The 54,531-nt window shown below is 62.0% G+C and carries 59 protein-coding genes and 2 pseudogenes (2 of these 61 running past the window's edge); 27 read left to right on the top strand and 34 right to left on the bottom strand.

The features are described from left to right. Together J2857_RS02480 and J2857_RS02475 are read right to left on the bottom strand one after the other, a co-directional pair. Positions 1-167: the start of a sarcosine oxidase subunit delta gene (locus tag J2857_RS02480; RefSeq protein ID WP_210008389.1), read on the bottom strand. 175 nt of this gene lie to the left of the window's left edge; 167 of the gene's 342 nt are visible here — the first part of the coding sequence; it begins with the start codon at positions 165-167; its stop codon lies beyond the left edge, outside the window. Between the two features lie 15 nt (positions 168-182). Further along, positions 183-1,436 carry a sarcosine oxidase subunit beta family protein gene (locus J2857_RS02475; protein ID WP_210008388.1) on the bottom strand — a complete coding sequence of 418 codons (1,254 nt, stop codon included), beginning with the start codon at positions 1,434-1,436 and terminating at the stop codon, positions 183-185. 464 nt (positions 1,437-1,900) lie between these two features. Here J2857_RS02475 and rpsU point away from each other — a divergent pair, with 464 nt between their 5' ends. Together rpsU and J2857_RS02465 are read left to right on the top strand one after the other, a co-directional pair. Further along, entirely contained in the window at positions 1,901-2,146 is a 246-nt protein-coding gene (gene rpsU / locus J2857_RS02470) for a 30S ribosomal protein S21 (RefSeq protein WP_037077280.1), read from the top strand. Between the two features lie 120 nt (positions 2,147-2,266). Continuing rightward, positions 2,267-3,154 (top strand): tetratricopeptide repeat protein, encoded by an 888-nt coding sequence (locus J2857_RS02465; protein ID WP_245362991.1) that lies wholly within the window; start codon positions 2,267-2,269, stop codon positions 3,152-3,154. A gap of 62 nt (positions 3,155-3,216) precedes the next feature. Here the strand turns inward: J2857_RS02465 and J2857_RS02460 are convergent, their stop codons facing one another. From J2857_RS02460 to J2857_RS02420, 9 genes are all read right to left on the bottom strand, one after another. Continuing rightward, positions 3,217-3,945 carry an esterase family protein gene (locus tag J2857_RS02460; protein WP_210008387.1) on the bottom strand — a complete coding sequence of 243 codons (729 nt, stop codon included), beginning with the start codon at positions 3,943-3,945 and terminating at the stop codon, positions 3,217-3,219. Next, a complete protein-coding gene (locus J2857_RS02455; RefSeq protein ID WP_210008386.1) occupies positions 3,942-4,907 on the bottom strand; it encodes an acetylxylan esterase in 966 nt (321 codons plus the stop codon). The genes J2857_RS02460 and J2857_RS02455 overlap by 4 nt, the downstream gene beginning before the upstream one ends. A gap of 10 nt (positions 4,908-4,917) precedes the next feature. Further along, entirely contained in the window at positions 4,918-5,088 is a 171-nt protein-coding gene (locus tag J2857_RS30850) for a hypothetical protein (RefSeq protein ID WP_245362990.1), read from the bottom strand. Between the two features lie 89 nt (positions 5,089-5,177). Beyond that, positions 5,178-6,578, bottom strand: coding sequence for an NAD(P)(+) transhydrogenase (Re/Si-specific) subunit beta (locus J2857_RS02445; protein WP_210008385.1), 1,401 nt, complete (start codon positions 6,576-6,578; stop codon positions 5,178-5,180). A gap of 13 nt (positions 6,579-6,591) precedes the next feature. Further along, entirely contained in the window at positions 6,592-6,990 is a 399-nt protein-coding gene (locus J2857_RS02440) for a proton-translocating transhydrogenase family protein (RefSeq protein ID WP_210008384.1), read from the bottom strand. Beyond that, entirely contained in the window at positions 6,990-8,288 is a 1,299-nt protein-coding gene (locus J2857_RS02435) for a Re/Si-specific NAD(P)(+) transhydrogenase subunit alpha (RefSeq protein WP_210008383.1), read from the bottom strand. The genes J2857_RS02440 and J2857_RS02435 overlap by 1 nt, the downstream gene beginning before the upstream one ends. Positions 8,289-8,374: 86 nt before the next feature. Further along, complete coding sequence (locus J2857_RS02430; protein ID WP_210008382.1) at positions 8,375-8,599, bottom strand: aa3-type cytochrome c oxidase subunit IV; 225 nt, start codon at positions 8,597-8,599, stop codon at positions 8,375-8,377. A gap of 189 nt (positions 8,600-8,788) precedes the next feature. Beyond that, positions 8,789-9,547: an N-acyl amino acid synthase FeeM domain-containing protein gene (locus J2857_RS02425; protein ID WP_210008381.1), complete on the bottom strand. Its 759-nt coding sequence runs from the start codon at positions 9,545-9,547 to the stop codon at positions 8,789-8,791. Between the two features lie 169 nt (positions 9,548-9,716). Next, positions 9,717-12,038, bottom strand: coding sequence for a putative bifunctional diguanylate cyclase/phosphodiesterase (locus tag J2857_RS02420; RefSeq protein WP_245362989.1), 2,322 nt, complete (start codon positions 12,036-12,038; stop codon positions 9,717-9,719). Between the two features lie 315 nt (positions 12,039-12,353). On the opposite strand from J2857_RS02420, the gene J2857_RS02415 reads away from it, so the two are divergent. From J2857_RS02415 to J2857_RS31360, 3 genes are all read left to right on the top strand, one after another. After that, entirely contained in the window at positions 12,354-12,893 is a 540-nt protein-coding gene (locus tag J2857_RS02415) for a TRAP transporter small permease subunit (RefSeq protein WP_210008379.1), read from the top strand. A gap of 25 nt (positions 12,894-12,918) precedes the next feature. Next, complete coding sequence (locus tag J2857_RS02410) at positions 12,919-14,421, top strand: TRAP transporter large permease (protein ID WP_210008378.1); 1,503 nt, start codon at positions 12,919-12,921, stop codon at positions 14,419-14,421. 313 nt (positions 14,422-14,734) lie between these two features. Next, positions 14,735-15,667, top strand: a complete 933-nt coding sequence (locus J2857_RS31360; protein WP_348635649.1) for an FkbM family methyltransferase — start codon at positions 14,735-14,737, stop codon at positions 15,665-15,667. 83 nt (positions 15,668-15,750) lie between these two features. On the opposite strand, the gene J2857_RS02400 is transcribed toward J2857_RS31360, so the two are convergent. Then, on the bottom strand, positions 15,751-16,857 hold the full coding sequence (locus tag J2857_RS02400) for a TRAP transporter substrate-binding protein (protein WP_210008376.1): 1,107 nt from the start codon (positions 16,855-16,857) through the stop codon (positions 15,751-15,753). 306 nt (positions 16,858-17,163) lie between these two features. Here J2857_RS02400 and J2857_RS02395 point away from each other — a divergent pair, with 306 nt between their 5' ends. Continuing rightward, complete coding sequence (locus J2857_RS02395) at positions 17,164-17,937, top strand: gamma-glutamyl-gamma-aminobutyrate hydrolase family protein (RefSeq protein WP_210008375.1); 774 nt, start codon at positions 17,164-17,166, stop codon at positions 17,935-17,937. A gap of 2 nt (positions 17,938-17,939) precedes the next feature. On the opposite strand, the gene J2857_RS02390 is transcribed toward J2857_RS02395, so the two are convergent. Continuing rightward, positions 17,940-18,962 carry a LacI family DNA-binding transcriptional regulator gene (locus tag J2857_RS02390; protein WP_007756725.1) on the bottom strand — a complete coding sequence of 341 codons (1,023 nt, stop codon included), beginning with the start codon at positions 18,960-18,962 and terminating at the stop codon, positions 17,940-17,942. A gap of 108 nt (positions 18,963-19,070) precedes the next feature. Further along, positions 19,071-19,571: a MarR family winged helix-turn-helix transcriptional regulator gene (locus J2857_RS02385; protein ID WP_210008374.1), complete on the bottom strand. Its 501-nt coding sequence runs from the start codon at positions 19,569-19,571 to the stop codon at positions 19,071-19,073. 83 nt (positions 19,572-19,654) lie between these two features. Here J2857_RS02385 and J2857_RS02380 point away from each other — a divergent pair, with 83 nt between their 5' ends. From J2857_RS02380 to J2857_RS02360, 5 genes are all read left to right on the top strand, one after another. Next, entirely contained in the window at positions 19,655-20,446 is a 792-nt protein-coding gene (locus tag J2857_RS02380; RefSeq protein WP_210008373.1) for a creatininase family protein, read from the top strand. Between the two features lie 52 nt (positions 20,447-20,498). Continuing rightward, positions 20,499-20,753, top strand: a complete 255-nt coding sequence (locus J2857_RS02375) for a type II toxin-antitoxin system VapB family antitoxin (RefSeq protein ID WP_210008372.1) — start codon at positions 20,499-20,501, stop codon at positions 20,751-20,753. Continuing rightward, complete coding sequence (locus J2857_RS02370; protein WP_210008371.1) at positions 20,753-21,157, top strand: type II toxin-antitoxin system VapC family toxin; 405 nt, start codon at positions 20,753-20,755, stop codon at positions 21,155-21,157. The genes J2857_RS02375 and J2857_RS02370 overlap by 1 nt, the downstream gene beginning before the upstream one ends. 184 nt (positions 21,158-21,341) lie before the next feature. Beyond that, positions 21,342-22,469, top strand: coding sequence for a CobW family GTP-binding protein (locus J2857_RS02365; protein WP_210008370.1), 1,128 nt, complete (start codon positions 21,342-21,344; stop codon positions 22,467-22,469). Further along, positions 22,469-23,455, top strand: coding sequence for a WD40 repeat domain-containing protein (locus J2857_RS02360; protein WP_210008369.1), 987 nt, complete (start codon positions 22,469-22,471; stop codon positions 23,453-23,455). The genes J2857_RS02365 and J2857_RS02360 overlap by 1 nt, the downstream gene beginning before the upstream one ends. A 415-nt stretch (positions 23,456-23,870) precedes the next feature. Here the strand turns inward: J2857_RS02360 and J2857_RS02355 are convergent, their stop codons facing one another. Beyond that, positions 23,871-24,035, bottom strand: a complete 165-nt coding sequence (locus J2857_RS02355) for a hypothetical protein (RefSeq protein ID WP_210010111.1) — start codon at positions 24,033-24,035, stop codon at positions 23,871-23,873. Positions 24,036-24,313: 278 nt separating this feature from the next. Here J2857_RS02355 and J2857_RS02350 point away from each other — a divergent pair, with 278 nt between their 5' ends. Then, positions 24,314-24,580, top strand: a complete 267-nt coding sequence (locus J2857_RS02350; protein ID WP_037077316.1) for a hypothetical protein — start codon at positions 24,314-24,316, stop codon at positions 24,578-24,580. Further along, positions 24,580-24,819 carry a hypothetical protein gene (locus J2857_RS02345; protein ID WP_210008368.1) on the top strand — a complete coding sequence of 80 codons (240 nt, stop codon included), beginning with the start codon at positions 24,580-24,582 and terminating at the stop codon, positions 24,817-24,819. The genes J2857_RS02350 and J2857_RS02345 overlap by 1 nt, the downstream gene beginning before the upstream one ends. Before the next feature lie 22 nt (positions 24,820-24,841). Here J2857_RS02345 and J2857_RS02340 read toward each other — a convergent pair whose 3' ends face one another. After that, complete coding sequence (locus J2857_RS02340) at positions 24,842-25,735, bottom strand: LysR family transcriptional regulator (RefSeq protein WP_210008367.1); 894 nt, start codon at positions 25,733-25,735, stop codon at positions 24,842-24,844. A gap of 99 nt (positions 25,736-25,834) precedes the next feature. Between J2857_RS02340 and J2857_RS02335 the strand changes: the two genes are divergently transcribed. From J2857_RS02335 to J2857_RS02325, 3 genes and pseudogenes are all read left to right on the top strand, one after another. Continuing rightward, the gene (locus J2857_RS02335) at positions 25,835-26,575 is read left to right on the top strand and encodes an SDR family oxidoreductase (RefSeq protein WP_210008366.1); all 741 of its coding nucleotides are present in this window, start codon (positions 25,835-25,837) and stop codon (positions 26,573-26,575) included. 33 nt (positions 26,576-26,608) lie between these two features. Then, positions 26,609-26,826 (top strand): annotated as a pseudogene (locus J2857_RS02330) (tautomerase family protein). A gap of 287 nt (positions 26,827-27,113) precedes the next feature. Continuing rightward, complete coding sequence (locus J2857_RS02325) at positions 27,114-28,193, top strand: aspartate-semialdehyde dehydrogenase (protein ID WP_210008365.1); 1,080 nt, start codon at positions 27,114-27,116, stop codon at positions 28,191-28,193. Positions 28,194-28,332: 139 nt separating this feature from the next. Here the strand turns inward: J2857_RS02325 and J2857_RS02320 are convergent, their stop codons facing one another. The 3 genes from J2857_RS02320 to odc2 all read right to left on the bottom strand — a co-directional run bounded on the left by J2857_RS02320 (position 28,333) and on the right by odc2 (position 31,081). Next, entirely contained in the window at positions 28,333-29,022 is a 690-nt protein-coding gene (locus J2857_RS02320) for an OmpW/AlkL family protein (protein ID WP_210008364.1), read from the bottom strand. Positions 29,023-29,279: 257 nt separating this feature from the next. After that, complete coding sequence (locus tag J2857_RS02315) at positions 29,280-29,849, bottom strand: GNAT family N-acetyltransferase (RefSeq protein ID WP_210008363.1); 570 nt, start codon at positions 29,847-29,849, stop codon at positions 29,280-29,282. A 98-nt stretch (positions 29,850-29,947) separates the two neighbouring features. Beyond that, a complete protein-coding gene (gene odc2, locus J2857_RS02310) occupies positions 29,948-31,081 on the bottom strand; it encodes an ornithine/lysine decarboxylase (RefSeq protein ID WP_210008362.1) in 1,134 nt (377 codons plus the stop codon). A 529-nt stretch (positions 31,082-31,610) separates the two neighbouring features. On the opposite strand from odc2, the gene J2857_RS02305 reads away from it, so the two are divergent. From J2857_RS02305 to J2857_RS02290, 4 genes are all read left to right on the top strand, one after another. Further along, the gene (locus J2857_RS02305) at positions 31,611-32,504 is read left to right on the top strand and encodes a LysR family transcriptional regulator (protein WP_037077328.1); all 894 of its coding nucleotides are present in this window, start codon (positions 31,611-31,613) and stop codon (positions 32,502-32,504) included. A gap of 158 nt (positions 32,505-32,662) precedes the next feature. Then, positions 32,663-33,838, top strand: a complete 1,176-nt coding sequence (locus tag J2857_RS02300; RefSeq protein ID WP_210008361.1) for a glycosyltransferase — start codon at positions 32,663-32,665, stop codon at positions 33,836-33,838. Positions 33,839-33,930: 92 nt separating this feature from the next. Continuing rightward, positions 33,931-34,575: a DUF1007 family protein gene (locus J2857_RS02295; protein ID WP_210008360.1), complete on the top strand. Its 645-nt coding sequence runs from the start codon at positions 33,931-33,933 to the stop codon at positions 34,573-34,575. Between the two features lie 71 nt (positions 34,576-34,646). Then, the gene (locus J2857_RS02290; RefSeq protein WP_210009999.1) at positions 34,647-35,624 is read left to right on the top strand and encodes a nickel/cobalt transporter; all 978 of its coding nucleotides are present in this window, start codon (positions 34,647-34,649) and stop codon (positions 35,622-35,624) included. A 10-nt stretch (positions 35,625-35,634) separates the two neighbouring features. Here J2857_RS02290 and J2857_RS02285 read toward each other — a convergent pair whose 3' ends face one another. From J2857_RS02285 to J2857_RS02275, 3 genes are all read right to left on the bottom strand, one after another. Beyond that, complete coding sequence (locus J2857_RS02285; RefSeq protein WP_210008359.1) at positions 35,635-36,696, bottom strand: acyltransferase family protein; 1,062 nt, start codon at positions 36,694-36,696, stop codon at positions 35,635-35,637. Between the two features lie 154 nt (positions 36,697-36,850). Then, complete coding sequence (locus tag J2857_RS02280) at positions 36,851-37,057, bottom strand: hypothetical protein (protein ID WP_210008358.1); 207 nt, start codon at positions 37,055-37,057, stop codon at positions 36,851-36,853. Beyond that, positions 37,054-37,749 (bottom strand): GNAT family N-acetyltransferase, encoded by a 696-nt coding sequence (locus J2857_RS02275; protein WP_210008357.1) that lies wholly within the window; start codon positions 37,747-37,749, stop codon positions 37,054-37,056. The genes J2857_RS02280 and J2857_RS02275 overlap by 4 nt, the downstream gene beginning before the upstream one ends. Before the next feature lie 144 nt (positions 37,750-37,893). Here J2857_RS02275 and J2857_RS02270 point away from each other — a divergent pair, with 144 nt between their 5' ends. Beyond that, the gene (locus J2857_RS02270) at positions 37,894-38,394 is read left to right on the top strand and encodes a YbjQ family protein (protein ID WP_210008356.1); all 501 of its coding nucleotides are present in this window, start codon (positions 37,894-37,896) and stop codon (positions 38,392-38,394) included. A 104-nt stretch (positions 38,395-38,498) separates the two neighbouring features. Here the strand turns inward: J2857_RS02270 and J2857_RS02265 are convergent, their stop codons facing one another. Continuing rightward, positions 38,499-39,215, bottom strand: a complete 717-nt coding sequence (locus tag J2857_RS02265; protein ID WP_210008355.1) for a tellurite resistance TerB family protein — start codon at positions 39,213-39,215, stop codon at positions 38,499-38,501. An 89-nt stretch (positions 39,216-39,304) separates the two neighbouring features. Beyond that, positions 39,305-39,943, bottom strand: a complete 639-nt coding sequence (locus J2857_RS02260; RefSeq protein WP_210008354.1) for a 2-dehydro-3-deoxy-phosphogluconate aldolase — start codon at positions 39,941-39,943, stop codon at positions 39,305-39,307. Between the two features lie 164 nt (positions 39,944-40,107). Here J2857_RS02260 and J2857_RS02255 point away from each other — a divergent pair, with 164 nt between their 5' ends. The 3 genes from J2857_RS02255 to J2857_RS02245 are packed head-to-tail and all read left to right on the top strand — an operon-like array spanning position 40,108 to position 42,534. Next, positions 40,108-40,605, top strand: a complete 498-nt coding sequence (locus tag J2857_RS02255) for a CYTH domain-containing protein (protein WP_210008353.1) — start codon at positions 40,108-40,110, stop codon at positions 40,603-40,605. Then, the gene (locus J2857_RS02250) at positions 40,580-41,572 is read left to right on the top strand and encodes a CHAD domain-containing protein (protein ID WP_210008352.1); all 993 of its coding nucleotides are present in this window, start codon (positions 40,580-40,582) and stop codon (positions 41,570-41,572) included. The genes J2857_RS02255 and J2857_RS02250 overlap by 26 nt, the downstream gene beginning before the upstream one ends. Positions 41,573-41,589: 17 nt before the next feature. Next, positions 41,590-42,534, top strand: a complete 945-nt coding sequence (locus J2857_RS02245) for a rhodanese-related sulfurtransferase (RefSeq protein WP_210008351.1) — start codon at positions 41,590-41,592, stop codon at positions 42,532-42,534. 46 nt (positions 42,535-42,580) lie between these two features. Here the strand turns inward: J2857_RS02245 and J2857_RS02240 are convergent. The 7 genes and pseudogenes from J2857_RS02240 to J2857_RS02210 all read right to left on the bottom strand — a co-directional run. Next, positions 42,581-42,685 (bottom strand): annotated as a pseudogene (locus tag J2857_RS02240) (RidA family protein); the annotation flags it as partial. A gap of 9 nt (positions 42,686-42,694) precedes the next feature. After that, positions 42,695-44,893: a putative bifunctional diguanylate cyclase/phosphodiesterase gene (locus tag J2857_RS02235; RefSeq protein ID WP_210008350.1), complete on the bottom strand. Its 2,199-nt coding sequence runs from the start codon at positions 44,891-44,893 to the stop codon at positions 42,695-42,697. A gap of 116 nt (positions 44,894-45,009) precedes the next feature. Continuing rightward, on the bottom strand, positions 45,010-45,786 hold the full coding sequence (locus J2857_RS02230) for a MetQ/NlpA family ABC transporter substrate-binding protein (RefSeq protein ID WP_210008349.1): 777 nt from the start codon (positions 45,784-45,786) through the stop codon (positions 45,010-45,012). An 81-nt stretch (positions 45,787-45,867) separates the two neighbouring features. Beyond that, on the bottom strand, positions 45,868-46,536 hold the full coding sequence (locus tag J2857_RS02225) for a methionine ABC transporter permease (RefSeq protein WP_210008348.1): 669 nt from the start codon (positions 46,534-46,536) through the stop codon (positions 45,868-45,870). Beyond that, entirely contained in the window at positions 46,526-47,566 is a 1,041-nt protein-coding gene (locus tag J2857_RS02220) for a methionine ABC transporter ATP-binding protein (RefSeq protein ID WP_210009998.1), read from the bottom strand. The genes J2857_RS02225 and J2857_RS02220 overlap by 11 nt, the downstream gene beginning before the upstream one ends. A 327-nt stretch (positions 47,567-47,893) precedes the next feature. Next, on the bottom strand, positions 47,894-48,643 hold the full coding sequence (locus J2857_RS02215) for an EAL domain-containing protein (RefSeq protein WP_210008347.1): 750 nt from the start codon (positions 48,641-48,643) through the stop codon (positions 47,894-47,896). Positions 48,644-48,709: 66 nt separating this feature from the next. Continuing rightward, a complete protein-coding gene (locus tag J2857_RS02210) occupies positions 48,710-50,098 on the bottom strand; it encodes a GH1 family beta-glucosidase (protein WP_210008346.1) in 1,389 nt (462 codons plus the stop codon). Positions 50,099-50,297: 199 nt separating this feature from the next. Here J2857_RS02210 and J2857_RS02205 point away from each other — a divergent pair, with 199 nt between their 5' ends. Continuing rightward, the gene (locus J2857_RS02205) at positions 50,298-50,606 is read left to right on the top strand and encodes a type II toxin-antitoxin system HigB family toxin (protein WP_210008345.1); all 309 of its coding nucleotides are present in this window, start codon (positions 50,298-50,300) and stop codon (positions 50,604-50,606) included. A gap of 14 nt (positions 50,607-50,620) precedes the next feature. Next, positions 50,621-50,998 carry a helix-turn-helix domain-containing protein gene (locus tag J2857_RS02200; protein ID WP_210008344.1) on the top strand — a complete coding sequence of 126 codons (378 nt, stop codon included), beginning with the start codon at positions 50,621-50,623 and terminating at the stop codon, positions 50,996-50,998. A 10-nt stretch (positions 50,999-51,008) separates the two neighbouring features. Here the strand turns inward: J2857_RS02200 and J2857_RS02195 are convergent, their stop codons facing one another. Continuing rightward, positions 51,009-52,181 carry a Gfo/Idh/MocA family protein gene (locus J2857_RS02195; RefSeq protein WP_210008343.1) on the bottom strand — a complete coding sequence of 391 codons (1,173 nt, stop codon included), beginning with the start codon at positions 52,179-52,181 and terminating at the stop codon, positions 51,009-51,011. Between the two features lie 199 nt (positions 52,182-52,380). Here J2857_RS02195 and J2857_RS02190 point away from each other — a divergent pair, with 199 nt between their 5' ends. Further along, entirely contained in the window at positions 52,381-53,013 is a 633-nt protein-coding gene (locus J2857_RS02190; protein WP_210008342.1) for a CatB-related O-acetyltransferase, read from the top strand. 213 nt (positions 53,014-53,226) lie between these two features. Here the strand turns inward: J2857_RS02190 and J2857_RS02185 are convergent, their stop codons facing one another. Together J2857_RS02185 and J2857_RS02180 are read right to left on the bottom strand one after the other, a co-directional pair. Beyond that, entirely contained in the window at positions 53,227-54,279 is a 1,053-nt protein-coding gene (locus tag J2857_RS02185) for a sugar phosphate isomerase/epimerase family protein (protein ID WP_210008341.1), read from the bottom strand. Between the two features lie 216 nt (positions 54,280-54,495). Next, positions 54,496-54,531: the 3' portion of a substrate-binding domain-containing protein gene (locus tag J2857_RS02180; protein ID WP_210008340.1), read on the bottom strand. It continues 915 nt past the right edge of the window; the window shows 36 of its 951 coding nt (coding positions 916-951); its start codon lies off the right edge, out of view — the gene reads right to left on this strand; it ends in the stop codon at positions 54,496-54,498.

Genomic DNA, 54,531 nt, shown 5'->3' with positions numbered 1-54,531 from the left:
TCATAGGTGAGGCCTTTTTCATTGTTGCGCAGGAAGAAATATTCCGCGAATTCCTCATCCGAAATCGCCGCGATATTCTCCGGCCGCGCAATATGCGCCTCGCCGGCCCAGCGGAATTCCAGTTCCGAGCGGTCTTCCTCGCAATAGGGGCAATGGATCAGCAGCATCTTGATGTCCCTGTATTAATGCGCGACGGCGGCAGCCGCCGCCTCGTCGATCAGCCGTCCCGTCCGGAATCGGTCGAGCGTCAGCCCTGCCGCCAGCCGGTGCGGCTCGCCCTTGGCGATGAGATGCGCGAAGAGATTGGCCGAACCCGGGGTCGCCTTGAAGCCGCCGGTGCCCCAGCCGCAATTGACGAACAGGCCCGGCACCGGCGTGACGCCCTGGATCGGCGAGCGGTCCGGCGTGTTGTCGGTAATGCCGCCCCACTGGCGCATCATCTTCACCCGCCGGAAGATCGGGAAGAGTTCGCAGATGGCGTCGAGCGTGTGGGTGATGATCTGCAACCCGCCGGTCTGGGAATAGGAATTGTACTGGTCGGTGCCGGCGCCGATGACGAGTTCTCCCTTGTCCGACTGCGAGATATAGGCATGCACCGTGTTCGACATGACGACGCAAGGGAAGATCGGCTTCAGCGGCTCCGAGACCAGCGCTTGCAGCGGAGTCGAATGGAGCGGCACCCTGACGCCCGCCATCTCCATCACGACGGAGGAATGCCCGGCGGCCGAGACGCCGATCTTCTGCGCCCCGATAAAGCCCTTGCTCGTCTCGACGCCCAGGACCTCGCCGTTCGGGCCGCGACGGATGCCGGTCACTTCGCAATTCTGGATGATGTGAACGCCGCGATCCGAAGCCGCGCGCGCATAACCCCAGGCGACCGCATCGTGGCGGGCCGTGCCCCCGCGCCGCTGCAGCGCGGCGCCGTTGATCGGGTAACGCGCCGTCTTGGCAATATCGAGCGGCGGCACATAGGCCTTGGCCTGTTCCGGCGTCAGCCATTCGTTGTCGATGCCGTAGAGCCGGTTGGCGTTGATATGCCGCTTGAAACTCTGCATGTCGTGGGTGTTGTGCGACAGCATCATCACGCCGCGCGGCGAATACATGACATTGTAGTTGAGATCCTGGCTCAGCCCCTCCCAGAGCTTCAGCGAGTGCTCGTAGATGTCCATGCTCTCTTCGTAGAGATAGTTGGAACGGATGATCGTCGTGTTGCGGCCGGTATTGCCGCCGCCGAGCCAGCCTTTTTCGATCACCGCGACATTGGTGATGCCGTGTTCCTTGGCCAGATAATAGGCAGCGCCCAGACCATGCCCACCGGCTCCGACGATGATCACGTCATAGCTGGAACGCGGCTCCGGAGAGGTCCACTGCGCTTCCCAGCCCTTGTGGGCACGCATCGCTTCGCGGGCCACGGCGAAAACCGAATATCTGCGCATCTCGCCTTAAAACTCCTCGGATCGTCGGCCCTAATCGCGGGGCCGGCATTTGGGTAGTGCCATACCCATCGCAAATCAATATGCGTCGCAATGGCTCTATTGCGACGCATTCGCCTTCCCCATCGACACGGGCAAGATCGTCCGCCAGTTGGACGAGCCGGACCGGGGTGCCGGAAGCTGCTGCGCCCGGCCAGGTTCTTGCGAAACCGGCCCCGATCACCATCGGATCGCTTGCTTTCGGATCGGCCGGCATTCCGATCATCGACCGCGACAGGCTTTCACACTTGCATCTCCCGCAAAAGACCGCCGAATTGGCGCAATCAACCTTAATGCGTCTGGACTTCGCCCATCTCTTCTGCTATCTGCCGTCATCAATCGCACGGCTCCAGGCCGAGCGGACGTTATTCTTTCGCCTCGAATCGTACCGATCCAGGCGAGCAACAAACCAAAGGAACGGGATTCACGTGCAGGTACTAGTCCGCGACAACAACGTCGACCAGGCGCTCCGCGCTCTCAAGAAGAAGATGCAGCGCGAAGGCATTTTCCGTGAAATGAAGATGCGCGATTATTACGAGAAGCCGTCGCAGAAGCGTGCCCGTGAAAAGGCAGAGGCTGTTCGTCGCGTTCGCAAGCTGGCCCGCAAGCGCATGCAGCGCGAAGGCCTGATTGCAGCTCCGGCTCGTACGGTTCCAGCACGCCCGGCTCGTTGATCGGCCGTTTTTTGGACGTTTTCATGTGCTTTCAGGGCGGTGGCGACATGGGCGCCGCCGCTCTTTTGATTTGGTCCGAGACTTCCAATGCCTTTGCCCCGACATGAGGAAATGCGCCTGATGGCCGCCAAAAATCCCGTTCTCGATCGTGGAACCGAAATTTCCGGCCTCTTGAACCATGTTTCTCCCGTCCGTCGCAAAACAGCATTGCCAGCCGCGCTGATTGCCCTCCTGGCGCTCGCCGGCTGCGCGACCACGACCTCGACCGACATGATCACCGTCGATCGCGCCCAGGGGTCGCAAGAAAACATCGCCTCGCTCTCCTCCGTGATCAGTTCCAGCCCGCAGGATCCGGAAGGCTATAACGTCCGTGGCACGGCCTATGGACGCGCCGGCGAGTTTTCGCGGGCCCTGGAAGACTTCAACCGCGCCATCCAGCTCAATCCGCAATTCTACCAGGCCTATGCCAACCGGGCGCTGGTCTACCGCAACATGGGCAAGCCTGTCGAAGCGGCGAACGACTACAACCGCTCGCTCCAGATCAACCCGAACTACGACGTCGCCTATATCGGCCGCGGCAATATCTATCGCCAGGCCGGCCGCACCAACGAAGCCTTCAACGACTTCAACAAGGCGATCCAGCTCGAGACCACCGATGGCCGTGCCTGGCACAATCGCGGCCTGATCTACCAGCTGCGCGGCCAGCACGCCCAGGCGATCGAAGATTTCTCGAAAGCCATCTCGCTGTCTGCGAGCTCGCCGGAACCCTATAACGGCCGCGGCATTTCCTACGTCGCGTTGAACGACGACGACAACGCGTTCGCCGACTTCAACCGTGCGATCGAGCTTAACGACAAGCTCGCCGAATCCTGGGCAAACCAGGCGCTGGTCTATGAGCGCCGCGGCGACAAGGCGCGTGCCTACAAGTCCTATTCGCACGCCATGCGTCTCGACCCGAACTACAAGCCCGCCCAGGACGGCGCTGCCCGCACCCGCGCCAGCAGCTAAGCTGTTGGTGGCTTGGCGGCAAAGCCGGCTTTCCTCCGCTCGACTTTGAGCCCGCCCCACACTCAGATGTAAAGCGCCGCCATCTTGCGCCAGGCGCCGGCCCGATGGGCGCGCCCGTCCCAGACATGCATCCGATGTCCCACCCCTTTCTCGGCCAGCACCCGGCTGAGATGCTGGTTGTTGTCGAGGAACGGGTCGGCATCGCCGATCGTCAGCACGATCTCCACCTGGCGCAGCCTTTCGAGCTGCCACCCGCTGCTGATGCCGGGCAGGAAATGCGACGGGGTGTAGAAATAGACCGTATCGTCGTAATAGCCGTCCAGCAGGTCGCCGAACGCCTCGACCTTCAAGGTCAGGTCATAACGCCCCGAAAACGCGACGAGCTTGCGGAATAGGTGCGGATGGCGAAAGGCGATGCTGGCCGCCTGGAAGGCACCGAGGCTGCAGCCCTGCACGATCGTGCAGTCATGTCCGTTCCGGGTCGCCATCAGCGGCAGGACCTCGTTGAGGATATAGTCCTCGAAGGCCGCGTGCCGGCGGATGCGCAGCGAGGGATGCTGCCGGCTGTCGTAGAAGGTCTCGGCCGCCAGGCCATCGACGCAGTAGAGCTGCAACTGGCCGGCCAGAACCTTGTCGGCGAGGCTTCCGACGATGCCAAGCTCTTCATATTCCCAGAAACGTCCGTCCCGGGTCGGAAACATCAGGACCTTGGCTCCGGCATGGCCAAACACCAGGAGTTCCATGTCTCGATGGAGACGCTGGCTGTACCAGCGCAGATATTCGCGGTTCATGACACCTTGAAGAACTGTCCGACCCTGTCGCGAAGGGCCGCCTCTTGCGACGCACTGCCAGGATAATCGAAATGCCCGGCATCCAGGATGAAGTTTTCGTTAAATTTTGATTTCGGAACGGCATTGGCGACCGCGAACTGGCATGGAGGCGCCACCGCCGGATCGAACAGCGCCACGCTCATCAGCATCGGCACCGTAATGCGGCTCGCCGCCACGGCCGAATCATGCAGGCGCAGCGTCTTCAGCGCATTACCGTATTTCGCCTGATAGGCCTGGACGGAAGCCGCGCTGCCGATGCTTTTCAGCTTCAGCCGCAGCTCCTGGTGCCCGAAGGTCGGCAGCGACAGATGCCCTCGGTCGATCCGGCTGTCGAAGGGGATGGCAAGCCCGCCGATGCCGCCGCCGAAGCTGATGCCGCTATAACCGACATGGCCCGACAGCCAGGGATAAAGCGCGATCAGCATGCTTACCCCGACCCACAGGTCCTCGACGCAACCGCCAATGATGTAGCGGTCCGGCTTGTCGATGTCATGCAGCACATGCCAGTGGGAATCCGGCGAGATCGGCGGACGGGTGCTGCGCGACATGCCGCGAAAGCAGGGAAACAGCACAGCGGTTTCCTCGACCGGAATATCGAGATCCGGCGCGTCACGTCCGCCATAACCATGGCCGACGACCAGACCGCGCCGTATTTCACCTTTTCTCGGCAACAGCAGCCACCCGCCGATCGGAAACCGCCCGCTCGACATGTAGGCGATGTCGAAGACATGCCATTTCGGATGGTCGAGCCCGTTCTTGCGCAGGCCCGGCTCTGGATCGACCGTCATCGCACGCCGGTAGCGGTCCTTCCAGAACCCATCGAACCCTTCCGGTGCCTGCGGGGGCAGGACCGCCTGAAGCTGCTTCAGCCCCATGCCATAGGTGGGATCGAAATCGTAAGGGTGGCTGGCGGGGATGGTCATGCTCGAAAAATTACCGGCAATTCGCATCATCCCGGTCGAAGACAAAATCTTCAGGAAGCCGGCCACGGAATTTTCCCAATCGTCTCAAGGCCTCTTCACGGGTGGCTTGCGAGGCAGGCTCTTGCGATTCCCGCGGGGAAAGCTCTTCAGCAGCGCGTGTCTGATCGGCAATCTTTGCCATTCTGGCCTCCTGCTCCCCTTCAATGTCGCACGATCCGTCTTCACAAAAAAGCCCGGCACTGCCGGGCTCTCTTAGCTATGCATCCGCACTCAGTGCTTCATCGCCTTGACGATGTCCTCGGTCATTTTCTTGGCGTCGCCGAGCAGCATCATCGTGCCGTCCTTGTAGAACAGCGTGTTGTCGATGCCGGCGTAACCCGAGCCGAGCGAGCGCTTGACGAACAGGCAGGTCTTGGCCTTGTCGACGTCGAGGATCGGCATGCCGTAGATCGGCGAGGTCTTGTCGTCGCGGGCCGCCGGGTTGGTGACGTCGTTGGCGCCGATGACATAGGCGACGTCGGCCTGCGCGAACTCCGCGTTGATGTCTTCCAGTTCGAAGACCTCGTCATAGGGGACGTTGGCTTCGGCGAGCAGCACGTTCATATGGCCCGGCATGCGGCCGGCAACCGGATGGATCGCGTATTTCACCTCGACGCCGTGGCTTTTCAGCGTATCGGCAAGCTCGCGCAGTGCATGTTGGGCCTGAGCGACGGCCATGCCGTAACCGGGCACGATGATCACCTTCTCGGCGTTCGACATCAGGAAGGCCGCGTCGTCTGCGGAGCCCTGCTTCACCGTCCGTTGGATACCGTCATCGGCACCGGCAGACGCCGTCTCGCCGCCGAAGCCGCCCAATATAACCGAGATGAAAGAGCGGTTCATCCCCTTGCACATTATGTAGGAGAGGATCGCACCGGAGGAGCCGACCAGCGCACCGGTGATGATCAGCGCCAGATTGCCGAGCGTAAACCCGATGCCGGCGGCCGCCCAGCCGGAATAGGAGTTCAGCATCGACACCACGACCGGCATGTCGGCGCCCCCGATCGGCACGATCAGGAGCACGCCGAGCGCCAGCGCCAGTACCACGACGAGCCAGAAGTCGAAATGGCTTTCGGTCTGCACCAGGCCGAAGATGAAGACGACGACCAGGACCAGCAGGCCGATATTGATCGCGTGCCGGTAGGGCAGCATGATCGGCTTGCCGGACATCCGCCCGTCAAGCTTCAGGAAGGCGATGACCGAACCGGTAAAGGTGATCGCGCCGATCGCAGCACCAAGCGCCAGTTCGATCAGCGCCTGGCCATGGATATGGCCGATCGCGCCGATGCCGAAGGAATCGGGCGCATAAAGCGCTGCCGCCGCCACCATCACGGCGGCAAAGCCGACCAGCGAATGGAAGCCGGCGACGAGCTGCGGCATCGCCGTCATCGGAATGGTGCGGGCGATATAGGCCCCCGCCCCGCCGCCGAGGCTGAGCGCCAGCACGATCAGGATGAAGCCACCGAATGTGGGGGTGGCGAGCAGCAGGGTGGTGACGATGGCGATACCCATGCCGACCATGCCGTAGACATTGCCCTTGCGGCTGGTCGTCGGGTGGGAGAGACCCCGGAGCGCCATGATGAACAGCACGCCGGAGACGAGATAGAGGAAAGCTGCGAGGCTCTGCGACATGTGATCCGAACCCTCAGCGATCTTTTTTCTTGTACATGGCGAGCATCCGGCTGGTCACCAGGAAGCCGCCAAAGATGTTCACCGAGACGAGCACCAGCGCGACAAAACCGAAGCCGGTCGCAAAGCCGCTCGCCGATACGCCGACCGCAAGCAGCGCGCCAACGACGATGACCGAGGAGATCGCGTTGGTGACGGCCATCAGCGGCGTGTGCAGCGCCGGCGTCACCGACCAGACGACGTAATAGCCAACGAAGATCGACAGCACGAAGATCGCCAGACGGAAGACGAAAGGATCGATTGCGCCACCGGTTGCGGCGCTCGCCGCTTCCGGCGCCTGGGCGGCGGCGGTCATCACGGCGGTCACGGCCTGGTCGAGCTGCTCCAGCGCCTTGTTCATGGATTCACTGGCCATCAAAGCTTCTCCTCGGCTGCGGCGTCCACGCCCTCTTCGGCGACAACTGCGGCAGGTTTTTTGCCGGCACGCGCCGGTTTGGGGGCACCCGGCTCCTCTGCCGGTGTCACGACCGGGCCAGCCGTTGCGACTGGCGCAACAACCGGCATCTCGCCGGCAGGCATTGCCGCGGCGGCCGCAAAACTCGGATGCACAACGGATCCGCCATGGGTCAGCATGGTCGCCTTGACGAGCTCGTCCTCGGGATTGACCGCGAACTCCTTCGTGCCCTTGTCGACCATGGTCTCGATGAAGGCGAACAGGTTGCGGGCATAGAGCGCCGAAGCCGACGCCGCGATACGGCCGGCGACATTGGCGTAGCCGATCACCGTGACGCCCTCGACATCGGCAATCTTGCCCTTTTCCGAACCTTCGATATTGCCGCCACGCTCGACGGCAAGGTCGACCGCCACCGAACCCGGTTTCATCGAGGCCAGCATGGCGCGCGACACCAGTTTCGGGGCCGGACGGCCGGGAATGAGGGCCGTGGTGATGACGATGTCCTGCTTAGCGATATGCTCGGCAACCAATGCCGCCTGCTTGGCCTGATAGGCTTCCGACATCGGCTTGGCATAACCGGCAGCGGTTTCCGCTGCCTTGAATTCCTCGTCCTCGACCGCGATGAACTTGGCGCCGAGCGAGGCGACCTGTTCCTTGGCGGCGGGGCGAACGTCGGTCGCAGACACGACGGCGCCGAGACGGCGGGCAGTGGCGATCGCCTGCAGGCCGGCAACGCCCGCCCCCATGACGAACACCTTTGCCGCGGGCACGGTGCCGGCGGCGGTCATCATCATCGGCATGGCGCGGCCATATTCATGGGACGCGTCGATGACGGCGCGATAGCCGGCAAGGTTCGCCTGGGAAGACAGCACGTCCATCGACTGGGCGCGGGTGATGCGCGGCATCAGCTCCATGGCAAAGGTGGTGAGCCCGGCTCTTGCCATGTCCGCAAGCGCCGCCTCGTTGCCATATGGGTCCATGACGGCGAACACCACGGCGCCCGGCTTGTAGGACGCCGTCTCGGCCGCCGTCGGCCGGTTGACCTTCAGAATGATATCCGCCGAACCGACCTCGCCGGGACCGGCAATGCGGGCGCCCGTGGCTTCGAAATCCGCGTCGGGAACACCGGAGGAAAGGCCTGCACCGCTCTCAACCAGAACGGACAAGCCAAGTCCAGAAAGCCGCTTGACGCTCTCGGGCGAAGCGGCAACGCGCGGTTCGTCGGAACCTTCACGGCATACAAATACGATCTTCGGCAAAGACTGTCTCCTCCCAGTCGATATCGCAAGGCGGGCGAAATATTTCGCCCTGCCTCAAAGCCGGTGGCCGGATCGGCCGAACCGGATCAACGCAGCAGGAAAACGCCGGCGATATTGAGAATGATGAAGACGAGAAGGCTGCCGATGAAACCCGCTCCGCCGAAGAAACCGGCAGCCATGGCGATCATCAGGATGACGATGACCATCGTACCCCATTTCGCACCTGCGATGAAGGCGTTGTAGGTCCTGTCGTGCTCCACATAATCCATCGAAGCACCCGTTTCCACCGGCCCGCTCTGGTGATTGTCCATCAGTCCCGTCTCCTTCATCGGCCGCACGCTGCCCGCTCGATCAAAGCGTCGGCGCCTGCGGGAAAACCCTTGGCGACATCCGGAATCATGCCTCGTTCGGCACGATGGAGGTCACTTCAGGCCTTACACAAAGCCATGGGAAAGCGCAATGCCGCCACAATGGCTTCCGGTACGCCCGATAAAGGTGGTTCAGGTCAGGTAGGACATTTCGGGGGAATTCGGCCGGCCGGCGATGCGGGCCGTCGGCAGGATGGTGAGCGGCGCGGTGTCGAAATTCGAGGAGCGCGCAAACAGCATGCGGCGCTCATAGGCCTCCGACTGGAACGCTGGAAATCGCTTCATCATCTTGGAGCGCAATTCGCGGGTCTGCGAGGCGAGCAGCATCAGATCGAAATCGTATGTCGGGATGCGCCGCGGCGGCACCAGCGGCTGGGCGTAGAAGAACCGGCGATAAAATGCCGCATGCGCCGGACGGATCGGCTGCAGCACGCGGTCCGCGTCGAAATAGATCGCCGCGACAGGCGTCAGCCGTACCGTCAGGTAAGGCATGGCCGAAAGTTCGCTGGCATATTCTGGGGCGATCGCGAAACGCGCCGAGTCGATCAGCGTCATCCCGGCGTCCAGAAGGCCATTCACGGCCTCGGGGAAAATGCTGATCGACTGGCAGACCCGGTGTTCCGGCGTGACGTGGTGGAGCCGGATCGTGCTGACCAGTTCCTCGTCGTAATAGACACCGAAGACATGCGCATTCTTGTCGAAATCGATCTCGTCGATGAGCTTGGTCGCCGCCACCGGCAGCACGTTATGGGCCTTGTAGGCCTTGTATCGCAGCCGGGCGATATCCTCGAAATCCTCGTTGCTCTCGATCCGCCGGTATTCGACATGGTCGAGGGTGGAGAGGAGCTTGGCTGAAAAGTTTCCGTCTGAAAACGTTTGACCTAAGGGCATTGGCATTTGTTCCATGAGCTTTAACCATGGATTAACCCTAAAATGCCCATAGCCCGCAATGAATGGAACGAAAATTGAATAAAAATCTAAATGTTATGGTTAACAAACGATTAATGACCGTTTGTTAACGTACCAAATCCGTTAACATCGTTTCAATTTCAGGCAGAACTCAGCGTGCCGCGGCCCGAAGAGGCGAGGCCTGTGCACTTTTGGCACCACGCCGAATGGCCGAAAGCTTGGCCGCCGGAGCGGCCTCGGCCGCCAGCTCGATGATCTTTTCGGAAGCGACCGGCATGGAAAACACGTAGCCCTGGACCAGGTCGGAGAACCGGTGGCGGTTGACCAGCGCGAGCTGCTCCTTGGTCTCCACGCCTTCGACGACGATCTTGAGGCCGAGTTCGCGCGACAGATGCACGATGCCGCGCAGGAGCTTCAGCTTGCGCTGGTCCTCGGCGATATTGCGGATGAACGCCCGGTCGATCTTGACCACGTCCAGCGGCAGGGAGTCCAGATAGCTGAGGCTCGAGAAGCCGGTGCCGAAATCGTCGATCGCAATCGTCACCCCGGTCACGCGGAACTGGTTGAGAATGGCGCTGACCGCCACCGGCTCGTCCATGAAGCAGCTTTCGGTGACTTCGAGATGCAGCCGCGACGGATCGAGCGAATAGCGCTTCAGCACATCCGCCGCATAAGCGACGATATCGTCGTTGCGCAGGTCCTGGATCGAAAGGTTGACGGAAACGGCCATTGGCTCCGGCCAGGTCGCACAGTCGCGGCAGGCCTGGTCGAGCACCAGACGGGTGATGTGCGAGACGAGGCCCATATCCTCGGCCATGGGGATGAACACGTTCGGCCCCACCATGCCGCGCTCCGGATGACGCCAGCGCACCAGCGCCTCGCTGCATTCGATGCCCGAGCCATCGGGGCGATACATCGGCTGATAGACGACATGCAGACCCTGGTTCTCGATCGCCTGGCGAAGATCGACGCGGAGCTTCTGCTCGTCGATATACTGGGCGTCCATTTCGGACAGGAACACGGTCAACGTGCCGTTGCCCGTGGATTTCGCATGGTTGAGGGCAAGGTCCGCTTTGATCTGCCAGTTTTCCATGTCGAAGTCCTGCGATGGCAGGATGACGCAACCGCTGTTCATCGAAACGGGAAGGCGAAGCCCGTCGACGTAATAGTCGCCCTGGATCTCCGCGTGAATGCGCCGGACCTGACGCTCCAGCTCGCAACTGTCGTCGCCGCCGGTCAGCAATACGACGAATTCATCGCCGACCAGACGGCCCGCCAGCAGACCGTCGCTCTTCAGCGCCGAAAGCCGTGCCGAGATCGCAGCCAGCAGCCGGTCGCCGACCACATGACCGCGCAGGTCGTTGACGTGCTTGAACCCGTCGACGTCGAACATGGCGAGCGCCGCGAGCGCCTCGCCGCGACGCTTCAGCTTCCTGGTGGCAAGTTCGGCGAAGTGGCCGCGGTTCGGCAGGCCGGTCAAGGCGTCGAACCGCACCATGTGCAGCACCTTTTCCTCGGCGGCGAGACGGGCGGTGACGTCTTCGAAGATCAGCACGACACCGCCGTCGGTGCGCGGGCTGACCGAGAATTCGAGATGGCGGTCGTCCTTGAATTTGAAGAGCGCGCGTTCGAGCGAGCCGTCGGCCAGTTTGGAAAGTTGGCGCAGGATGGCCTCGGGCGCATTCTCCGCGTCCTCGCAGAGCACGGCGGCGAAATCGCGGTCCTTGAGATCGCTCTTCTTGTCGAGGCCGAGCAGATCGCGGGCTCGGCGGTTGATCACCTGGATCTTGCCTTCGCCGTCGAGCATCACCAGGCCATGCGAAATCGTCTTCAAGGCGATATCGAAGCGGTCGGCGATGATCGCCATCTTCCGCGAGGCGATGACGTTTTCATAAAGGAATTCGCGCACGCCGTTGGCCATCGACCTTGTGGTAAGGCCGAACGGGATGAGCAGCAGCGACATCAGCGCCAGGTGCAGATCCTCGGTGAACAGGCAGGCGATCAGGATCGGACCGCAGCAGCCGAGCGTCTGGAGATCGACGGCGATGCGCGAGCCGTAGTTGCGGCCGACGATCGACATCATCGAGCCGAGCGTCATGGCGATGCAGGTAAAGCCGACGAACGGGTTTTCCAGCACGAGCAGGGCGTAGCCGCTGGCAACGCCGAGCAGAAAGGCGGCGAGGAACGCACCGATCACGTATTGCTGCTCCCAGGCGGCGATGCCGTCATAGGTCAGCGACGCCTTGTCGACCTTGTCGAACCGCTGGAACCAGTACATGCGATAGGCAAAGACCGCCGCAAAGCCGCAGGCGAACAGGAGATAGAACTGCGCACCGCTGTAATGGAAAACGAGCAGGCACCACAGGACGTGAACAACCACGCCGGTCCATAAAGTGCCGCGATTTCCAAATAGCGACGTGACGAACGACAGATACACATCCGTCGACAGCGTCTTCGCTTCTGTCTCTTTCATCGGGTTCATCCCTTGTCTTCCGGTCGACACTGCGGGAAACCCTTTAAAAATTGTTTGTCCGCGAGCCGCGTTCCCCCCTTTCATTGGGGGGTTCTTGGGAGTTTGCTGAATAAATTGACAACAGGATAGCTAAAATTTCGATCACGCAACCTCCGGCAGCGGCGCGAGCCCTTGCCAGCTTGCGCAACTCCCTGCGATCCCTGCTTTTTGTAGACGAAAACCCAGGCTTTTAGGACTTTCCTTTTATTAGACCTTGGTTTACATCGCCATGCCAGGGCGGGCGGGATAAGAGAGACCCGTTGAATTGGGGAAACCATGGCTGCACTGTTGAAGATCAGCGGTCTCATCGACCGCCTCAGCGAGATTATCGGCAAATTTTCCGGCTATCTCGTTCTCGCCTGTACCCTCATCAGCGCCGGCAATGCGCTCATCCGCTACCTCTTCAACTACAGCTCGAACGGCTGGCTTGAAATCCAGTGGTATCTCTTCGGCTTCATCGTGCTTCTGGGCGCATCCCACACTCTGAGGCTGAATGAGCATGTGCGCGTCGATCTCATTTACGGCGCAGTTTCCGATCGCGCTCGTCTGTGGATCGATACGATCGGCCTGATCGTCTTCCTCATTCCGGCCTGCATCTATCTCGCATGGCTTGCCTGGCCGTTCTTTGTGCTGTCCTACGCGCAGGGCGAAGTGTCCTCGAACGCCGGCGGCCTTATCCGCTGGCCGGTGAAACTCATCATCGTCGCCGGTTTCGGCCTCCTGGCGCTGCAGGGTTTTTCCGAACTGGTGAAGCGCATCGCCGGTCTTTTGGGCGTCCTCCAGGTCGACACGACCTACGAAAAGCCGCTGCAATAACACCATTTTCGGGGGATAACCGCTCATGTTCCAATACGGTATAATGCCGCCGGCAATGTTCCTCGGCATGATCATCTTCATGCTCTACGGCTTCCCGGTCGCCTTCTCGCTCTCGGCCGTCGGCCTCTTCTTCGGTCTTCTCGGCATCGCCACCGGCCATTTCGAATTCGCCTTCATGCAGGCGCTGCCGTTCCGCATCTTCGGCATCGTCTCGAACGACCTGTTGCTTGCCATTCCCTTCTTCACCTTCATGGGAGCGATCCTCGAGCGCTGCGGCCTGGCCGAGGATCTGCTCGAAGGAACCGGCAAGCTGTTCGGCGCCGTTCCCGGCGGCCTCGCCTATGCGGTTATCGTCGTCGGCGCCATCCTCGGCGCGATCACCGGCACGGTCGCAGCATCAGTCATCACCATGGGCGTAATCTCGCTGCCGATCATGCTGAAATACGGATACAACCCGCGGCTCGCCACGGGCGTCATCGCAGCTTCGGGCACCATCACCCAGGTCATCCCGCCTTCGCTCGTGCTGATCGTGCTGGCCGACCAGCTCGGCCGCTCCGTCGGCGACATGTATCTCGGCGCGATCGGACCTTCGATCCTGCAGGTCACGATCTTCATGCTGTTCATCCTCGGCCTGTCGATCTTCCGGCCGAAGGACGTTCCCCCGCTGCCGCTGGAAGCGCGCGGCGAGATGAACATGGCCCTGGTCATGAAGGTTCTCTGGGGCATGATCCCGTCGATCGTGCTGATCTTCCTCGTGCTCGGCACCATTTTCATGGGCCTTGCAACCCCGACGGAAGCAGGCGCGCTCGGTGTTGTCGGCGCCATGGTGATCGCCGCGATGCATCGCCGCCTTACCTGGGATTTGCTGCGCCAGGGCATGCATTCGACGATGACGATCACCTCCATGGTCGTCTTCATCCTGGTCGGCGCGACCTGCTTCAGCCTCGTCTTCCAGGGCATGGATGGCGGTCTGTGGATCGAGCATCTTCTGTCCCACGTTCCCGGCGGCGCCATCGGCTTCCTGATCTTCGTCAACGTCTTCGTCTTCTTCCTGGCCTTTTTCCTCGATTTCTTCGAGATCGCCTTCATCGTCATCCCGATGCTGGCGCCGGTCGCAAACGCGCTCGGCATCGACCTGATTTGGTTCGGCGTGCTGCTCTGCATCAACATGCAGACCAGCTTCATGCACCCGCCCTTCGGCTTTGCGCTCTTTTACCTGCGCTCGATCGCGCCGAAATCGGTGAAGACGAAGGACATCTATCTCGGCGCCATTCCGTGGCTCTGCATGCAGCTGGTCCTCGTCGCCATCGTGATCTTCTGGCCCGAGTCCGTCACCTATTGGCTGGACAAGGCACCGGACATCGACCTCAACACGATCAAGATCGAAGTGCCCGGCTTCGGCAATGGCGGCGGCAACCAGATGCCGAATTTCGGCCTGCCTCCGATGGATGGCGCCCCAGCCCAGCCGGGCCAGCAGGGCCTGCCTGGCATGCCGAACTTCGGCGAGCCACCTAAGATCAATCCGTAAGGGCGGCGGCGGCCGTCCACCTGGATCTCCGGATCCGAGGACAGAGTTGGCGCTCTGTCCTCCTTCGCTGCTCCTGCCGGGCAATCGGAGCCCGGCGAAGTCCGGCCCGCGCCCCTGCGTCAAACTCGTCTTTTGGCCGTTCCTCTACCGAAATAGCCGTATGCCGATCGAAGTCCCGGCACCAAATCCCGCCCCAGCTAACCCTTAGGTAGCAATACTAACTGGCCTGTCGAGCGTATAAACCTTGGCGCAGACGGCATGACGCTGAAGTCGTCGTCCCCAAACCAGTTGGCTGAAGCGCCCAGGCCCCGACATGCAGATAAGCCACGTATTGCCGAATGCGATGTACGTTGTGCGAAAGTCCATCGGCCGCACCATAGTCGAGCCGTTGCGGCGCAGGCAGTTTGCGAGAGAGAGCGACGTCTTCATCCACCGCACCAACCGGGGATACATCTTCAAACTGGATCCCGCACAAAGCATCGACGAAGCCATCTTTGTCGATGGCTGGTTTGAAGGACGGTTTCTGGAATTCCTGCAAGGCCGCTTCGAGCCTGGCGCCGTCGCGCTCGATGTCGGGGCGAATATCGGCAACCACGCCATTCACCTCAGTCGGGACTTCGCCGAGATCCATTGCTTCGAGCCTAACCCCGAAGTCTTCAGGCGGCTGACCGATAACGTTCGCTCGAACCGGCTCGATAACATCCGGCTGCATCAGGCGGCTCTCGGCGATTGCGACGACACGCTCATGTTCCGCGAAAATCTCGAAGGTAACCTGGGCGCCAGCGGCTTTGTGGAGGATGACCGCCCATCGGGGCATAGCCGTATCCTCCGCCTGCCGGTTTTCGACGCCGACAAGCTCGTCCAGCGGCTCGGAATAACCAGAGTCGATTTCATCAAGATCGATGTCGAAGGGTTCGAGCTGCGGGTCCTGAAAGGATTGCGCGCCACCATCGCCTTCAACCGGCCTATCGTGTCCTTCGAGTTTCACGGCCATCTCGCAGGACCCGACGACTTCGGCAAGCTCACCGCCTGCCTGCCGGATTATCGGTTCTACGATCTGGAATATGCGCCTGAATCGGCTTCAACGCTCGAAAAGCTGAAATGGAATTTCCTCCACGGCAGCGCACCGGTTCTCAAACGGTTCGATCGCCCCGAACCGCGGACCTACGAAAACATACTGGCATTTCCCTCCCGGGAAACCTTCAGGCGCTTCATGAACCGTCCTTCGGCCTCCGTCTCGGCTTGAGACCGTCCCTGCGGCATCAGCCCAGACAAAACCCCGGACCTCTCGATCCGGGGCTCCTCAAATGACACTTGCCTGATCTGGAATCAGAGCTTGCCGCTGCGCTGCTGGATCATCATGAACGTATCGAACGTGTATTCCGACAGCTGCATCCAGAGGTACCCTTCCTTCTTGAAGGCGACCTGGTCTTCGTAGATCTTCTTGAACGTCTCGTTCGAAGCCGAAATTTCCTTGTAGACCTCGAGGGACGCCTTGTAGCAGGCTTCCAGGATGTCCTGGCTGAACGGGCGAAGCGTCGTACCCTGCGACACGATCTGCTTGATCGCCGTCGGGTTCTTCGTGTCGTATTTCGCCATCATGCTGGTATTGGCAAACGCGCAGGCATCGGAGAGCGCCGCCTGGTAGCTCTTCGGCAGGGCATTCCACTTGTCCAAGTTCATGAAGGCGTGGATGACCGGGCCACCTTCCCAGAAGGCCGGATAGTAGTAGTATTTGGTGACCTTGTAGAAACCGAGCTTGTGGTCGTCATAGGGGCCGACCCATTCGGCCGCATCGATCGTGCCTTTTTCGAGCGCCGGATAGATGTCACCGCCAGGTATCTGCTGCGGCACGACACCGAGCTTCTCGACCACCCGACCGGCAAGCCCGGCGATGCGCATCTTGACGCCCTTGAAATCGTCTACTGTATTGATTTCCTTACGGAACCAACCACCCATCTGGGCGCCCGTATTACCCGCGGGAAGCCCGTAGACATTGTGCTTGGCATAAAACTCGTTAAGGAACTTGTTGCCGTTTCCTTCGTAAAACCACGCATTGCTCAGTCGTGCGTTGAGACCGAAAGGAATTGCAGTGCCAATGGCAAACGTCGGATCCTTGCCCACGAAATAGTAGGAGCAAGTATGGCACATTTCGACCGTCGCATTGCTGACGGCATCCAAAGCCTGACCGGCCGGCACGATTTCACCGGCAGCAAACGGCTGGATGGTGAAATTGCCATCGGTTGCCGCGGCGACATGCTTGGCGATGTCTTCCGCGCCGCCATAGATGGTGTCCAGCGACTTCGGGAATGAAGACGTCAGACGCCAGGTGATTTTCGGGCTCGACTGCGCGATGGCCGGTGCGGCGAGCACCGTAGCGGCAGCTGCGCCGGCGCCGGTGACGGCAGCCTTTTTAAAGAATGAACGACGATCCATGAAATACCTCCCAGTAAGACAAACCGTAGGGATTATCTGTTCCCACTCCCTCGATCCTGGGCGAGGTAAACATTTTGGCCTATGGGTTGCAAGCGCCGGAGCTAATATTCCTTAATGCGGGAACGTCTTTTGTCCTTAGACTTTCGTAGCGCCCTGCTCAAACGGGATTCATAAGATATTTCAAAGGGGCAATGCTTAATCTTTGGGCAACATCAGGAGCAGAAGACAAGGTCTCGAACTTGACTTGGGGCGGTTTCCGGCGGCACAACGAACGGAGACGCACAGCATGTTTCGTTGGAGAGCCTGATGCCGAAACCGATCGTCGCCCTGCCCGCCGATATCCGCGAACTGGACGGAGCGATCTGGCATGCCTCGCCGAACCAGTACGTTCAGGCGGCGCTGAAGGTGGCGGATGTGATGACCTTCATCGTCCCAGCTTTCGAAGAGGGCAACGAAACCGATGCCATCCTCGATCGAGTCGACGGTGTGCTGGTTTCAGGATCGGCGACCAACGTCCACCCCTCCCTCTACGGCAGGGAGGCGACAGCCGGCGACGGTCCCTTCGATCCGGCCCGCGACGCGACCTCGCTGCCGCTGATCCGCCGGGCGATCGACCGCGGTATTCCCCTGCTCGCCATCTGCCGCGGCATCCAGGAACTGAACGTGGCACTGGGCGGCACGCTCGCCAGCGAAATCCAGGACCAGCCGGGCATCTGGGACCACCGTAAACCGGATGTGAAGGAGCGCGACGGCATGTATGCGATCCGCCAGCCGGTCTTCATCGAGGAAGGCTCCTGCATCGCCAACTATCTCGGCCTGACAGGCGAGGTCCAGGTCAACTCGCTGCATCGCCAGGCGATCGCCGAAACAGCCCCGCGGCTGAAGGTCGAAGCGACAGCCGAAGACGGCACGATCGAGGCGGTTTCGGTCATCGACGCCAAAAACTTCGCCGTCGGCGTGCAATGGCACCCGGAATACTGGGCGGAAACCGATGCCCCGTCACGCGCGCTCTTTCAGGCCTTCGGCGATGCGGTCCGCGCCTATGCCGACCGCAAGACGCTGACCAACGTGGCGGCCTGACCTCAGGCCCGCGGCCGGTGCACGCCGGTCGACTGGCGGATGCGCATTTCCGGCTTGATCAGGTGGATGCCGTCCGGCTCGTGGCTGCCGGCAAGCCGGTCGAGCAGGGCGCGCGCCGCAAGCCGGCCGACTTCGGTCTGGCCGTTCCACACCGTCGTCAGTGCAGGCGTCGCGATCGAGGCCTCTTCCAGATCGTCGTAACCGGTGACGGAGATGTCATGGCCGGGCATCAGCCCGGCACGGGCAATGCCGTTCATCAGGCCGATCGCCACCAGATCGTTCCAGCAGACCGCAGCGGTCGGCTTCTGCGGCAGGGAGAGGAAATGCACCGCCGCCTCGAACCCGCCCTGCTTCGAGCGCGGCCCGGGAATGCGAAGGTTCGGATCCACCTCGATGCCCGCCTTGCGCAGCGCGTTGACATAACCCTGGTAACGGTCGCGGCCGGTCGAGGTCTGGTCCGTGCCGCCGATCATCGCGATCACCCGATGACCGAGGCCGATCAGATGGTTGGTGGCCAGCGAAATGCCATAGCTGTCGTCGCCGCGATAGGTCGGCAGCTCGACGCCTTCCATCGAACGGGCAACGAGGATGGCCGGCATGCCGTTCTCTTCGGCAAGCCTCATATCCTCGATCGGCGTGCCGATCGCCGGCGACATGATCACCCCGTCCCCGCCCAGCTGCAGCAGCGTTTCGATGAAGGTGCGCTGTTTTTCGACCGAATCGTAATGATTGGACAGGATGAAGGTGTGACGGCTGCGATCGAGTTCGCTTTCGATCGCTTTGAGGATTTCCCCGTAGAACGGGTTCATGATGTCGTGCACCACGACGCCGATAATGCCGGAGCGCGAGGTTCTGAGGCTGGCGGCGCGGCGATTGTAGATATAGCCGAGGGCTCTTGCCTGTTCCTTGATTTTTTCCCGGGTATCGGCAGCCACGAGCGGGCTGTCGCGCAGAGCAAGCGATATCGTAGCAGTGGAAAGACCAAGGCTTTCGCCAATCGTCGACAACTTGATCTTTTGCGCCATTTCCCCCCACCTGCAATGGCCGGCATCGCTATCCGATGCTCGAATTAAACTTTAAATAAACAATTTAATTCCGCGCGACAATCCTGTGACGGTGAAATTTGGAGGGAATCAGCCTCTGTCGTCCGAATGCTCGGACTGAAGATTTTGTTCGATGGTTTTAAGAAGCTTGAGGAGGGTGCGGATCTCCTTGTCCGAAAGGCCTTTCGCGGCGATCGAGCCGCACTCGGAGACCGAACGGCCGATCTGTTCGACGGTCTGCAATCCGGCTTCTGTCAGATGCACCTTGGTGAGACGCCCGTCGGTGCCGTCGGCGCGGCGTTCCAGAAACCCCTGCGCCTCCATGCGGCCGATCGTACGGGTCATGGTCGGGGCTTTGACGCCGAGCCGTATGGCGAGCTGGCCGGGGGTCATGCCGTCCTCTTCGGCAAGGATCAGGATGACGCCGTCCTGGCCTGCATAAAGCCCGCTTTCGCCGAGGCTGCGGCTGAGTGCGGTGCGCATGGAGCGGGCGGCCTGGGTGATCGCCGGAGCAAGGTCGGTGGCCGAAAGGCCTTCCAGCTCCTTCTTCTTGCCGGACTTGGCTTTCTTGTCGCCCTTCTTCTTGCTCATTCGCTCCGCCCGTTTTGCCCTAAAGAAGTAGCCGTTATATCTGTGGCGCGCTATCCATATCGAAACCGGGAAACCACCGCCAGATGTCGCACCCTTCGCCACGCTATCATGACAATGATACGACACTTGCGTCCACAGAAAGGCGAAACTGGATCGCTGTCCTGCCGCTCGGCGCCCACGAACAGCACGGACCGCACCTGCCCTTCGAGACCGACACGCTGATCGTCGAAGGCCTCGTCGCGCGCCTCATCCCTGCCCTGCCCGCCGGCCTGCCGGTGACATTCCTGCCCACGGAGCCCGTTGGTTATTCGATAGAGCATATGGATGTCGCCGGTACGAAGACACTTGCCTTCGACGAGGCCGTTTACCGCTGGCTTGGGCTTGCCGGCGATCTTCACGCCAAGGGCATCGGCAAGCTGGTGCTGCTCAACGCCCATGGCGGCAATTCGCCGCTCCTGACCATCGTCGCGACCGAGGCTCGGGTGCGCTTCGGCATGCTGGTCGTCGCGACAAGCTGGACCCGTTTCGGCCAGCCTGCCGGCTGGATCGCCCCGGAGGACAAGGCGATCGACATCCACGGCGGAGACATCGAGACTTCGGTCATGCTGGCGCTCCATCCGGACAGGGTCGATATGGCCAGGGCCGAGAACTTCCCGTCCCGCCAATCGGATTTTTCCCGCGACTTCAAGCATCTGCGTGCCTACGGCCCGCATGCCTTCGGCTGGAAAATGTCCGACCTCAACCCAACGGGCGTCGCCGGCAACGCGGCCGCGGCAACGGCGGAACGGGGGGAGACGCTGGTCGCGCATGCCGTCAGGGGGATTATCGAGCTGCTGGAGGATGCGGCGAAGTTTGATGTCCGAACATTGAAGTAGGAAGAAGCTACACAATGTGCGATATTAGGCTACACGCTTGAGGTCGCCGCGGATGACGCTGAATATCCGAAACGAAGAAGCTGATGCGCTGGCCCGTGAACTGGCCCGGATCGACGGAACCACCATCACCGACGCGGTGATTTCCGCATTGAAGGAAACCATCGACAAACGTATCCGCCAGGAAACACCTCGCGAAACCGCCAAGAGAATTCTTGACCAACGCGGCCTTGCCTTCAAGGCGAACAGGAAGCCTGTAGCGCCCGACGCCTATCACGATCTCGATCACCAGGTCGGGGATGACGGCTGATGTACGTCGATGCCTGCGCGATCGTCGCGATGATGGCCGGCGAAGAGAACGCGGAAGCCTACGAAACGGCGCTGCTACAGGCAAATTCGCCTTTCACTTCACCACTGGCCGCGTGGGAGGCGATTATGGTCCTGTCCCGCCCGGATCAGCTGGATTGCCGTTATCAGCAGGCAGAAGGCGCGGTCGTTGAATGGCTGGATGCGCGGGGCATCGAGATTCGCGAGGCCGGATCGCCTTGGCAGCTTTTGAATTATGCGGTCGCGGTCGCCGAAAAGTACGGGATCGGGCGTCGATATCTCAGCAATTTCGACTGCTTTCATTATGCCTATGCCAAGGTGACGGAACAGCCGCTTCTGACCCTCGACCAGCTTCTGGGCCAGACGGACGCCGAAACGAGGCCGTAGGGATCAAGCCGCCTCGGCGCCCCCACAACCGCCGCCGGCAAGGTCGCGGCCATGCCCGGCGCCAGCCGCAATTCCGATGTGATCTTATAACATACAAACCCTTTGAACTCCTCCCGGCTTGCCCTTATATGAGACGAACAAAGCTTCCGCGCCGATCGTGCGCTCTCAAGTCCTCGAGGTTCTCATGACCGAAACAGCCACCGTCAAGCCCGTTCCCGTCACCGTGCTCACCGGTTATCTCGGCGCCGGCAAGACGACGCTCCTCAACCGCATCCTCTCCGAAAGCCACGGCAAGAAATACGCGGTCATCGTCAACGAGTTCGGCGAGATCGGCATCGACAACGACCTGATCGTCGAGTCGGACGAAGAGATCTACGAAATGAACAACGGTTGCGTTTGCTGCACCGTGCGCGGCGACCTGATCCGCGTCGTCGAGGGACTGATGCGCCGCCCGGGCCGCTTCGACGGTATCATCGTCGAGACCACCGGCCTTGCCGATCCGGTCCCGGTCGCCCAGACTTTCTTCATGGATGACGATGTGCGCGCCAAGACCGAGCTCGATGCAGTCGTCGCGCTGGTCGACGCCAAGCACCTGCCGCTGCGCCTGAAGGACAGCCGCGAAGCCGAAGACCAGATCGCCTTTGCCGATGTCGTCGTCATCAACAAGACCGATCTCGTCACCCCGGAAGAGCTGGCGATCATCGAAGACGTGGTTCGCGCCATCAACCCGACCGCCCGCGTCTACAAGACCAGTCGCTCCGGCGTCGATCTCGCCCGCGTGCTCGACCAAGGCGCCTTCAACCTGGAACGCGCGCTCGAGAACGATCCGCACTTCCTCGACCACGGCCATGACGACCATGTCTGCGGCCCGGATTGCGACCACGACCATGGACATGACCACCATCATCATGACCACGATCATGACCATCATGCGCATGACCACGACCACGATCATCACGGCCACGATCACCACCATCATCACCACGGCGAAATGTCGCCGATCCATGACGTGACGGTGAAGTCGATCTCGCTGCGCGGCGGCGAGATGAACCCGGAACGGTTCTTCCCGTGGATCCAGAAGGTCACCCAGACGGACGGCCCGAGCATCCTGCGCCTCAAGGGCATCATCGCCTTCAAGGGCGACGAGGAACGTTATGTCGTGCAGGGCGTCCACATGATCGTCGAGGGCGACCACCAGCGTCCGTGGAAGGATGGCGAGAAGCGCGAATCGCGCCTTGTCTTCATCGGCCGCGATCTCGACGTCGACAAGATCGAAAAGAGCTTCCGGGCGTGTGAGGCACAAGCTGCGTAATGCCGACTGTTGCACCGCTTGATCTGGAAGGCCATGTCGTCGCCGCACATTTCCTCGGCGACGTTCCATTCTTCGCCACCGCCGCCGGCACGATCCACCGCCTTGACGGCGGCGAGAAGGTCACGGAGGCTCATCAGGGTCTGCTGACCTGCATCCGCGACCCCTTCAGCGCCACGCTGCTGACCGGCGGCGAGGACGGCAAGGTGATGCGCATCGGCAGCAATGGCGAGGCGACCCTGATTGCCGAAGCACCGCGCAAGTGGATCAGCGTCGTTGCCGGCGGCCCGCAGAATGCGGTCGCCTATGCGTATGGCAAGTCGAGCTTCGTGAAACAGAGCGACGGCACGCTGAAGGAATTTCCCGAGGAGCGCAGCGTCGAAGGCCTCGCCTTCGCGGGCAAGGGTCTCAGGATCGCCGCCGCCCGTTACAACGGTGTCTCGCTGCACTGGGTCGGCACCAATGCGCCGCCGGTCGATCTCGAATGGAAGGGTGCGCACAACGCCGTCACCTTCTCGCCCGACGGACGTTTCCTGGTGACGACCATGCAGGAAAACGCCCTGCACGGCTGGAAGCTCGACGGCAAGCCGGGCGAGAACCGCCACATGCGGATGACCGGTTATCCGGCCAAGGTGAAATCGCTCTCCTGGTCGCCGAAGGGCAAGTGGCTCGCCTCGTCGGGCGCGCCGGCGGCGATCGTCTGGCCGTTTTCGGCAAAGGACGGACCGATGGGCAAGGCGCCGCAGGAACTCGGCACCCGCGCCAATATCATGGTCACGTCGGTCGCCTTCCATCCGGCCGAGGAAGTGCTCGCCATCGGCTTCATCGACGGCATGATCCTTGGCGTAAGGCTCGCCGACGGAAAGGAAGCGCTCCTGCGCCGGCCCGGCAAGGGCGGTATTACCGGATTGAGCTGGAGTGCCAGCGGCAAGCTCGTTGCCTTCGCCTCCGATGCCGGCGATTGCGGCGTCATCGATATTGCAGCCTGAAATCTCGCAGCACGAATAACCGCGGCGGAAAAATCTCCGCCGCGGCCTGGTCCATGCGGGATGGGCAGGCAGCGTGTTTGAAATGGTGTGGTGTCAGGCCGTACTGCCTGCCCGATCGTTTCCCGCATTGTCCCGAAAGGCTGGTGACGGAGTCTCCAAATTCCGAACCTGATACCTTCCGGCGCTCGGCGCCCTGACGGCGCCGCCCTCGCCTTTGTGACCGTCACCGGGCGCCGGATGCTCCCCGTGGGATGCGACACCGGTTCGCGACCCGGCTCCCTGCCCGTGACACGCCCAGTGTAGCCACGGCCGCGACAGCGGGGATGAAACGGCGACGTTCGGGAGCGACCACCGTTCAAACAAAAGAGAAATTTCGGCCGGCCACGACAAAATCGTCCCCGCAGCCGAAGCGGCTTCAGGCGGCGCGGATGGCTGCGGTGATTTCGGCGAGCAGGTTGTGCAGACCGTCGCGATAGCCGCTGCGGGCCGAAGGACCGTTCTCGTCTGACGTCATCACCCCTGCATCGATGCGGCGTGTGATCATGCAGCGAAGCTGGGACGGCAGGTAGGTCGGGTCCATGGCGGAAAGGCCGTATTCACGCGGAGATGATGGAAGCGTGAGGATGGACGGGGGTGCGGCAATCTTGTCCCTCCCCCTTGTGGGGATCCACGCAGCCGTTTCATTCCAGGCAACCTCCACAACATTCCTACGATCTCAAACAATCACCACCAGTGGAGCGACAGGAGAAAGCAGTGTATGGGACCATTCCCGACGGTCGCACCGCCGCGTGCCCGATTCCCTCCTCCCTGGACCGGAGCCGCAGCGCGACGACAGCCGTTTCTACGATCGGACAGGACATGGCCAAGGCACCCAAGACTGAACATTCCGAACTCGCCGGCGAATTCACCGATGACGGCATTACCGTGCTGGTCGATATCTACCGCCCTGCCGGCACCCAGGGCGACTGGACGCTCGAAGTCATCACCGAAGAAGATGACGTCACCACCTGGGAAGAGCCGTTTCCGACCGACCGCGAAGCCTTCGACGAATTCCTGGCGACCGTCGAGCGCGACGGCATCCGCTCCTTCTTCGGCGAACCCGAGCCCAACCCCGCGGTGCATTGATGAAGAATGTCGAAGACCTCACCACATCTGCCAGGACCATGCACGACCGCTATGCATCGGGCCGCATGGACCGCGAAATCGTCCGCCAGTGGGTAATGGGGCTGAGCGTGTATCCGGAACCCTATGGGCGGCATATCCAGGAGGCGACCGCCTGGTTCAAGCCTTCGCGCGACGACATGGATCCGGTGGAACTGAAGATCGCCGATCTTGCCAGGCTCCAGGCGATCTATCGGCCGTAGGAAGCTCGAACCCGTCTGGATCTCAAAGCCCGGCTTCGGCAAACACCTTGACGATCCAGTCGAGGAAAACGCGCACCCGCGGCGAGAGCTGGCGGTTCTGCGGATAGAGCGCCGAAAGCGGTGTCGGCGGCGGTGGGAAGTCGCCAAGCACTTCGACGAGGACACCGTCGTCGATATCCCGCTGCAGGCGATAACGCGGCGCCTGCATCAGCCCGAAGCCACGCCGGGCGAGATCGACCATCGTGTCCGAATTGTTGACCGTCAGCCGGCTTGGAAGGGTGACGTAGCGCACCGCCTCCCCGACCGTGAATTCGAGCGGCATGATCTGGCCGGTGCGCGACGAGAGGAAGCCGATGGCGAAATGCCCTTCCAGCGCATCGGGTGATTTCGGCATGCCGTGTTTCTCGACATAGGCCCGGCTGGCACAGGTGATCTCGGTGATCGTCCCAAGCCTGCGCATGATCAGCCCGCTGTCGTCGATCTCGCCTGCCCGGATGACGCAATCCACGCCTTCGCGAACGAGGTCCACCAGCCGGTCGCCCTGGCCGATCTGCAGGTCGAGCAGCGGATAGCGGTCGAGGAATTCATGAAGGCGGGGCAGGAGGAACGTACGAGTCAGGAACCCGTGCGCATCGACCCTCAGCAGTCCGCGCGGTTGCGCATCGCGAAAAATGTTCTCCGCCTCGTCCACCTCCGCCAGGATGGCAAGGCAACGCTCGTAGAAGGCCCGGCCATCGAGTGTCGGGGTGACGTGACGCGTCGTTCGCTCCAGAAGTCGCGTGCCGATCCCCTCCTCGAGCTGCTTGATGGCTTCGGTGACCGTCGAGCGGGCAAGGCCGAGATCGGCGGCGGCAGCGGAAAAGCTGCGCCGTTCGACAATCCGGATGAAGAGCTGCATGCGGTCGAGACGATCCATGACCTTGTTCACCACAGGCGAATTGTCATGTCAATTCACCGGCAATTGTTCTTGCTCGGTGTCAGCATTATCTCCTGCTCACCAACCAAGGAGAGATCCATGACCAACAACGCACAGCGCGTCGCGATCGTTACCGGCGCTTCCAAGGGTATCGGCAGGGCCATCGCGCTCCGCCTCGCTGAGGACGGCGTCGCAGTCGTCGTGAACTATGCGACGAGCCGGCACGCCGCCGACGAGGTCGTTGCACAGATTGAAGCAGGCGGCGGCAAGGCGGTCGCGGTCCAGGCGGATATCGGCAGCCCGACCGCCGCCGCAACCCTGTTCGACGCCGCCGAACAGAACTTCGGCGGTGCGGACATCCTCGTCAACAATGCCGGCGTGATGCGGCTTGCACCGCTCGCCGAGATGGACGACGAGGCCTTCGAAACCCAACTCGCCATCAATCTGACCGGCACGTTCCGGGGCATCCGCGAAGCAGGCAAGCGCCTGCGCGACGGCGGCCGCATCATCAACTTCTCGTCGAGCGTGGTCGGCGCCTATGGTCCGGCCTATGGCGGTTATGCCGCCACCAAGGCCGCCGTCGAAGCGCTGACACATGTCGCCTCCAAGGAACTCGGCCGGCGGAAGATCACCGTCAACGCGGTCGCGCCGGGCCCCGTCGAAACCGAGCTGTTCATGACCGGCAAGTCTGAGGAACTGGTCCAGAATATCGTCAGGACCATCCCGCTCAGCCGGCTCGGCCAGCCGCAGGACATCGCCTCCGTCGTCTCCTTCCTCGCCGGCCCAGACGGCGGCTGGGTCAACGGCCAGGTGCTGCGCGCCAACGGCGGCATGATCTGAAACACCGAAACACCAACCTTTGAGGACAACCCAATGCCATTCGTGAACATCAAGACGCCCGAAGCCGCCTCAGCAAGGCCCAGAAGGAAGAGATCGTCCACCGCATGACCGAGATGCTGGTCGAATACATGAGCGAGGCCGCGAGGCCCCACACCATGGTGCTGATCGAGGAGGTCAAGGACGGCGGTTATGGCCGCGCCGACGAGATCTTCATCATTCCGGATGCCTATCGCGCTAAGGACGGCGACTGAGGAACCCCGCGCCCACCCTCTCGTCCGGTTGCTCGGCCGGGCGAGACGCGACCGCGGAAATATCCGAGGGAACCCCGCTTGGCGGCGCCTCAGGCTCATGTTATTCAAGCCGCCATGTTCGCAAACCTGACCACCAAAACCACCATGAAAACGACCGCTGACGCGGGGCGTTTTTGGGTGCGTGCGCGGTAGTCGCGACATCATCCTCAAAACCCCGCCAGAGACGGACGGGGTTCAAAGGTGACAAACAGCCCTGTCTCTCTCTTAAAATCCAAGGAGAGACGAAAATGCTGATCGATCTTGAAAACCTCGCTCCCGGCCAGTCCATCGGCCTTTCGACCGCAACCCCGGTCGTCGCGATCGTCGGCGCCACCGGTGCGGTTGGCGTCGAGCTTCTGAATTGCCTTTCAGCCCGCAACTTCCCGCTCGGCGGCTTGAAGCTGCTCGCCTCGGCCCGCTCGGCCGGCAAAACGGTTGAATTCAACGGCACCGAACTCGTTATCGAGGAACTGACCGAGGAGAGTTTCAAGGGCGTCGATATCGCCCTCTTCTCGGCCGGCAGCGGCATTTCCAAGCGTTTTGCGCCGATCGCGGTGAAGGCCGGCGCCGTGGTCATCGACAATTCCTCCGCTTTCCGCATGGAAGCGGCGGTGCCGCTGATCGTGCCGGAGGTGAACGGCAAAGCGCTCGGGCAGCACCGCGGCATCATCGCCAACCCGAACTGCGTCGCGGCGATCGCCACCGTGGCCTTGGCGCCGCTCCACCGCGCCCATCCGATCCGCCGGCTCAACATCTCGACCTACCAGGCCGCCTCCGGCGCAGGCGCTGCGGCGATGGAAGAGCTGCGGCTGTCGACCGCAGCCTATCTCGCCGGCGAAGCCTTCGAGCCGAAGGTTCTGCCGCATCCTTACGCCTTCAACCTGTTCAGCCACAATGCCGAGATGGACCCGGAGAGCGGCTATAACGGCGAGGAACTGAAGGTGGTGGCCGAGACCCGTCGCATCCTCGACGTGCCCGAGCTGCCGATCGGCATCACCTGCATCCGCGTGCCGGTACTGCGCGCCCACGCCATGGCGATCTCGATCGAGTTCGACCAGCCGGTATCGCCCGAAGAGGCCCGCAGCCTGCTGTCCGCCGCCCCCGGCCTGCGTCTCGTCGATGACCGCGCCCGCAACCATTTCCCGATGCCGTCGGAAGCGTCTGGCGAGGACGACGTTCTCGTCGGCCGCATCCGCACCGATCTCGGCGATCCGTCGGGCAGGACGCTGGCGATCTTCGTCGCCGGTGATCAGTTGCTGAAGGGTGCGGCGCTCAACGCCGTGCAGATCGCCGAGCGGCTGCTTGCCGATGCCGGGCGAACGTCATGAGGCTCGACCTCATGCGCGATGGAGAAGGGTTCGTCGTCGATGGCGACGCCGCCCGTTTCCATCTGTTGAAGGGCTGAAAAACAAAGGCCGGCGCCACCTGGCTGGCGCCGGCCCTGCCCCTGCCGCCCTTGTTGTTTTTCTAGAAGCGGTAGGTGACGCCTGCCCCGATCAGCCAGGGATTGATCTTCGCCTTGCCGCTCAACGGCCCGAGCACGTCGTGATCGGCCTTCCATTTGGTTTCGAGGAAGATTTTCTTCACGTCGAAGTTCACGCCCCAGTGCTGGTCGATCATGTAGTCGAAGCCGACCTGCAGGGCCGCGCCGACATTGTTCTCGACGTCGAGATTATGAAAACCCGGCTTTTCCGACTGGTTGTAGAAGAGCGAATAATTGACGCCGGCACCGACATAGGGCTTGAACGCGCCGAAATCGGTAAAGTGGTATTGCAGCGTCAGCGTCGGCGGCAGAAGCCAGGCGCGACCGACCGGCACGCCGACGGCACCGTCTTCCTTAATATTCGCGAAGGTCGTGCCGAGAATAAGTTCGGCGGCGATATTGTCGGTGAAGAAGTAGCTGATATCGAGCTCGGGGATGACCGAGTCGGAATAGGACAGATCCGAACCCGGCACGCCGGCGACCGAGCCGCGATTCTCAGTGATGACGCCCAAGCCGCGCACGCGGATCTGCCAGGGGCTCGATGCCGCCGCCGGCTCCTCCGCCGGAGGGGCAACGGAAACGGGCGTCAGATCCGCCGCCGCTGCCCCGAATGCGAAAAAAGCCGCACCCGCGCCCGCGATCCATCTCAGATGCCATACCCCGTTCGTGTTCATGTTAAGCTCTCCTGCTTGCGTTTGATCTTGCAGGGAGAGGCTTAGGAGCGATCATCGAGAGTCGGATTGATCAGGATCAACCGCGACCGCCGGATGCGCGGCTGCAGCCCGAATGGGAGAATTTGTCGCACGAAAAACCCCGCCCCCCTTCAGGACGTTCCAACGGGAACGTCCCACCGGGGAGACGGGGTTCAGGCAGATCGTCGGGGCGCGAGGCCTTGAGTGCTGAATGCCTTCAGTCGAAAACCCGACCTTTGTCAGGCCAGCTTGCGCCCGTTGGCGACGATCATGCCAGCGGCACCTTCCAGCCAGCCAGCCTTGAGTTCGAGCGCCAGGAAACGCGAACGCTCGAAGGGGCCGGGCATGACGAGATGCCGGGTCTTGTCGGCAAAGAAGCCGAACCGTTCATAATAGGCCGCGTCACCGACAAGCAGGATCGCGCCATGGCCACGCTTGTGGGCCTCGGCGATCGCCGCGCGCATCAGGGCGGCGCCGATGCCCCGGCCTTCCTGGGCGGAATCGACCGCAAGCGGGCCAAGCAGCAGCGCGTCGAGCGGCTGACCTTCGGGCGCGATGCCGGCTTCGACGTTCCACAGGCGCACGGTGCCGATCACATGGCCGGCGCCGTCGCGCGCAACGATCGCAAGGCCTTCGGCCGGCACGCGGTTGCGGCGGATCTTTTCCGAAGACTTCTTGCGGCGATCCGGGCCCATGGCGCGGTCGAGCAGGGTTTCGCGGGCGACCACGTCGGCCGGCGTTTCGGCGTCGATGGTGAAAGTGGAGTTAGGCGCAAAGAATGCGCGTACAGAATCAAGAACAGCGGCCATCGTGGCCTCCCGTACCCAATACCGTTATGAGCGGCGATGAAGAGGAATTGTGAATTTGCCGCCCCGGCTGGTTACGGGGCCGGCGGAAGTGACACGCCTTAGATGACGTAGGCCTTCAGGGGGTCGAAACCGTTGAAGGCGACGGCCGAGTAGGTCGTCGTATAGGCGCCCGTGCCTTCGATCAGAACCTCGTCGCCGATCGTGAGCGTCACCGGCAGCGGATACATGTTCTTTTCGTACATCACGTCGGCGCTGTCGCAGGTCGGGCCGGCGAGAACGCAGGGTTCCATCTCGTCGCCATCGCGCTCGGTGCGGATCGGGTAGCGGATGGCCTCGTCCATGGTTTCGGCGAGACCGCCGAACTTGCCGATGTCGAGGAAGACCCATCGGTGATTGTCGTTGTCCGACTTCTTCGACACGAGGACGACTTCCGCCTTGATGACGCCCGCATTGCCGACCATGCCGCGACCCGGCTCGATGATCGTCTTCGGCAGGTTGTTGCCGAAATGCTTGCGCAGCGAAGCGAAGATCGCCTTGCCGTATTCTTCGGCCTTCGGCACGTCGCGCAGGTACTTGGTCGGAAAACCACCGCCCATGTTGACCATCTGCAGCACGATGCCCTGCTTGGCGAGCTGGCCGAAGACGCGCTTGGCATCGGCAAGAGCCGCATCCCAGGCATCGACCTTGGTCATCTGCGAACCGACATGGAAGGACACGCCATAGGACTCGAGGCCCATCTGGTGTGCGTAGACGAGCACGTCGACGGCCATCTGCGGGACGCAGCCGAACTTGCGCGACAGCGGCCATTCGGCGCCTTCGCCATCGGTCAGCACACGGCAGAATACCTTCGCGCCGGGAGCGGCACGGGAAATCTTCTCGACTTCCTCATGGCTGTCGACGGCATAAAGGCCGACGCCGAGCGCGAAGGCGCGAGCGATGTCGCGTTCCTTCTTGATCGTGTTGCCGAAGGAGATGCGGTCGGCGGAAGCGCCGGCGTCGAGTGCCATCTGGATTTCGGCAACCGAGGCGCAGTCGAAGTTGGAACCCATCGAAGCGAGCAGCTTCAGGATTGCCGGTTCCGGGTTGGCCTTGACCGCGTAATAGATCGCGCTGTCCGGCAGGGCATGACGGAAGGCGTTGAAATTGTCGCGCACGACATCGAGATCGACAACAAGAAACGGTCCTTCGGGACGCTGGGTCTTGATGAAGTCAAGGATACGAGCAGTGGTCATCGGTCAGTCCCTTCAAAATCTCAAAGCTCCGGCTGCGAACCGGAGGACAAAGGACGGATGAGAATGCGACCGGACCCAGTCGGTGGAGACACTGGTTCCTTGACACGCTCAAACGGCGATATGTGGATCAACGCCCTGCCATGAGCATCGATCCGGCTTTGTCTGCCTTGGATTGGAGGGTGGTCCCTACCGCACTTCCGGCAATGATGGTGTGCCTCTTCAGTATTGCAGGCTGATGGAAAGCCTGCAGAGACCAGAAAGGCCCGCACCGTCGTTGCTTCAAGATGTCCTCGCATTTCCCGGTTGGCCGGAATAGCGACTGGAGGGGTTAGTTCCAGGTACCTTACCGATGACCTCACCTAATCGAGGGTCGGCGGACACCCACAGGCACGTGCGACTTTGGGCAGCCCGGGAGATAAGAATATTCGCAGTCATAATCAAGAGTTTTTTTGCCCCTCGCCGAAAATTCGCATTGCACAATTCCGTGCAAAATCCCAACTAGGATCGACCAGACCAAAAGGGGCGACATTTGGATACTCTAACGCGCATGCGGGCCTTCATCGATGTGGTTGAAGCAGAAGGCTTTTCGGCCGCAGCCCGACGGACCGGACGGTCAAAGGCCTTGCTCTCGAAATATGTGCGCGAGCTGGAGGACGATCTGGGCGCTCTGCTGCTCAACCGCACCACCCGCCAGTTCTCGATGACCGAGGCCGGCCACACCTATTACCGGACCGCGGCCGACATCCTGAAAGAGATCGACAATCTCGCCGACCTGGTGCGCGAGAACAATGCCGACCTGAAGGGACGCCTGCGCGTTTCCGTGCCCCGCACCTTCGTCGATGCGGAAGTCGGTCAGTCGCTGATCGATTTCGCCAAGAGCCACACGGAAGTGTCGCTGGAAATCGTCGCCGAGGACCGCTTCGTCGACTTGATCGAGGAGAATTTCGACCTGGCGATTCGCATCACCAAGCTCGAGGATTCCGGGCTGATCGCGCGAAAACTCTCCGACTTCCGGGTCTATACGGTGGCGACCGCCGATTTCGTCGCGAAATACGGTCCGCTCGAACATCCGCAGGACTTGAACCGCGTCCCCTTCATCATCGACACCAATTCCCGCTGGCACAACAATGTGCGCTTCACCGACAAGGACGGCTCGACCATTTCGGTCGCCGTCAGCGGCCCGGTCGAGATCAACAGCCCGCAGGCGACGCTGCGTGCCGCCCGCGCGGGGCTCGGCGTCGCGATCATCCCGGATTTCATCGCCAATGCCTCGATCCAGTCGGGCGAACTGGTGACGCTGTTCGACGACTATATCGCCAAGGACCGCGGCATTTATGCGGTCTATCCGCATCGCCGCTACCTGCCGGCCAAGGTCAGGAGCTTCGTCGACTTCCTCTCCACCTGGTTCCGCCGCCAGCATTGAACCCCGAAAGCCCCCGGCGCCGCGCCGCCCCCCTAAGGCGAATGAGGTAACGCCTCCGCGGCAAGTCGACCTATTGGCCGGCTTGCTTGAACTTGGCTTCGATCAGCATAGTGCGGCTCGGCGCGCGAAAGTCTCGGCATCGCGGAGGATGGATATCCATGCAGAAAAGCCTGGCTATATTCGTGTCGGCACCGGTGATCGAGGCCGCGAACGGCAAGCTGATGCTCGACAAGAAATTCGTCTCCGGCATGGCCCTGCATGTGCAGCACTGGTCGGGGCCGGTCACCTGCTTCATTCGCCGCGGCGCAACCGACATACCCTTCGGAGACCGCTACGACATCGGCGAACTCGATTTCCGAGTATGTATCCTGGAGCCGGAGGAACGGGTGTCGGTGGGCCATCTCGCCGATTTCGACCTCGCGCTGCTGTCGGGGGATTCCTACCTCGACCTTTTGCCGCCGCAGGTGATCCGGCAGGCGAAGAGCGCTGTCGTCTACTCGATCGAATACACCCACCAGACCCGGCTGCAGATCATCTCGCTCGACGACACCCGCAGCCTGCCGCGAAAGATCTACAGCATGGCCTGGACGGTGATGCAGGAATACAAGCGCAAGCGCGCGTTTCGCGCCGCCCACGGCATCCAGGCGAACGGTTACCCTGCCCATACGGCCTACCGCAACATGGGTGGCAGCCAGCTCCTCTATCTCGACAACCGCATGAAACCGTCGATGTTTGCAACCCCGCAGGAGATGAGCGCCCGCAGGCGATACTTGCTTGGCGGCGAACCGCTGCGGCTCATCCACTCCGGGCGGATCGAGCCGATGAAGGGCGTCCAGGACCTCGTCCCGATCGCCAGGCTGCTTGACGAACGGGGCGTGGATTTCACCCTGACGATCTACGGCGAGGGAAGCCTTTCCGGTGCGATCGCCGCGGAGATCCGCAGGCACTGGCTTCACGACTGCGTCTTCCTCAAGGGTCCGGTCGATTTCGAGCAGGAACTCGTGCCGCTGACGCGCAACCATGCGGATATCTTCCTCAGCTGCCACAGACAGTCGGATCCCTCCTGCACCTATATCGAGACGATGGGCTGTGGCGTTCCGATCGCCGGTTACGACAACAGGATGTGGTCGGCGCTGATGGCCGAATCGAAAGCCGGCTGGGTCACCCCGCTCGGCGACATCAGGGCGATGGCCGATCGGTTGGCCGCCCTCGACAAGGACCGCTCGCCCATCCTGGAGTGCGGCGAGAACGCGCTTCGGTTCGCCCAGGGCTGGGATTTCGAGAGCCAGTTCCGCAAACGCATGGAGCATCTCGAAAATCTCACCCGGCACTAGACCAGGGCTGGACATGGGTCCGGTTCGAGTCGAAATTCCGTCTCATTTGCGCTGCACTGCAAGGGGCGGACGAACCGGGAGCCAAAGGGCGAATGCGATATCGAGTCTTGACCATTGCCGCGCTGGCGGCGGCCTGTCTTCCGTTGCCCGCTGTCGCCCATCCGCACATCTTCGCCGAGGCCCGACTCGAGGTGGTGGCCGGCACCGACGGCAATGTCGCGGAACTGCACAATGTCTGGCGGTTCGACGAGGTCTTCTCATCGAGCGTGCTGCTGGATTTCGACAAGAACACCGATCTTAAGCTCGACGCGAAGGAACTCGCGGCGCTTGGCGAGGTGATGCGCAAGTCGCTCGGCGACTACCACTATTTCACGACGATCACGATGAACGGCGCGAATGTCGGGGTGCAGAAGCCGGACGTGATCCACGTCTCGCTCGACGGCAACCAGCTCCTGGTCTTGTTTGCGGTCAAGCCCGAAAAGCCGGTGCCGCTCAAGGGCCGGCTGACCTTCGGCGTCTACGACCCCTCCATGTACACCTCGATCGACTTCCCCACCGATGGCGACCTCATCGTCAAGGGCGACGGTTTTTCGCATTGCCAGCACAAGGTGGTGCGCCCCGACCCCGACGACGTGATCTCGCAGAACACCTCGACGCTGACGGACGCCTTCTTTAACGATCCGACCGGCACCGACATGTCGAAACTCTTCGCCACCCGACTGGAACTGACATGCTGAAGATGCGCCGTGCCTTCTCCCCTTCGGTCGTGATCCCTGCCCTTCTCATCGTCGCGGCGGCATGCATCGTGATGGCGGGGTCGGCGCAGGCGCAATCGCCGCTCGGCGTCGGTTCGGCCGAGCCTTCCTTCTCGGTCAGCGGGCCGCTCGGTCCGTTTTTCGCCTGGATCAATTTTTATCAGCAGTCCTTCTACCGGGCGCTGACCGGTTCGCTGAAGGCGATGCGCGAGGATCCCTGGGCCTTGTCCGGCCTGATCGGGCTGTCGTTCGCCTATGGCGTCTTTCATGCTGCCGGTCCCGGCCACGGCAAGGCGGTGATCTCCTCCTACATGATCGCCAACGAGATCGAACTCCGGCGCGGCGTCGTCATTTCGTTCATCTCCGCGCTGCTGCAGGGCGTGGTGGCGGTGCTGCTCGTGGGGGCGGCCTATCTCGTGCTGCGCGGCTCAGGCATCACCATGACGGCGGCGACCCAGGCAATGGAAATCGCCAGCTTCGCCATGGTCGCCCTCTTCGGAGCCTGGCTGCTTGTGAAGAAGATCCGGGCGCTCCGGATGCGCGTCGTCAGCATGCCCATGGCTGCCCCCGCCGGTAACGGGCGCGGCACGACCGGGCTCAATTTCCAGGCGGTGGAGATCGACGACCACGACTACCAGGGCACCGGCGGTTATTGCGAAACTTGCGGCGTCAGCCATATGCCTGATCCCGCCCTGCTGAAGTCCAGGGATTTCAGCCTGCATGAGGCCTGGTCGGCGATCGTTGCCGTCGGCCTGCGCCCCTGCTCCGGGGCTATCCTGGTGATGAGTTTCGCGCTTTTGAACAGCCTCTATCTCGGCGGCGTGTTGTCGGTCCTCGCCATGTCGATCGGCACGGCGATCACCGTCACCATTCTCGCGACGCTCGCCGTTACCGCCAAGGACCTCGCGGTCCGCATTGCCGGACCCGGCTCGCGCGCGGGACGACGGATCACCCATGCGATCGAGATCGGCGGGGCGCTGTTCGTGCTGCTGGTGGGGCTGTCGCTGCTCGGCGCGGCACTGCAGGCCTGACGCCGGCTCGTCAAACGGCGGGCCTCCTGGCGAAGGCCGCGCTGCCCTTGCGTATCAACTGCCGGCAAGGCCGCTCGATGGCGACGTGCAGCAGCCAGGATACGGCGATGACCACCATGCTGGTCACCACGGTTGCGACCAGGTTGCGGATGACGAAATCGGCATTGCCGAGCCTGCCCTCGACCATGCCCCAGACGCCGAGTGCCCGGTAATGGGTGAGGTAGACGGCAAAGGAAATGTCCCCAAGAAAATGGAGCGGCCGGGAGGCGAAAAACCCGGAAAACATACCACGGTCGGTGCTGAGGCAAAGGATCAGCAGGATGATCAGCAGATAGATCGGGAAATCCCAATCCGTCTGGGTAAGCGCCACCAGCACCAGAAGGCCGACACAGATCTGGATCGAGGTTCGCGAGGCGAAGGATGCGGCGACCGGGTCGTTGTGCAGCCGCCAGACCAGCTGGCCGAGGGTGAAGCCCGCAAGGCAGCGGATCAGCGTGAAGGGCGCGGCGATCAGGTCGAGCAGGCCCTTGGAAATCGTCGACCCGATATAATGAAGCGAAGCGGCAAGCGTCAGGATCAGGATCGCGAGGAGCGCTCCGATGCCGAGGAGAAGCGCCGCCGTCCGGCTCGATTTCAGGCATAGAAGACCGATCATCGGGAACAGCAGGTAGACCAGCATTTCGGCGCTGACCGACCAGGCGGGCGGATCGATGCTCGGCCAGTTGCCGAGCGCCTGCAGCATCAGCATATTCGAGAGAAAGACGTCCGGCCCGATATCCACCCGGGAGGATTTGACGAAAGCGAGCACAATGAACGCCAGCGTCACGGCGAGATAGAGCGGATAAATCCGGGCGATGCGATGCCACAGGAAATCGCCGAATCGGAAAGCGCCCGATAGGAACGACGGCCCGTAGACATGCGCCATGACGAAGCCGCTCAAGATGAAGAACAGGTCGACGGACAGATAGCCGTGATTGAGGAAAGTCGAGAACGCCCCGTTCGACGGAACCCGGTCGAGTTCGAAATGGTAGATCATCACGAACACGGCCGCCGCTCCGCGAATGCCCGTCATCGACCTGATTTCGCCCGCCGCCATCGCAGTACCCCAAGGACCTATAAACTAGGCTCCGGAGGCAGCTTACAGGGGCGGGAACAACGCGCAACCCGGCCTTCCGGCTAGGCGGCTACGCCTTAGGACTGCGGCCGGATTGGCGCGAGAGTAGCGGTCAGCGGCCGCGATTGCGCTGATAGCGCGCCCGCAGCCAGAAAATGGCAAAGAAACCGAGCAGCAGCAGCGACCCGATGACGACGGCGAGCATCGGGGAAAACTGGGCGATCCACATCACGATCGTCGGCAGGAAATAGATCACCAGTCCGATGCCGAGGAGAATAACCGCGGCGGCGATCGCCTGCGACTTTGCTTCGGGCGTCATGCCACTGCTCCCTTGGCGAGCTCGGCGCGGATATCTTCGAGCCGTCGCGTCTGCGTGCCGTCCGCCTCGAAATTGTCGGGCGAAAGCCATGCTTCGAACGCGGCCTTCAGGAGCGGCCATTCCACGTCGATCATCGAGAACCAGGCGGTGTCGCGATTGGCGCCCTTGGAGATGACGTGCTGGCGGAAGACGCCTTCGAAGGTGAAGCCGTAGCGGCGGGCGGACGCCTTGCTCGGCTCGTTCTCGTTATGGCATTTCCATTCGTAGCGGCGATAGTCGAGCCCCTCGAACACGTGCCTGGCCATCAGGTAATGCACTTCGGTCGACAGCGGCGAGCGCTTCATGTCGGCGCCATGCGCGACGGAGCCGACCTCGATGACGCCGTTCTTCGGGTCCGGGCGCATGTAGCTCGCCATGCCGACGACCTTGCCGGTCGCATTGTCACGAGAGACAAGCGTCACGAAATTCGAATGGATACGGGCGTTTTCCAGCCAGTCGCCGAACGCGTTCATATCGGCAAAATCGTCGTTCGGGAAATATTTGAGAAGCGGATTGATGCCCTCGGCGCCACCGAGCCCGTCCCACAGCGCCTGCAGATGCGTTTGCCTGTCATAAGGTTCGAGCGTCACGAACCGGCCCTTGAGGGTGACCGGTGCGGGGGCGGAAACTTTGTAATTCTTCAGATCGCGCATATCAGCCTCTTGCATCGTGTCTGAGGCTTAGGCCAGCGGCAGGGGAAAGGCAACGGGGGCGGCAAGAGGCCTGCCGCTTCACTTTGAGATGGACACGGTCCCGGCTCTCTGCTTCCCTTGGCGGTAAATCATGGGAGTTGTCCAATGGCGGTCTGCACCTCATGCAATCGAGAATTCGGCTTCGCAGATGTCAGAGGCGGCATATGCAGGGACTGCCGCGCGAAGGCGGAAGCCGCAAGCCTGGAGTCGGCCTACCGGAAGATCGAAAACGGTATCGTTTCCCCGGAAGACCTGAATGATCCGGCCCTTGCCAGGATTATCATCACGACGGGCAGCGAAATTCCCGGACGACGGATCGACAACATCGTCGATGTCGTCGGCGCCGAAACGGCGCTGGGCCTCAGCTTATTCAAGGATATCGCCAACAATTTCCGCGATTTCTTCGGTGGGCGCAGCAAGACGGTGCAATCCGCCGTTCGCGACGCCCGGACCGTCTGCATGATCGAGCTTCGCCGCGAAGCGGTCCGCCTGAACGCCGACGCGATCATCGCAATCAAGATCGACTTCAGCGAATTGTCGATGGCAGCGGGCGGGGGCATCCTGTTCGTTGCGGCAACGGGTACAGCGGTCAAGCTTGCCGACTGACGGCAGTCTGCCGAACGGCCGCGCCATTCCCGTTCCCTAACCCGCCAAGGCGGGCCGAGACCGGAAAGATGCGCAGCCGTTTGACAACACACGACTGGCGCGCCTTACGCCTTGACCTTCGCTGCCGAAACCGTCGCGTCGATATGCTCGATCAGCGCATCGTTCAATCCGAGGCGGCCGGCCAGCAGGTCGAGATAACCGCGTTCGGCACGGGTGTCCGGGTCGATGGTCAGGCGCGAGGCCGCATAGATCTCGACCTTCTGCTCCTCGGTGCGGGCAGCGGTGACGAGGTCGTCGATATCGACGGGATTTGCGAGCTCGTTCTCGATGAAGGCTTCCGCCTCGGCGCCGAGATCGACCGCATGCACCTTGTCCATGATGTTGGCGCGCTCGCCGGCATCGATATGCCCGTCGGCCTTGGCGGCGGCAATCATCGCGCGGACGAGCGTCAGGGCGAAATCGTTGGTGAGGGCGGAAGATTGCGGATGGAAGGGCGAATCGGCCGGCGGCGAGAGCAGCGGCTTGTCAGCCTGAGGTGCGGGCTGCGGCGCCGTCTGCGGCGACTGGCCGGACTGATAGTTCTTGTAGGCGAGATAGCCAAGGCCGGCGATTGCCGCGATGCCGCCGACGGCTGCGACATTGCCGGCAATATTGCGGCCGGTCTTGGTGCCAAGGACGGCCGCAAGGATCGCGCCGGTGGCGAGCGGATTGTTCTTGGCGAGCTGGGTCGCCTGCCCTGCCCGGTCTCTCACGCTTCCCCCCGACAGGCCCGGAATCTGTGATCCCAGAAATTGGTCGAGAAGCTTCTTCGCGTCGAACATCGCACATCTCCCTGTTGTGTTTCCGGGGAGACATAGGCATTCGACTATGGAATTACAAAGGCCGGTTGCGGTGGCCGGATGTCGCGGGCTTAGGCCTTCAGCGCCGCCGCTTCCGAAGCGAGCTTGGTGATGCCGGCCCAATCGCCAGCCGAGACCAGTTCCTTCGGCGCGACCCACGAGCCGCCGACGCAGATGACGTTCGGCAGCGACAGGTAGTCGTTGGCGTTCTTCAGCGAAATGCCGCCCGTCGGGCAGAACAGCGTACCGGCGAGCGGCGAGGACAGGGCCTTCAGGTAAGCGGCGCCGCCGGCCTGTTCGGCGGGGAAAAACTTCAGCACCTCGTATCCGGCTTCGCGCAGCGTCATCACTTCGCTGGCGGTCGCTGCACCCGGCAGAAGCGGCACCGAGGAATCCTTGGCAGCCGAAAGCACGCCGGGCGTCACGCCGGGGGAGACGATGAAGGTCGAACCCGCCTTGACGGCCGCCTCGTAGTCGCGGGCGTTGAGGATCGTGCCGGCGCCGACATTGGCCCCTTCGACTTCAGCGGCGACCGCTTTCACCGCCTCGAGGGCGGCGGGCGTGCGCATGGTGATCTCGATCGCCTTCAGGCCGCCGGCGACCAGCGCCCGCGCCAGACCCACCGCCGACTTGGCGTCGTCGACGATCAGCACCGGCACCACCGGCTGCAGTTTCAGGATGGAAAGCAGCTTTTCGGTCTTGCCGGTCATGGTGCGGTCTCCGCTAAAACGATTGAAACTTCGAGGTCGAGATACCCCTCAAGCCCGTCATTGTCGAGAAAAAACAGGGCGCCATCGTCGAACGGGTTTGCGGAATGCGGAGTTTGCACTAGGGTTGCAACAATGGTGGAAGTTCCCAAGGCGGCGGGCGAAGCATGGCCAAGGAAATCGAACGGAAATTTCTGGTGAAGAGCGACGGCTGGCGCTCGGAGGTCTCGTCATCCTCCGATTTCCTGCAGGCCTATGTCGCATCCGGCGACGACCGTTCGGTGCGGGTGCGGATCATCGACGGCAAGCGCGCCAAACTGACCATCAAGATCGGCGAACACCTCGTCGCCCGCGACGAATTCGAATACGAAATCCCCTTGGCCGATGCCGAAGAGATGGCGCAGAATGCCATCGGCGTCGTGCTCGAAAAGACCCGGCACGAGGTCGAGCACGGAGGTTACACCTGGGAGGTCGACGTCTATGACGGAGCCTATAAGGGACTGATCGTGGCCGAGGTCGAAGTGGAGGAAGAGGGCGCCCTGCCTGACATTCCCGACTGGATCGGCCAGGAGATCACCGGCGACTGGCGGTATTCCAACATGGTGATGGCGACTGAAGATCTGAGCGGAGAATTGTGTCATGGCGTACCGTCTGCGGCCCGCTAAATCCTTCACAGACGAGTTCCGCTCGGTCGCGGAAAGCCAGCTTTCCAAGGCCATCCATCTGCTGGAGGAACAGCCGGACGGGCCGCACGAAGCAGTGCACGACGCGCGAAAACGCTTCAAGCGGGTGCGCGCCCTCTACCGGCTGATCCAGCCGGACGCCAAGGAATTCCGTGCCCGCGAGAACAACCGCATCCGCGACATGGCGCAGACGCTGTCGGCCGTGCGCGACGCCACTGCACTCGTCGAGACGGTCGGTTATCTCGCCGGCCATGCCGGCTCGCCCGAAGAGCTTTCCGCCCTCACCACGGCCTCCAAGGCGCTGGCCGAACGGCGAGACCGGATCGCTTCGGACGAACACGACCTGCCGGCCAAGATGGCGGCCGCCGCCGACACCTGCCGCGCGGCGATCGCGGCCCTCGACGAGCTCGATCTCGACGACGATCCGCACAAGACGGGCAAACGGCTTGCCAGGGCCTGGAAGGGCCAGCGCGAGAAGGCGCTCGGCGCACTGGCCGGCTGCGAGGAACACGGCGATGCCGAGACCTATCACGAGCTGCGCAAATGCGGCCAGACCTACTGGATGCACCTGTCGCTGCTCGGCGGGGTCTGGCCTTCCGCCATGCTCGCCAAGCAGCAGCAAGCCAGGGCGCTGGTCGATCTGCTCGGCCACGAACACGATCTTTCGGTGCTGACCGGGCTGGTCAACGAAAACCCCGAACTGTTCGGCGACAGCGACACGCTGGCCCGGGTGCTCGGCGCCATCATCGTCCGCCAGCAGGCATTGCGGCACGAAGCGCTGGAAGCGGCCCACGCGGTGTTCGCCGACAGCGCCGAGACGGAAAGCGGGCTGATCGCGCTGTTGTGGGAAAAGGCGGCCACCGCGCCGCGCAAGGAGCGCCGCGCGGCAAAGCTGCACAGGGCACATGAAGCGCACGAGAAAGAAACCGCGTTGCGCAGCGTGTCCTGACGCTGTATTTCAGCGCCATGACCGAAAACACCATTCAAACCCACCCGGAAGCGACGGGTGCCTGGCTCGTTGCCGCGCTCTATCATTTCGCGCGTTTCGACCGCTTTGAGAGCTTTCGCGAGCCGTTGCAGGCCTTCTGCGACGAGAACGGCATCAAGGGCACGCTGCTGATCGCCCGGGAGGGCATCAACGGCACGGTTGCCGGCTCCGACGCGGCAATCGCCGGCCTTCTCGCCTATCTGCGCGCCCAGCCGGAATTCGCAGGCCTGGAGCACAAGGAAAGCCGTGCGTCCAAGATGCCCTTCCTGCGCATGAAGGTGCGGCCGAAGAAGGAAATCGTCACCATGGGCGTCGAGAATATCGACCCCAGGCGCATCGTCGGCACCTATGTCGAGCCGAAGGACTGGAACGCGCTGATCTCCGATCCGGAAACGATCGTCATCGACACCCGCAACGACTACGAAACGGCGATCGGCATCTTCAAGGGCGCGGTCGATCCGCAGACCAAGACATTCCGCGAGTTTCCCGACTGGGTGAAGAACAATCCCGGCCTGCACAACAAGCCGAAAATCGCCATGTACTGCACCGGCGGCATCCGCTGCGAGAAAGCGACGGCCTTCATGAAGGAACAGGGTTTTGACGAGGTCTTCCACCTGAAGGGCGGCATCCTCAAATACCTCGAAGAGGTGCCGCGGGAGGAAAGCCTCTGGGAGGGCGCCTGTTTTGTCTTCGACGAGCGTGTCTCAGTGGAGCATGGCCTGAAGGAAGGCAACCACAAGCTCTGCCACGCCTGCCGCAGCCCGATCACCGCCGAAGAAGTGACCTCTCCCTATTACGAGGAAGGCGTCTCCTGCTCCACCTGCTACCCGAGCCGCACCGAGGAAGACCGTGACCGCTACCGGGAACGGCAGCACCAGATCGCGCTTGCGAAAAAGCGCGGCGTAAAGCATATCGGCGGGTGAGATTCGCCCGCGCCAGATGGCCTGGCGCGAGCGGGTCGTCGCGGCTTCAAGCCGCCTGCGGTATCCGGGCGATCACCTTGATTTCGAAATCGAAGCCGGCGAGCCAGTTGACGCCGACCGCCGTCCAGTTCGGATAGGGCGGCTCGCCAAAAGAGGCCGCTTACGCCGCCCCGCTCATCCCGCCCGGCAGGCGGTTGCCGCGATAGATGATGTCGATCTCCTGCGATGACATCGGCCTGCCGAACAGATAGCCCTGCAGTTCGTCGCAGCCAGTAAGCCTCAGTTGCAAAGCCTGTGCCTCGGTTTCGACGCCCTCGGCGGTGACCGGGATTTCCAGCGAGCGGGCGAGCGCCACGGTCGCCTGCAGAAGGTCGACGGCGCGGCCGCCCTCCTCCAGCGCATGCACCAGCGACTTGTCGATCTTCATCCGGTCGAAACCAAACTGGCGCAGGTATCCGACGCTCGAAAAGCCGGCGCCGAAATCGTCGAGTGCGATATTGACGCCGAGCTGTTTCAGCTTGGCGAGAGCGGCCCGGGCGCGTTCCGGGCTCTGGATGAAATAACCCTCGGTCATCTCAAGTGTGATCCGGGAAGGATCGGCGCCGGTCTTGCGGAACACCGAAGCGACATGTACGGCAAATGCCGGATCGCGGAACTGGCCGGGGGAGATGTTGACCGCAAGCTTGAGCTCAGGCCACAGCGTCAGCGTCTCGCAGGCGCGGTGCAGCACGAAAAGGCCGAGCTGGTCGATGAGACCAGTCGATTCGGCGATCGGGATGAAGACGTCGGGAGACACGGGGCCGTAACCGGCGCGGTGCCAGCGCGCCAGCGCCTCGACGCCGATGATGCGCCATGTCCTGGCATCGACGACCGGCTGGTAGACGACATTGACCTCGCGGCGCTCGATCGCGATCCTCAGGTCGACCTCCAGCATGTTGCGCTCTTCGCGCTCGGCATCCATTTCCGGCCGATAATATTCGGTCCGCCCACGCCCGGTTTCCTTGGCGTGATACATGGCCATGTCGGAACGCCGCACCAGTTCCTCGCCGGTTACCTTGCCGCGCGGCGAGATGGCGACGCCGATGCAGGTGCCGATGGTCGCGACCCTTTCGCCGATCACGAAAGGCTCGTCGAAGAAACCGAGGATACGGTCACTCAGCGTATCCACCACCCTTCCGATATCCGTGCTCGCGAGCGCAATGGCGAACTCGTCGCCGCCGACGCGGGCCAGGATCGCCGTATCGCCGACCAGCGTCTTGAGACCGGCCGCAACGCCGCGGATCAGCTTGTCGCCGGTGCCGTGGCCATAGGCGTCGTTGACCTCCTTGAAGCCGTCGAGATCGAGATAGAGCAGCGCTACGTCCTCGTTGTTGCGGTGGCTTTGGAGGACCAGCGCGTCGAGGGCCGCAAAAAAGCCGGCGCGGTTGAGCAGCCCGCTCAGCCGGTCGCTCATGGCGAGATACCGCGCCGCCGCCTCGTCCGCGGTCAGCCGGTTGAGCGTATTGCTGCCGCTGACGAAGAGGAGGAGGAAGAACAGGCCGACCATGGCGAGCGCGCAATAGACGAGCGGCCGGACCTGGGCATAACCCATGTCGCCTGGCTTACGTGAATGCCAGACGAGCCGCTGCAGTACCTTGCCGTGGATGTTCCGGATCTCCACCATGTTGGCAACGGTATCGGAGGCATTCGCGAAACGAAGTCCGTCGATGACGTAGGTCTCGGAGAGCTTGTGGACCTTGGCCTCGTCCAGATGCCGGGCAAAAATCAGGAAGCGGCGGTTCGAGACCGGCTGATCGAGCTGCCCCGATTTCTGCCGGATCAGCGCCACGCCGACGGCCGCCACACCTTTTTGCGTCTGCACGAAAGCGGCCGCTTCCGGTACGCTTTCCGCGCCGGCGGAACTCGCCTTGTCGAACAGCGTCCAGAGCGAGGAGTCGAAATAATCCCGCGGAGCCCAGCTGACCGGCGCGCCGTCCTGATAGGCCATCAGCACGTCCCGGTTCATATCCATGACGATCGCGACGTCGAAGAGATCACTGTTGGCGGTCATGTCGCCATAGTTGCTGACGATCCAGGCCTGATCATCCGCATAGACGAACTGGGCGGCATCGTCCCAGGCGGCGTAATCGTTGAGCGTTGCATGCAGCTGCTCTTCGAATGTCTGGACCGCGCCCGAGGTCGTCTCCCGCGAGCGCCCGTCGTCAAGGCGATTGGCGTAGTCGGTGATGCGGTCGAGCGCGGTCAGGATGAAGATCGTCACCAGCACCACGACCACCGCGAAGGCAAGCAGCATCGACGTCACGGCGGAGCGACGGCCAAGTGTTGCGGGGCGGCGAAAGCGAGACGGGAGAAGCCGCATCGAAGACCTCATGAAGCCCTACATCTTTCGCGGGTATTCCTTCAGATAGCGTTAAAAGAAATGAGCCGATCCTCACAGCTGAGAGCCGGCCCACCAAGAATTTTCGAAATCTTATACTACCAGGCGGCGATAACGGCGCCCTTGAACTGGGTGTTGACGAAATCCTTTACCGGAGCGCTGTGATAGGCCTCGACGAGGGTCTTTACCCAGGCGGCATCCTTGTCTTTCGCCTTGACGGCGATAACGTTGATGTAAGGGGCCTTTTCGCCTTCCCTGGCAATCGGATCGGTCTTCGGGTTGAGGCCGGCTTCCAACGCGTAGTTGGTGGTGATGACCGAGGCATCGACATCGTCGAGCGAGCGCGGCAGCTGGGCGGCGTCGAGTTCGGCGAACTCGATCTTCTTGGCGTTTTCGGTCACGTCGGCCGGGCCGATCTTCAGGCCCTTGGCGGCATTGACCTTGATCAGGCCTTGGTCGGCGAGGATGAGCAGCGCGCGGCCGCCATTGGTCGGGTCGTTCGGGATGGCGACGGTGGCGCCCTGCTTCAGGTCGGCGAGGCTCTTCACCTTCTTGGAATAGACGCCCATCGGGAAGTTGACGGTCTGCGCGACGCTGACGATGTCGAACTTGCGATCCTTGACCTGGTTGTCGAGATAAGGCTGGTGCTGGAAGGAATTGGCGTTGAGTTCGCCGTCGGCCAGCGCCTGGTTCGGCACGACGTAGTCGGAGAATTCGAGGATCTGGATGTTGAGGCCCTTTGTGGCCGCGATTTCCTTGACCTTTTCCATGATCTGGGCATGCGGGCCGGGGGTGACGCCGATCTTGATATCTTCGGCAAGTGCCGGAGCGGCAGCGAAGGCGGCGAGTGCCGCCGCGATGATGAGCTTCTTCATAAGTGTCTCCTTGGGTTTCGTTTATATGCGCCAGTCTTCTTGGGTATGTCTTGGGAGGCTGGTTTTCCGGGATTTGAAGTGTCAGGTCTTGCGGTTGCGCTTGTCGAAGCGGCGGGCGAGCGCATCGCCGGCGCTCTGGATTGCCTGGACGACCACGATCAGCACCACGACGACGGCCAGCATCACGTCCGGCATGAAGCGCTGGTAGCCGTAGCGAATGCCGAGATCGCCGAGGCCCCCGCCGCCGACGGCGCCGACCATGGCCGAATAGCCGACCAGGCTGACGAGTGTGAGCGTCAGCGCCAGCGTCAGACCCGGTTTGGCCTCGGCGAGCAGCACCTTGAAGACGATCTGCAGCGGCGTCGCACCCATGGCGCGGGCAGCCTCGATCAGGCCCTTGTCCACCTCGCGGATCGCCGCTTCGGCAAGCCGCGCGACGAAGGGAATGGTCGCGACCGTCAGCGGCACGATCGCCGCATAGGTGCCGATCGAAGTGCCGGTGACGAGGCGCGTGAACGGGATGATCGCCACGACCAGGATGATGAACGGCGTCGAGCGCGCCGCATTGACGATCGCGCCGATGATGCGGTTCGAAACCGGCGCGGGAAAAAGTTCGCCCTTACCGCTGGTCGCCAGGAACACGCCGATCGGCAGGCCGATCAGCGAACCGATCAAGCCGGCGGCGACGACCATCTGCAGGGTCTGCCACAGCGCCTTCGAGAGCAGGGCGAAAAGCATATCAGGCGACATAACCGAGCACCTCCGTGGAAAGGCCGGTTGCGGCATAAAAGCGTTCGGCGCGCTCCCGAACGGCGGGGTCGGCCGGATAGGCAACGACCAATGAACCATAGGGCTCGCCGGCGATTTCCTCGATCGTGCCGGCGAGGATGTTGACGTCGGCGCCAAGTTCGGTGACCAGCCGCGCAGTCAGCGGCTGGAAGGCAGTCGCCCCGAAGAAGATCAGCCGCACTAGGACGCGATCGCCTGCCGACGGCTGCGGTTTCAGGTTCGAGCGGATCCATTCCGGCAGGTTGGTGCCGAGTGCAGCCGACAGAAGCGAGCGTGTCGTCTCGTGTTTGGCGCCGGTAAAGACATCGAAGGTGCGGCCCGCCTCAACGATCTTGCCCCGGTCTATCACCGCCACATCCGAGGCGATGGTCTTCACCACCTCCATCTCGTGGGTGATCAAAAGCACGGTGAGGCCGAGTTCGGCATTGATGCGCTTCAAAAGGGCCAGAATCGACTGCGTCGTTTCCGGGTCGAGCGCCGAGGTCGCCTCGTCGGAGAGCAGCAGTTTCGGCGAGGTGGCGAGTGCCCGGGCAATGCCGATGCGCTGCTTCTGGCCGCCGGAGAGCTCGGCCGGGTAACGATCCGACTTGTCGCCGAGGCCGACCAGATCGATCAGCGGCGCCACCTTGGCACGGATTGCCTGTTTGTCGAGGCCGGCGATTTCGAGCGGCAGCGCGACGTTGTCGAAGGCGGTGCGCGACGAGAGCAGATTGAAGTGCTGGAAGATCATGCCGACCTGGCGGCGCAGATCCCGAAGCCCGTTCTCCGACAGGCCGCCCACCTCGACACCGTCGACGACGACGCGGCCGGAGGTCGCCTTTTCCAGCCCGTTGACGAGGCGGATCAGGGTCGACTTGCCGGCGCCCGAGCGGCCGATAATGCCGGTGATCGCGCCACGTGCCACGGAAAGGTCGATGCCGTCAAGCGCGGTGAACTGGCTCTTGTCGTCGGCACCGCCGAAGCGTTTCGTCACCGCTTCGAAAGTGACCATCGACGTTGGTGAAGACAGCGGTTGCTCAGGCGGTATCGACACGGCGCCGTATGGCGCCTCGGGCAGGGTTTGAACTTTTATAGACATCGGAAACTCTTTTACGGACCGGCCGGCGCAACGGTGACACTAGGGGAACATCCCACTGGTCAGTCACACATTCGGCTTACGCGTCGATATAATAGTCTGCCCATGTCTCGTCCACACGCAGCCGCCACTCGGCCGACAATCCGGTGCTCTTATTGCACCGCAGCGTCGCCGGGCCGAGAAACGAATTTCCAGATATTGCGGGGGATGGAAAATATTCGGACGGATTAGCGTCAATCCGCGTCACGACGCCAGTTTCAGCTCCGGACTTGCAAAGCTCTCGAAGGTAGGCCGGCTGAAAACATAGCCCTGCACGAGCGACACGCCGAGATCCCGCAGGACCTTGAGCTCTTCATGCGTTTCAACGCCTTCGCAGACGGCAACGATGCCGAATTCATCGAGCATCGCCAGGCTGTGCTTGACGACGACGCGCTTGGCGGCGTCCTGATCGATACCGCGGATCAGCTCCATGTCGAATTTGACGATATCCGGCTGGAATTGCGAAAGCAGATTGAGCCCTGAGTAGCCGGCGCCGAAATCGTCGATCGCCGTCTTGAACCCCATGTCCTTGTAGGTGCGCAGAATATTCAGGAGATGTTTCACATCCACCTGCTCGCCCTCGGTGAATTCGAAAATGATCCGGTCCAGCGGAAAACCCACCTGCGTCGCTGTCGCAAGCGTCAGGCGGATACAGGCCCGCGGTTCGTAGACGGCGTTCGGCATGAAATTGATGGAAAGCTTGGTATCCGGAGAATCAGCGCCCAGGCGCGCCGCAAGCTGAATGGCTTTGACGCGGCACTGCTGGTCGAACGCATATCGGTTATGCTGCGTTACCTGCGACAGGACCGACATGGCGCCCTCTCCACCGAGCCCGCGAACCAGAGCCTCCTGCGCGAAGACCGTACCGGTTCGCAGATCGACGATCGGCTGGAAAGCCATCGAAAATGGGATTTCGAAACCCTCGCCATCGCGGCATCCCACACAACCAGACATCGCACTATCTCCAGCAATCAGGTGGCGATAGGTATCACAGCATCCCTTAAAAAAGGATCTTCGCATTTACGCCGATTTGTGATTGCCTTTCGGGAATAACGAGGCGAGCTCGCGATACCACTTGCCGCTTTTCTTGATCGTCCGTTCCTGGGTCTCGTAATTCACATGCACGAGGCCGAAGCGCATTCGATAACCCTCGGCCCATTCGAAATTGTCCATCAGGCTCCAGGCAAAATACCCCTTCATCGGATAACCGTCTTTGATGAGGTCGGCGACCACCGAAAGGTGCTGGACATAATAATCCAGACGCGGCTGATCATCCACTTCGCCGTCCACGGGCTCCATATTGTAGCAGGCGCCGTTTTCGGTGATGTAGCAGCCCGGCAGTTCGTAGCGGCGGTAGAGATCCTCGACCAGCAGCTTCAGGCCCGGCGCATAGACTTCCCAGCCGATATCGGTCTTGACGTCGCTGGCGGGCTTGGCCTCGACGGTCCAGGGGAAATCGCCGGTGCGTGTGGGCTCGTCATGGACGCGGTCCGGTTTGTAATAGTTGAGGCCCCACCAGTCGAGCTTCTGGCTGATGATCTTGAGATCGCCCTCTTCGACGACCGGCATGCGATCCCCGAGCGCTTCGAGAAATTGCTGCGGATATTCGCCCTTGAAGACCGGATCGAAGAAGGCGCCGTTGTGGAACTGGTGGGCGCGCTCGGCGGCGGCGAGATCGGCCGAGCTCTCGGAGCCGGCGATGATCGATGCAGCGTTGATGACCGTGCCGACCGGCACGTCCGGCGTCACGTGCCGGATCGCTTCGACGCCGAGGCCGTGGGCGAGATTGACGTGGTGCATGGCGGCAAGCGCCGCCTGCATGTTCTTCTCGCCCGGCGCATGGATGCCGTAGAGGTGGCTGAGCCAGACGATGCACCAGGGTTCGTTGAAGGTCGCGACCGCATCAAGCCGGTCGCCGAGCCGCGCCATCACCACCTTGGCATAACGCTGGAAGGCATAGGCCGTCGACCGCGCCGTCCAGCCGCCCTCACCCATCAGCGAAAGCGGCAGGTCCCAATGGTAGAGCGTCGCATAGGTCTTGATGCCGCGCGCCTTGCAGCCGTCGATCAGCCGGTCGTAGAAATCCAGCCCCTTCTCGTTGATCCGTCCGGTGCCATCCGGAATGATTCGCGGCCAGGCGATCGAGAACCGATAGGCTTCGACGCCCATCTCCTGGATGAGATCGAGATCCTGTTCCCAGCGATTGTAATGATCGCAGGCGATATCGCCATTGTCGCGGTTATGGACCCGTCCCGGCATGTTCGAGAACGCATCCCAGATTGAAGGCTTGCGGCCGTCCGCCCTGGTCGATCCTTCGATCTGGTAGGACGCCGTCGCGACGCCCCAGAGGAAATCGCCGGGAAACCCGGCCGCGAATTTTTGGGGATCGGGCGTTTTGGGATCGGTCATGGGGGATGCCGCCATATCTGGTTGCGCAAGGTCTGCCGGACCATCTTTCGGGGGCGATTTAACCAAGCGGGGCGCAGATGTACAGATGAGAATTCTGAAACGTTGCAGGAGCGCATCTACTCCCCCCTTTGAGGGGAAGGCTGCGGCACTCTCCGGCTCACCTTGTTTCCAAATTGGGAACATGATATCCAGGGGTGCAATGCGTGTCATAGCCAAGTCGACGCTCGTAAAGTTCTGCCAGCGGCTGCCGAAGGGACCAAGGGCAACCGCCGAAGCGGCAATGGCGGACTGGTACACGACCGTTTCGAATGCGGCGTGGAGCAATTTTTCGGACGTGAAGGCAACGTTCAATTCAGCGGACTATGTCTCCGGCGGAAAGATCGTCTTTGATGTCAGTGGCAACAAATATCGCGTGGTTGCGCTGATCGGCTTCAGAACCCAGCGGGTTTTTATCCTGTTTGTCGGAACGCATGCCGAATATGATCGCATCGACGTGGCAGAACTTTAGAAGGTCTGACGGAAATGGACATCGATTCTGTGCGTACCCTTATCGACGAGGCGGAATACGAGGCAGCGTTGAAAGCCGCGCGGCCCTATTTCGAGAACGAACCGGACGCAGGGACAATCGAAGCCGCGCACTTCGATGCTCTCGTGCTGCTGATCGAGGAATACGAGGCCAAGCATTATCCTATTGCGCAGGCTTCGCCGGTCGAGGTGTTGAAATCGGTCATGGAGGCAAACAACTACACCCGCGCCGACCTGATCGAGATCGTCGGTTCGAAATCGCGCGCCGCCGACCTCTTGAACGGCCGGCGCGAGATCAATCTCGACCAGATCAGGAAGATCAGCCGGGCATGGCACATCCCGGCTGCTGCGCTTGTCGGCGATATGTCGGCCTGAGACCAGCCGCTTACAGCTTCACCCACGCCCCGTTCTTCTTCGAGGACGCGACGCAGGCTTCCACGAACGCAACCCCCTTCACGCCGTCGTCGACGGTCGGATAGATCACCGCCTTGTCGACCGCGACGCCCTTTTTGACCGCATTGATGGCGCGGGCGGCTTCCGTGTAGATGGTCGCAAACGCTTCGAGATAACCTTCCGGGTGGCCGGATGGGATGCGGCTGACGCGTCCTGCTGCGGCACCGGCACCGGCGCCGTTGCGGGTGATCAGCCGCTTCGGCTCGCCGAACGGGGTAAACCATAGATAGTTCGGATCGGCCTGCACCCATTCGATGCCGCCCTTGGTGCCGTAGACGCGAATCTTCAGGCCGTTCTCATGGCCCGGAGCCACCTGGCTGCACCACAGCATGCCCTTGGCGCCGCCCTCGTAACGCAGCATCACATGCGCGTTGTCGTCGAGCCTGCGGCCCTCGACAAAACTGTCGAGATCGGCGGCGAGGCTTTCGAGCGTAAGCCCGGTGATGAAGGCGGCGAGGTTATAGGCATGCGTGCCGATGTCACCCGTCGAACCGCCGGCGCCCGACTGCGCCGGATCGGTGCGCCATACGGCCTGCTTGGCGCCGGTCTGCTCGACGGCCTCGGTCAGCCAGTCCTGCGGATATTCGACCTGTACGATGCGGATCTTTCCGAGATCGCCGTTGGCGATCATTTCGCGGGCCTGCAGCACCATCGGATAACCGGTGTAATTGTGGGTGAGGATAAACAGCGCATCGCTCTCATCGGCCAACTTCTTCAGCTTCTTCGCGTCGGCAAGATTGGAGGTCAGCGGCTTGTCGCAGATGACGTGGATGCCGCGCTTTAAAAATTCCTTGGCCGCCTCGTAATGCACATGGTTCGGCGTGACGATCGACACGGCCTCGATGCCGTCCTTCAGCCGCGCCTCGCGGATCGCCATCTCCTTGTAGGAACCGTAGGTGCGCGACGGATCGAGCCCGAGATCGCGGCCCGAGGCGATCGCCTTTTCCGGCGTCGACGAGAGCGCGCCGGCGACCAGATCGAACTGGTCGTCCAGCCTTGCCGCCATGCGATGCACCGCCCCGATGAACGCCCCGGCCCCGCCGCCGACCATGCCGAGCCGGATGCGCGGCTCCCGCGCCTGTTCGTCCTTGCCTTCAATTGCCATGATGTTTCTCCTTATTCGATTTAATGAAAATCCTGTGGTGGATTTCGTCGCGCGATCAGGCTAGGTTTCCGTTGCGAGACAAAAGGATGCTCCGATCATGGACACCAAGACCCGCCTCCGCTGAGGCTCCACGTATTTCAAACAGCCGCCCTTCGAACGATAGGCGCGCCTCTTGCAAATCCATGGAAAAGGTCCGGTCATGCCCCTTCTCGACGCGACAGCCACGCATCCCATCACCCTTCCCGACGGCAGCCTTTACCGCGATACGGTTTACCTGAAAAACGTCATCGATCATCCACGTATGGAGATCGGCGACTTCAGCTATTTCACCCATTCCGGAGAGCCCGACGAAACCGCCGGCGTCCTCGCACCCTATCTCTTTCACGGCAGCGGAGAGCGGCTGGTGATCGGCAAGTTCGTGCAGATCGCCAGGGGCAGCTATTTCATCACCAGCTCCGCTAATCACCCAATGACGGGCTTTACCACCTATCCGTTTCGCATCTTCAAGCCGGAGACGTTCGGCTATAAGGACTTGCCGGTGAGGGACACGATCGTCGGCAACGACGTCTGGATAGGCCACAACGCCGCGATCATGCCGGGCGTCACGATCGGCCACGGCGCGATCGTCGCTGCGGCGTCGGTGGTCGCGCGCGACGTGCCGCCCTATGCCATAGTCGGCGGCAATCCGGCCGGTCTCATCCGCATGCGTTTCCCGGCGGATATTATCGCGGAACTTCTCGAGCTTGACTGGTGGGACTGGCCCATCGACAAGATAGAGGAAAATCTCGCCGCCCTTGAAAACGGCGATCTCGCTACTCTCAAGAGGGCTTGAGGGACTCATGGTTTAACCTTGGCAAATGGGATGCGCGACTGTTCCTGCCTGACGTCGGATATCATGAGAATTCTCTCCTGAAATTTAGCCCGCTCGGAGATTTCCTCATCCGATCGCAGCAACCTTGCCGCTCCTCTCCAGCGTTGCGCGTGGCAAGTCCCCTCGCCCCGCCTGCGGGGAGAGGGTTAGGGTGAGGGGCAAACGTCGTCGGGCCTAAAGCCCCAGCATCCGCCGGTTCGCCGCCTCGTCCGTGCCCCCTGAGGCGAAGTCGTCGAACGCCTTATCCGTGACGCGGATGATATGCGCCTTCACAAATTCGGCGCCCTCGCGGGCTCCGTCCTCGGAATTCTTCAGCGCGCATTCCCATTCGACCACGGCCCAGCCGTCGAAATCGTTGGCGGCCATCTTCGAGAAGATCGAACCGAAATCGACCTGGCCGTCGCCGGGCGAGCGGAAACGGCCGGCGCGGCCGACCCAGCCCTGGTAACCGCCATAGACGCCCTGCCGGCCGGTCGGGTTGAATTCCGCGTCCTTGACGTGGAACATCTTGATCCGGTCCTTGTAGATGTCGATGTTGTCGAGATAGTCGAGGCACTGCAGCACATAGTGTGACGGATCGTAGAGCATGTTGGCACGCGGATGGTTTTTCACCCGCTCCAGGAACATCTCGAAGGTGACGCCGTCATGCAGGTCTTCGCCGGGATGGATTTCGTAACATACGTCGACGCCGCAGGAATCGGCGTGGTCGAGGATCGGCATCCAGCGCTTGGCGAGCTCGTCGAAGGCGGTCTCGACGAGACCGGCCGGCCGCTGCGGCCACGGATACATGTAGGGCCAGGCAAGCGCGCCGGAAAAGGTCGCATGCGCCTTGATGCCGAGGTGCTTCGAGGCAGTGATCGCCATCTTGACCTGCTCGACGGCCCACGCCTGGCGCGCCTTCGGATTACCGCGCACTTCGGGTGCGGCAAAACCATCGAACCCCTCGTCATAGGCCGGGTGCACGGCAACGAGCTGGCCCTGGAGATGGGTCGACAGCTCGGTCACCTCGACGCCATTGGCGCGCGCGATACCGGCGAATTCGTCGCAATAATCCTTGGAGGAGGCAGCCTTTTTCAGATCGATGAGCTGGCCGGCCCAGGTCGGCACCTGCACGCCGAGATAACCCTTGTCGGCCGCCCATTTGGTGATCCCGTCCCAGGTGTTGAACGGTGCCGCATCGCCCGCGAACTGGCCGAGAAAGATGGCCGGGCCCTTGATCGTCTTCATGATTTTTCCTCTTTCGGCTACGTGCAGTTGGTCGGGAACATCCCCACGCCTCATTCCTGTGCTTGTCGCAGGAATCCAGCCACGAAGCGTCTGCGTCGTGAGAAAGCTCTTTAGCGCCCAAGGACTTGGGTGCGCTGGTCCCTGTGACAAAGCACAGGGATGAGGGTGACTGAGGCTGACGGCGCCCGCAAAAAACAGGCGCCGCGTTATTGCTGGTCAGAACGGCGAATCCGGGAAGTAGAAGTTCTTGGC

This window comes from Neorhizobium galegae, assembly GCF_017877055.1.
Classification (GTDB): Bacteria; Pseudomonadota; Alphaproteobacteria; order Rhizobiales; family Rhizobiaceae; genus Neorhizobium; species Neorhizobium galegae_D.
The sequence above is the reverse complement of the archived record's forward strand: the minus strand, read 5'-3'. Positions and strand labels throughout refer to the sequence as shown.

What these genes read in the sequence shown, in the direction of transcription:
- J2857_RS02475 (WP_210008388.1), bottom strand. Translation starts at nt 1,436, where the DNA reads ATGCGCAGATATTCGGTTTTCGCCGTGGCCCGCGAAGCGATGCGTGCC.
- J2857_RS02465 (WP_245362991.1), top strand. Translation starts at nt 2,267, where the DNA reads ATGGCCGCCAAAAATCCCGTTCTCGATCGTGGAACCGAAATTTCCGGC.
- J2857_RS02460 (WP_210008387.1), bottom strand. Translation starts at nt 3,945, where the DNA reads ATGAACCGCGAATATCTGCGCTGGTACAGCCAGCGTCTCCATCGAGAC.
- J2857_RS02455 (WP_210008386.1), bottom strand. Translation starts at nt 4,907, where the DNA reads ATGACCATCCCCGCCAGCCACCCTTACGATTTCGATCCCACCTATGGC.
- J2857_RS30850 (WP_245362990.1), bottom strand. Translation starts at nt 5,088, where the DNA reads ATGGCAAAGATTGCCGATCAGACACGCGCTGCTGAAGAGCTTTCCCCG.
- J2857_RS02445 (WP_210008385.1), bottom strand. Translation starts at nt 6,578, where the DNA reads ATGTCGCAGAGCCTCGCAGCTTTCCTCTATCTCGTCTCCGGCGTGCTG.
- J2857_RS02440 (WP_210008384.1), bottom strand. Translation starts at nt 6,990, where the DNA reads ATGGCCAGTGAATCCATGAACAAGGCGCTGGAGCAGCTCGACCAGGCC.
- J2857_RS02430 (WP_210008382.1), bottom strand. Translation starts at nt 8,599, where the DNA reads ATGGACAATCACCAGAGCGGGCCGGTGGAAACGGGTGCTTCGATGGAT.
- J2857_RS02425 (WP_210008381.1), bottom strand. Translation starts at nt 9,547, where the DNA reads ATGCCCTTAGGTCAAACGTTTTCAGACGGAAACTTTTCAGCCAAGCTC.
- J2857_RS02420 (WP_245362989.1), bottom strand. Translation starts at nt 12,038, where the DNA reads ATGAAAGAGACAGAAGCGAAGACGCTGTCGACGGATGTGTATCTGTCG.
- J2857_RS02415 (WP_210008379.1), top strand. Translation starts at nt 12,354, where the DNA reads ATGGCTGCACTGTTGAAGATCAGCGGTCTCATCGACCGCCTCAGCGAG.
- J2857_RS02410 (WP_210008378.1), top strand. Translation starts at nt 12,919, where the DNA reads ATGTTCCAATACGGTATAATGCCGCCGGCAATGTTCCTCGGCATGATC.
- J2857_RS31360 (WP_348635649.1), top strand. Translation starts at nt 14,735, where the DNA reads ATGCAGATAAGCCACGTATTGCCGAATGCGATGTACGTTGTGCGAAAG.
- J2857_RS02400 (WP_210008376.1), bottom strand. Translation starts at nt 16,857, where the DNA reads ATGGATCGTCGTTCATTCTTTAAAAAGGCTGCCGTCACCGGCGCCGGC.
- J2857_RS02395 (WP_210008375.1), top strand. Translation starts at nt 17,164, where the DNA reads ATGCCGAAACCGATCGTCGCCCTGCCCGCCGATATCCGCGAACTGGAC.
- J2857_RS02390 (WP_007756725.1), bottom strand. Translation starts at nt 18,962, where the DNA reads ATGGCGCAAAAGATCAAGTTGTCGACGATTGGCGAAAGCCTTGGTCTT.
- J2857_RS02385 (WP_210008374.1), bottom strand. Translation starts at nt 19,571, where the DNA reads ATGAGCAAGAAGAAGGGCGACAAGAAAGCCAAGTCCGGCAAGAAGAAG.
- J2857_RS02380 (WP_210008373.1), top strand. Translation starts at nt 19,655, where the DNA reads ATGTCGCACCCTTCGCCACGCTATCATGACAATGATACGACACTTGCG.
- J2857_RS02375 (WP_210008372.1), top strand. Translation starts at nt 20,499, where the DNA reads ATGACGCTGAATATCCGAAACGAAGAAGCTGATGCGCTGGCCCGTGAA.
- J2857_RS02370 (WP_210008371.1), top strand. Translation starts at nt 20,753, where the DNA reads ATGTACGTCGATGCCTGCGCGATCGTCGCGATGATGGCCGGCGAAGAG.
- J2857_RS02365 (WP_210008370.1), top strand. Translation starts at nt 21,342, where the DNA reads ATGACCGAAACAGCCACCGTCAAGCCCGTTCCCGTCACCGTGCTCACC.
- J2857_RS02360 (WP_210008369.1), top strand. Translation starts at nt 22,469, where the DNA reads ATGCCGACTGTTGCACCGCTTGATCTGGAAGGCCATGTCGTCGCCGCA.
- J2857_RS02355 (WP_210010111.1), bottom strand. Translation starts at nt 24,035, where the DNA reads ATGGACCCGACCTACCTGCCGTCCCAGCTTCGCTGCATGATCACACGC.
- J2857_RS02350 (WP_037077316.1), top strand. Translation starts at nt 24,314, where the DNA reads ATGGCCAAGGCACCCAAGACTGAACATTCCGAACTCGCCGGCGAATTC.
- J2857_RS02345 (WP_210008368.1), top strand. Translation starts at nt 24,580, where the DNA reads ATGAAGAATGTCGAAGACCTCACCACATCTGCCAGGACCATGCACGAC.
- J2857_RS02340 (WP_210008367.1), bottom strand. Translation starts at nt 25,735, where the DNA reads ATGGATCGTCTCGACCGCATGCAGCTCTTCATCCGGATTGTCGAACGG.
- J2857_RS02335 (WP_210008366.1), top strand. Translation starts at nt 25,835, where the DNA reads ATGACCAACAACGCACAGCGCGTCGCGATCGTTACCGGCGCTTCCAAG.
- J2857_RS02325 (WP_210008365.1), top strand. Translation starts at nt 27,114, where the DNA reads ATGCTGATCGATCTTGAAAACCTCGCTCCCGGCCAGTCCATCGGCCTT.
- J2857_RS02320 (WP_210008364.1), bottom strand. Translation starts at nt 29,022, where the DNA reads ATGAACACGAACGGGGTATGGCATCTGAGATGGATCGCGGGCGCGGGT.
- J2857_RS02315 (WP_210008363.1), bottom strand. Translation starts at nt 29,849, where the DNA reads ATGGCCGCTGTTCTTGATTCTGTACGCGCATTCTTTGCGCCTAACTCC.
- odc2 (WP_210008362.1), bottom strand. Translation starts at nt 31,081, where the DNA reads ATGACCACTGCTCGTATCCTTGACTTCATCAAGACCCAGCGTCCCGAA.
- J2857_RS02300 (WP_210008361.1), top strand. Translation starts at nt 32,663, where the DNA reads ATGCAGAAAAGCCTGGCTATATTCGTGTCGGCACCGGTGATCGAGGCC.
- J2857_RS02295 (WP_210008360.1), top strand. Translation starts at nt 33,931, where the DNA reads ATGCGATATCGAGTCTTGACCATTGCCGCGCTGGCGGCGGCCTGTCTT.
- J2857_RS02290 (WP_210009999.1), top strand. Translation starts at nt 34,647, where the DNA reads ATGGCGGGGTCGGCGCAGGCGCAATCGCCGCTCGGCGTCGGTTCGGCC.
- J2857_RS02285 (WP_210008359.1), bottom strand. Translation starts at nt 36,696, where the DNA reads ATGACGGGCATTCGCGGAGCGGCGGCCGTGTTCGTGATGATCTACCAT.
- J2857_RS02280 (WP_210008358.1), bottom strand. Translation starts at nt 37,057, where the DNA reads ATGACGCCCGAAGCAAAGTCGCAGGCGATCGCCGCCGCGGTTATTCTC.
- J2857_RS02275 (WP_210008357.1), bottom strand. Translation starts at nt 37,749, where the DNA reads ATGCGCGATCTGAAGAATTACAAAGTTTCCGCCCCCGCACCGGTCACC.
- J2857_RS02270 (WP_210008356.1), top strand. Translation starts at nt 37,894, where the DNA reads ATGGCGGTCTGCACCTCATGCAATCGAGAATTCGGCTTCGCAGATGTC.
- J2857_RS02265 (WP_210008355.1), bottom strand. Translation starts at nt 39,215, where the DNA reads ATGTTCGACGCGAAGAAGCTTCTCGACCAATTTCTGGGATCACAGATT.
- J2857_RS02260 (WP_210008354.1), bottom strand. Translation starts at nt 39,943, where the DNA reads ATGACCGGCAAGACCGAAAAGCTGCTTTCCATCCTGAAACTGCAGCCG.
- J2857_RS02255 (WP_210008353.1), top strand. Translation starts at nt 40,108, where the DNA reads ATGGCCAAGGAAATCGAACGGAAATTTCTGGTGAAGAGCGACGGCTGG.
- J2857_RS02250 (WP_210008352.1), top strand. Translation starts at nt 40,580, where the DNA reads ATGGCGTACCGTCTGCGGCCCGCTAAATCCTTCACAGACGAGTTCCGC.
- J2857_RS02245 (WP_210008351.1), top strand. Translation starts at nt 41,590, where the DNA reads ATGACCGAAAACACCATTCAAACCCACCCGGAAGCGACGGGTGCCTGG.
- J2857_RS02235 (WP_210008350.1), bottom strand. Translation starts at nt 44,893, where the DNA reads ATGCGGCTTCTCCCGTCTCGCTTTCGCCGCCCCGCAACACTTGGCCGT.
- J2857_RS02230 (WP_210008349.1), bottom strand. Translation starts at nt 45,786, where the DNA reads ATGAAGAAGCTCATCATCGCGGCGGCACTCGCCGCCTTCGCTGCCGCT.
- J2857_RS02225 (WP_210008348.1), bottom strand. Translation starts at nt 46,536, where the DNA reads ATGTCGCCTGATATGCTTTTCGCCCTGCTCTCGAAGGCGCTGTGGCAG.
- J2857_RS02220 (WP_210009998.1), bottom strand. Translation starts at nt 47,566, where the DNA reads ATGGTCACTTTCGAAGCGGTGACGAAACGCTTCGGCGGTGCCGACGAC.
- J2857_RS02215 (WP_210008347.1), bottom strand. Translation starts at nt 48,643, where the DNA reads ATGTCTGGTTGTGTGGGATGCCGCGATGGCGAGGGTTTCGAAATCCCA.
- J2857_RS02210 (WP_210008346.1), bottom strand. Translation starts at nt 50,098, where the DNA reads ATGACCGATCCCAAAACGCCCGATCCCCAAAAATTCGCGGCCGGGTTT.
- J2857_RS02205 (WP_210008345.1), top strand. Translation starts at nt 50,298, where the DNA reads ATGCGTGTCATAGCCAAGTCGACGCTCGTAAAGTTCTGCCAGCGGCTG.
- J2857_RS02200 (WP_210008344.1), top strand. Translation starts at nt 50,621, where the DNA reads ATGGACATCGATTCTGTGCGTACCCTTATCGACGAGGCGGAATACGAG.
- J2857_RS02195 (WP_210008343.1), bottom strand. Translation starts at nt 52,181, where the DNA reads ATGGCAATTGAAGGCAAGGACGAACAGGCGCGGGAGCCGCGCATCCGG.
- J2857_RS02190 (WP_210008342.1), top strand. Translation starts at nt 52,381, where the DNA reads ATGCCCCTTCTCGACGCGACAGCCACGCATCCCATCACCCTTCCCGAC.
- J2857_RS02185 (WP_210008341.1), bottom strand. Translation starts at nt 54,279, where the DNA reads ATGAAGACGATCAAGGGCCCGGCCATCTTTCTCGGCCAGTTCGCGGGC.